Here is a 56,973-nt window from a genome sequence, read left to right on the forward strand (position 1 = left end):
CTTATAGGTCCCACAAACCCAAAACGTCAACTGGAAAAAATCGGGCTCTGTCAAAAAACTTTCAAACGCTAGATTTTCCAATGACTTGTCACAGGGCTCATATGGGTGTGCCCAGCCCCGTCCGCAAGAGGTTCTGGCCGCAAACCCCTGCAACAGCGGCGAATCGTGCGCCAAATGCCCGTCTGCGGCCGGGAATCGCGGTTCGCTGACGGGCCGATGGCCTGCCCGTGCGCATTGACAAGAGCGACCCAAAGCAGCCAATCGTTGCGCCGACAGTCCGCCTCACGGAAGACGCTTTCCATCCATAGACGGGAATGCGCGCCATACAGAGGCATAGGCCCCGGGATTGCGCCTTTGCGCAGTGCTGCCGGTATGGCCAGACGACAAGGATGTGGATGAAGCAGGAGCGGCAGGTGCTGGAGGAGCTGGGCGACGCGCCTGCGCTGATCGCGGATCGGCGTCGCCGGCCCGACCGTCGGCAGGTGTCCGCCCGCTGGCTGGCTGGCACGCTCCTGACCGGCGTGACCTCGGTCACGCTGATGGGCATTGCCCTGTCGGCCGCGCATGAGGGCCATCCGCTGCTGACGCGTCCTGTCGTGCAGGGCCTGCCGCAGGCCATGGCTGCGCCTGACGCGCCGGTCGTGCGTGGCGAGCGGGTTTTTGCGACGGCCATTCCGCTAAGCCGGAGCAAGCGCATCCTGGAAGTGCCGACCATGATCAGCGAGGGGAGCCGCGATGTCATACGATCGCTGCCCTTCGCCTATGTGTCGATGACGCTGGGCGCCCGCCACACCGCGACGGATGATTATCCGGGCTTCGATCCCATGAACGTCTTTGCCGAGGACGACGAGGACGGCGGCGGCAAGAACACCGAGCAGGGCCAGATCTACGGGGCGCGGGTCGAATCCGATGTGCGCCTGGCGGTCGAGCCATTCAATCCGGCCGATCCGAAGCTCGACACCTTCGACGACATCGGCACCGAGGAGGCCGAGGCGCTTCTGCGCCAGACCGAGCAGGACCTGGAGACGACCCCCGTCCAGGTGGCCGCCTTCCTGCCCTTCGATCCCGGCCGCTTCGACCCGATGAGCGATGTGCAGGCCTATGTGCCCGGCTCCGCCTTCCGCGTGATCCAGGAGAATGTCTCCGTCGCCGAGGCGGACCAGGGCCTGGAATCCTCGCCGCGCTACTCGGAAGAGATCATTCCGCTGCGCGAGACCGAGAGCATCGAGGAAGCCCTGACCGAAAACGGTTATGGCGTCGAGGAATCGAAGCACGCCGCCAGCGCCCTGTCACAGTTGCTCGACCGCGACGAGGTGCGCGCCGGCGAGGTGCTGCGTCTCGGCCTTCTGGCGCATGATGGCGGGCCGGCGCTGGTGCGCCTGTCGGCCTATCGCGGCACGTCGCATCTGGCGACCGTGGGCGTGTCGGATACGGGGCGCTTCGTCGAGGGTCCGGAGCCCAGGCTGAGCAAATCCGTGGCCCAGGCTTTCGACGAGAACGCCACCGAAGAGCCGATGCGCTCGAGCATGCCCACCGTCTATGACGGCATCTACCAGGCCTCCCTATCCTACGGGCTGGACGACCGGCTCGTGCGCAGGCTGATCCGGCTTCTGGCCTCCGACCTGGATTTCCAGGCGCGGCTGGAGCCCACCGACAGGCTGACAGTTCTCTACTCACTGTCGGAAGGCAAGACCGAAGCCGACGCTTCGTCCGATCTGCTCTTCGTCGAGGCGCGTTTCGGCAGCATCGAAAAGCGCTACTACCGCTATTGGGATTCCGACTCGGAAACGCTCGACTACTACGACGCGGAAGGGCGCAGCTCGCGCCAGTTCATGCTGCGCAATCCGGTGCCGAACGGGCGCTTCACCTCGCCCTTCGGATCCCGCCGGCACCCGGTGCTCGGCTATTCGCGCATGCATTGGGGCGTCGACTGGGCGGCGCCGCGCGGCACGCCGATCCTGGCTTCGGCCAGCGGCGTCGTCACCCATGCGGGATGGACGAGCGGTTACGGCCGCCAGACCGTAATCAAGCATGCGAACGGCTATGAGACCTCCTATTCGCACCAGAACAGCATTGCCAAGGATGTGACGGTGGGTGCCAAGGTTCGCCAGGGCCAGGTGATCGGTGCCGTCGGCTCGACCGGCCTGTCGACGGGCAACCACCTGCATTACGAAGTCTCGGTCAACGGCCAGCGCGTCGATCCCATGCGCATTCGCCTTCCGGCCAGCCGTTCGCTCAAGGGTGAACAGTTGCAGGCCTTCCATGAGGAGCGCGAGCGCATCGACAAGCTGATCGAGGACAGCACCGGCGACATGCGCCTGGCCGGCCGGTAATGCGAACGCCCCGGCACGAGGGCCGGGGCGCTGTCTGCCATTCACCTGCCGGAAGCCCGAGCTGTCAGGCCGGGCGGATGCGCGACTGGGCGCGCCACAGATCGATCCCACCATCGGTGGCGTAACCGTCGATCTCTGCCAGCTCCTCGACGGAAAACTCCAGGACATCGAGCGCATCGATCGAATTGTCGAGCTGCTCCACGCTGCGCGCGCCGATCAGCGCCGAGGTGACGGCCGGCTGGCGCAGGACCCAGGCAATGGCCATCTGCGCCAGGGACTGGCCGCGCCGTTGCGCGATCGCCGACAGGGAGCGGATGCGCGCCAGGTTGTCGTCCGAGATCAGGTCACGCTTGAAGGACACGCCCTTCGTTGCGCGGGAGCCCTCCGGCACGCCGTTCAGATATTTGGCCGTGAGCAACCCCTGCGCGAGCGGCGAGAAGGCGATGCAGCCCAGCCCGAGCTCTCCCAGCGTGTCCAGCAGCCCATCCTCGACCCAGCGATTGAGCATGGAATAGGAAGGCTGGTGGATCACGAAGGGTGTGCCCTGGGCCTTGAGGATGCGGTAGGCCTCTCGCGTCAGTTCGGGCGAGTAGGAGGACACGCCCACATACAGCGCTTTCCCGGAGCGGACGGCCTGGTCGAGCGCCCCCATGCTTTCCTCCAGCGGCGTGTCGGGATCGGGCCGGTGGTGGTAGAAGATGTCGACATAGTCGAGCCCCATCCGGGCAAGGCTCTGGTCCAGGCTCGCCAAAATGTACTTGCGCGAACCGGCATTGCCGTAGGGGCCCGGCCACATGGGGTAACCGGCCTTGGTGGAGATGATCAGCTCATCGCGGTAGGGGCGGAAATCGAGGTTCAGCCAGCGCCCGAAATGTTCTTCCGACGACCCGGGAGGCGGGCCGTAATTGTTGGCCAGGTCGAAATGGGTCACGCCCCGGTCGAAGGCGCGCCGCAGCACGGCGCGGCCGGTTTCGAAGGAGTCCACCCCGCCGAAATTCTGCCAGAGGCCGAGCGATATGGCCGGGAGTTGCAGCCCCGATCGGCCGCTTCGCCGGTAGGGCATGGTTTCGTAGCGGCCATCCGAGGCACTGTACGGCATGGGGGTTCCTCCCTTGAGCCCCGGGCAGATCCGGGGCTGGTCGGAACCTTGTAACAAATCACGGGCCGGTTTGAAGGTCGAAGGCGGCGCGGGCGGCCGCCATAGTCCCGTGCCGGCTACACGACACGGTGAGCCAGGCTCAGCGGCAATATGTGGAATCGTTGTTGCGCGCCGCGATGTCGAGATGGAAGTGCGTATCGTGATCCGCATCCGTGCCGGGGCCGAGAACGGTCCGGAACGGCCCGCACGCCGTGCGCCGCGCCTTGGCCAGGAACTTGTCATCCGCCGAAGACGGCGTCTGGGCCTTCACCTCGACGGTGCGCCCCCCATCGAAGCCGAAGGCGGATATATCGATGGCACTGCCGCGCGAATGCTCCGAAATGCGGCTTTCGCTGGCCCGCGCACGGCAGACATAGGTCGACGCCTGCGACAGGCTTTCCAGCTTCGCCCCATCCAGGAGCTCGCTTCCAGCCGCCACGACACCGTCCGATACCCAGATATCCAGAGCGAGCGCCGTGCGGCACAGCATCTGCGTCGGGGGCGCGACGGTGACGCCGCTCGACAGGGCCTCGATGCGCACCGGTCGCAGGACGCCGCAGTCCCCGTCGGAGATCGTATCCTCGATCGAAAAGCGCACCCCGCGCTCCGTCAGTTCGGCCTCGCAATCTTCGGCATCCTTCAAGGCGGCGGCCGCTTCGACCGCCTGTTCCGGGGTTACGGCAGCGTCCGGGGTTTGCGGGGCGTCGGGCTCGGGCTTGGTGCGGGCCTTGTCGGGGGAAATATAGGCAGGTTGCGGCGCGGGCGCCGGCTCGGCCGCTTCGGATGGCGCTTGCGAAGGCCCGGCTGCAGCGTCCGGCGGCGTCTCCGGCACAGGGACCACCGGCGGTACGGTCGCCTCGCCGTTGGCCTCCGGCGCGGTGTCCGGGGTTGCCTCAGGCGCAGCTTCCGCGGGCCGGTCGTCCGGAACGGGCAGTTCCTCCACCGGCCGGTTCTGCGGCTCGGGCGTCGGCGCCGATGGTTCGGCGCCCTCGGCGCCCGGCGCGGGCGTTGGCACCGGTGCGTTCTGATCCTGCGCCAGCGCCGGCAGCGTAAGCGCTACCCATACCATCGCGGCCGCTCCGGCCATCCCCGCTCGGCGCATGGTCACTCCACAAATTCGACGGTGACCCCGGATTTGACCAGCTTGGCCAGTTCACGGGCATCCCAATTGGTCAGGCGGATACAGCCATGGCTGTTGGTCTTGCCGATCTGCGAGGGCTCTGGCGTCCCGTGAATGCCATAGGTCGGCTTGGAAAGAGCGATCCAGACCGAGCCGACCGGGCCGTTCGGCCCCGGCGGGATGGTGAGCACGCTCGTATTCTGGCCCTGCTGGAAGTTGATCTTCGGATTGTAGGTGTAGTTCGGATCGAGCGCCACCCGCGCGACGGTGTGCACCCCGCTCGGCGATGGCGTCGCGGACGATCCGATGGTTGCCGGATAGGCCACGACGAGACGGCCGGCCTCGTCATAGGCGCGGACCTGCTCACGCCCCTTGTCGGCGATGATCCGCGTCACGGGCGTGGTGACGTTGCGCCCCACGTCCATTACTTTCAGGATCGTCCCCGGGCGCGAGAAATCGGCGCCGGGATTGATCTCCTTCAGGTAGCCCTCGTCCATATGGAAGCGCTCGGCCAGCATTTCCGAGACGCGCTGATAGGACATTGCGGGCAGGAGTGCCTTTTCCGCGTAATCGCTTGGAATGGAGGCGACGAAGGGCCCGGAGACATCCTCATTGGTGATTTCGTACTGGATGACCGCGGGCCCGCCCGTCGCGTAGAGCTCTTCCAGGAGCGCCTGCGGATTGGTGGCGTCGATCTGCCGCCCGGTCATCTCGTAATAGGCGGCGACCGCTTTGTTCACGTTGGAGCCCAGGCGCCCGTCGATGACGCCCGGCGAAATGCCGGCGCGGTCCAGAATGACCTGCAGCGCCGCGGTCTCCGCCTTGGCGTTGCGGCCCGACGGTCCGGCCACCGGAGGCGCCGGGTTGGTTTCGATCATCGGCTGCCCGGGGGCCGGCATGGCCGGCTGCGGCTGCTGCACCGAGCCCGTATAGGTATCGTCGATGGGCGGCAGGCCCGCGCGCTGCGAGGCGCCGGCCGGCGGGCGCGGCATGGAGTCGATCGCCGCGGGGCTGCGTCCGCCGCCGGCCCCGCCATACTGTCCGTAAGGATCGTACTCGGCGCGCCCCTCGAGCACGGCGCCGGGGGGCGGTGCGCCACGCGCCGGCTCCTCGATCGATACGACGCGGCCATAGGGATCGACCGTGACGATACGCCCCTCCTCGTCGATGAAGCGGCGGACCTCTCCGATATCCTGCGATTCGTAATAGGGATCGTTCTGCGGGTAGGCGCGCTCGGGCGCCCATTGCGCCGAAGCCGGAACGGCGCCGCACAAAGCGGCGAGACATACGACATGGGTGAGCGGGCGCAGACGCATCATGACCAATCCTTCGATGCCCCCGCCGCACCGGCGGAGGGCACAGCCATCCACGGACGGAGGTCCGTCCATAAGCTATTGCAAGATATGGTTACCGAAAGGCAAAAATATACGGCGCAATTGCGCCCGACATGGCCGAACCTCTCCAACGTATGGCCGATGGGGTCGGCGTATGCCATCACAGGCCCGGCCGCGCCGGCCCCTGCTCCGAGCGCCGCAGGCGGAAGCGGACCGGGTTCGGCTCGTGATCGTAGATCGCCCCGGTATAGACATCGACGCCAGCACCGACGGCACCGACGCCGGTCATCAGGTTGCGCGCCGCGCCGGTGGCGCCCGCCAGGGTGATCTTCGGCTGCACCTCGATTGTCTGGCTCGTGAAGCCGGGCTTTTCCGCCGTCACGGTGAAGGCCTCGCCGCGCGGGGCGCGGATGGTGCAAGGCCCCCGGCAGACCCGCCCGTAGCTGGTCCGCACCAGGGCGTCGGCAGGATCCACCTCGATGGACACCTGGTCCGACGTGCCGCGCGTGATGGTTCCGCACCCCGCCAGCACCAGGACAAGGGAAAGGCTGACAGCAATTCGGTACATGGGCGATGGGTCCGTTGACACTCTCATATGATGGCAAGCGGAACCTTGTGCGACGGTGGCGCGAAGGCTTCGTCCATCTCGGCCAGGTCGGCCGGTGACAGCTCCAGCCGCAAAGCGGCGGCATTCTCGGCCGCATGGGCGGGATCGCCGGCCTTCGGGATCGCGAGCGTGTTTCCGTCACGGATTGCGAAGGCGAGAGCAACCTGCGCGGGCGTTGCGCCATGCCGTTCGGCGATGCGCCGCAGGCCGGACCGGCTCAGAAGCTTGCCGCCCTGTCCCACTGGGGAATAGGCCATGGCGGGCATCCCCTTCTCCCGCATCCAGGGCAGGAGGTCGAACTCGGCCCCCCGCTCCTCCGGGTTGTAGAGGATCTGGTTTGTCGCACAGGCACGCCCGCCGGCAACGCTCATGAGTTCTTCCATATCGTCCGTGTCGAAGTTGGACACGCCCCACAGCCCGATCTTGCCATCCTTCTGCAGCCGCTCGAAACCACGCAATGTCGCCTCCAGCGGGTGGCCACCGCGCCAGTGCAACAGGTACAGATCCACCCTGTCCGTTCGCAACCGTCGCAGACTGTCCTCCAGGGCGCGTATCGTGCCCGCTTCCGATGCGTGCGACGGCGCCACCTTGGACACGAGGAACAGATCGTCCCGCCGCCCCGCTATGGCCTCTCCCACCAGTTCCTCCGATGCGCCGTCGCCGTAGATCTCTGCCGTATCGACCACCGTCAGCCCATCGTCGAAGCCGATCCGCAAGGCCCGGATCTCCGTCCCGCGGTCGGCCCGCCCTTCGGCCATCATCCAGGTCCCTTGGCCGATGGCTGGCACCGTGCGGCCGTTGGGAAAGCTGATCGTGCGCATGCTAGAATCCTTGTCCGACATTTCCATCAATTGCGGTTCGGGGAGGAACGGCAGCGCCGAAGCCTCGTTGTGGAAGAGACGCTGAGACAAGAAGGGAGGTTCCCAATGTCCATCGACAATGAAGCACTGCGCAGTGGCGAGGTCGCCATCGGCGCCGACGCGATCGAGGCCAGCCGGGTCAACGGAACGCGGGTCTACAACACCGAGGGCGACCATCTCGGGCATATTTACGACCTCGTCATCGGCAAGCGGGACGGCAAGGTCAAATACGCCATCATGTCCTTCGGTGGCTTCCTCGGCATCGGCGAGGAGTACCACCCGCTGCCGTGGGAAGTCCTGAAATACGACGAACGGCAAGGCGGCTACGTAGTCGGCCTGACGGTCGAGCAGTTGCAGGGTGCGCCCCGCTATGCGGACAGCGAGCGCCCGGACTGGGTCGATCCGGCCTATGGCCGCCGCATCGACGATTATTACGGCATCGCCTCCTACTGACGGGGCCCGACATATCGAACGACGAAGGGGCGGCCCATGGGCCGCCCCTTCGCTTATCTGTGCACCGCGGACCGGCGTGGCTCAGGCGGCCACGCGCTCCCCGGAACTGCCGTCTTTCGAGCCGACGACATAGAATTGCAGCCTGTCGTTGCCGGCAGAGATCTTGACGATATCCTCGTCCTTGATCTCGCCCAGGAGCAGGCGTTCGGCGAGCGGATCCTGCACCTCGCGCTGGATGACGCGCTTGAGCGGGCGGGCGCCGTAAGCCGGGTCGTAACCCTTGTCGGCCAGCCACTCGCGGGCGCTCTCTTCCAGTTTGAGGGCGATCTGCCGCTCCCGGAGCAATCCTTCGAGCCGCTGCATCTGGATATCGACGATGGCGCCCATCTCGGAGCGATGCAGCCGGTGGAACAGGATGATCTCGTCCACGCGGTTCAGGAATTCGGGGCGGAAGCTCGACCGCACCACATCCATCACCTGTCCGCGAACGCTTTCGACATCTTCCTCGTCCTTCAGCGCGACGAGATACTCCGCGCCGAGGTTCGAGGTCATGACGATCAGCGTGTTGCGGAAGTCCACCGTGCGCCCCTGCCCATCGGTCAGCCGACCATCGTCGAGCACCTGGAGCAGGATGTTGAAGACATCCGGATGCGCCTTCTCGATCTCGTCGAACAGGATGACCTGATAGGGCCGGCGCCGGACCGCCTCGGTCAGGACACCACCTTCCTCATAGCCGACATAGCCGGGAGGCGCCCCGATCAGCCGCGCCACGGAATGCTTCTCCATGAACTCCGACATGTCGATCCGGACCATCGCCGTTTCCTCGTCGAAGAGGAACTGCGCCAGCGCCTTGGTCAACTCCGTCTTGCCCACGCCCGTGGGGCCGAGGAAGATGAAGGAGCCGATCGGCCGGTTCGGATCCTGCAGCCCGGCCCGAGCACGGCGCACGGCCTTGGACACGGCCTGCACGGCCTCTCCCTGACCGACGACGCGCTTGCCGATGACGTCCTCCATCCGCAGCAGCTTGTCGCGCTCGCCCTCCATCATCCGGTCGACGGGAATACCCGTCCAGCGAGAGACGACCTGCGCCACGTGATCGGCCGTCACGGTTTCCTCGACCATCGAACCGGGGCCGCTCGTATCGGCGCTTTCCGCTTCCTTCAACTGGCGTTCCAGCTCGGGGATTTCACCATAGGCAAGCTCCCCGGCGCGCTGGAACTCGCCATTGCGCTGCGCGATGGCCAGCGCGTTGCGAGCCTCGTCCAGTTGTTTCTTCAACTCGGCGGCGTGACCGAGCTTCGACTTCTCGGCCTGCCAGCTCGCCGTCAGCGCGTCGGACTGCTCCTGCAGATCGGCGAGCTCGGCCTCCAGCCGCTCCAGACGGCTGCGGGCTCCGTCGTCCTTTTCCTTCTTGAGCGCCTCGCGCTCGATCTTGAGCTGCACGATGCGCCGGTCCATCTCGTCCAGCGCCTCGGGCTTGGAATCGACAGCCATGCGCAGGCGTGCCGCGCCCTCGTCGACAAGGTCGATGGCCTTGTCCGGCAGGAAACGGTCGGTGATGTAGCGGTTCGAAAGCTGCGCTGCGGCGACCAGGGCCGAGTCCGAGATCCGCACCTTATGATGCTGCTCGTACTTCTCCTTCAGGCCGCGCAGAATGGAGATCGTGTCCTCGACGGTCGGCTCGTCCACGAAGACGGGCTGGAACCGCCGCGCCAGGGCCGGATCCTTCTCGACATGCTTGCGATACTCGTCGAGCGTGGTCGCGCCCACGCAGTGGAGCTCCCCGCGCGCCAGCGCCGGCTTCAGAAGGTTGGAGGCGTCCATGGCACCGTCCGCCTTGCCGGCCCCGACCAGCGTGTGCATCTCGTCGATGAAGAGGATGATGTTGCCGTCGGCCGACTGGACCTCCGACAGGACCGATTTCAGCCGCTCCTCGAACTCGCCGCGATACTTTGCGCCGGCAATCAACGCGCCCATGTCGAGCGCCATGAGTTGCTTGTCACGCAGGGATTCGGGCACGTCGCCGTTGACAAGGCGCAGCGCCAGGCCTTCCGCGATCGCGGTCTTGCCCACGCCCGGCTCGCCGATCAGCACCGGATTGTTCTTGGTGCGGCGGGACAGAACCTGGATCGTGCGGCGGATTTCGTCGTCGCGGCCGATCACCGGATCGAGCCGTCCCTCGCGCGCATCCTTGGTCAGGTCACGGGCATAGCGCTTCAGCGCATCATAGGCCTGTTCGGCCGATGCGCTGTCGGCCGTGCGACCTTTGCGAATGTCGTTGATGGCGCCGTTCAGCGCATTGGGCGTCACGCCGGCGCGCGACAGGATATCGGCCGTGCGGGCGCTCTTTTCCATGGCGAGTGCGAGCAGAAGCCGCTCCACCGTCACGAAGCTGTCGCCGGCCTTCTTGGCGATCTCCTCCGCCGTTGCGAAGACCTTGGCGGTCTGCGGCGCAAGATACATCTGCCCTGCGCCGCCGGTGACGCGCGGAAGCGCCTCCAACGCCGCATCGACAGCCAGCCGCACATCCTGCGGACGTCCGCCGGCGCGCTCGATCAGGCCGGACGCCATGCCCTGGTCGTCGTCCATCAACACCTTCAACAGGTGCTCGGGCAGGAACTGCTGGTGGTCGCGCGTCAGCGCCTGAGTCTGCGCCGCCTGGACGAAGCCCCGCGCGCGCTCTGTGTACTTCTCGAGATTCATTTCCCGTCATCTCCTTTCGACGACGACCCGCCCTCGCGGCATCGTTCATCAATCCGTGGAGTCGGCTCCCTTTCGGCGAACCGCTGACATCGATATGGGAAGCCTTTCAAGTCCCGAAAAGACCCTGAAACAGAAATGGCCCGGCGTCGCCGCCGGGCCATTCGAACATGCTGCAGTATCGGGTCGTCTCAGCTGTCGGAGCCGACCAGGAATGCCGGCAGGTGGGTCTCCCCCTCGGCCGAATCCTCGTCACCCTTCTTGCGACGGGGACGGGCAGGCGCCTTGCGCTTGGGCGCGGCATCGGCGGCTTCCACGGCCGGTGCCTCACCCTCGACCGCCTTGACCGCGCGGCGGCGGCGCTGGGCGGGCTTTTCGTCGCCGGCATCCTCATGGGCCGCAACCGGTGCCGGAGCGCTCGGCTCGACAGCCGGCGGTGCGGACACAGCCGCGGCCTCGACCGGAGCGTCGACTGCATCCTCGCGCCGCGGACGGCCGCGGCGGCGGCCGCCATCGGCCCGCACGTCGGCGCTTGGCTGCGTCGACGCATCGTCGGCGAAGGTCGCCTCGGCGATGTCGGGCTGCGGTGCGCCGATCGCGGCGACATCCGACGGGCCGGAATGGCCCTGGCCTTCACCCCGATCGCGGTTGAAGCGCTCGCGCCGACCCTCGAAGCGGTTGCGACGGTCGTCGCGATCGCGGCGGAAATTGTTCTCGTCGTTCCGGCGGGCATCCTGCGAGCCGCCTTCGCCACCGGCTTCAACCTGTCCCTCGCCGCCGTTCTGCCGCTCGCGGAAGTTGTTACGGCGCTCATCGCGGCGGTCGCGGCCATGATCGCTGCGGCCGTTCTGCCCGTTATAACCGCCCTGCCCGTTGTGACCGTTCTGGCCGCCCTGCCCGCTTTGGCCATTCTGACCGTTCTGGCCATGCGGACGCTCGTTCTGGCCGTTCTGGTACGGCATGGGGGCAGCCATCTCGCCGCCCTCCTCCATCTCGTCCTCGTCGCCGTCATAGTCACGGTCGTTGGCCTGGAGTTGGAAGCTGCCCTGCGCAGCGGCAACGATCCGGCCGTAATGCTCGGCATGCTGCAGGTAGTTTTCGGCCATGACGCGGTCGCCGGAGGCGGTGGCATCCCGCGCCAGCGTCGTATATTTTTCGGCGATATGCTGGGCCGTGCCGCGGATCTTCACGTCCGGGCCGTTCGACTCGTAGCTACGCTGGAGCGGATTGGGCCCCTTGCGCCCACGTCCACGCATACGCTTGTTCTGCTGCTGTCCTGGCCTCATGCTATTCCTGTCTTTGGATCGCCGCCCCGCCACTGAACGCCGCTCGGGCGTCGTATCGGCGGTCGGTCTGGCCCCCACGTAACGGGCGGTCCCGCCGCCGCGCATGAAAATTACCCGTTTGAGCTTTGACCTTGCCTATCCAGCCTGGCCGGATGCAGCGCAACAGCTCCACAATGTTTCGTGTTGATCGTGTCCTGTGATTGATCACCGACACAAGGACGGACCGGAGCCATATCGGGGGTTGACATACTGGCCGCCTCCTCGAAGGCATCAGGCCATCCCTGCCGATCATTCCGTCTGTGTCACCTAGTCCTAGTGGCTGAAATGCGGTCTCACAAGGGGTTTATTGCATCGGCTGCCGATAATTTTGCGTTATTCACGCACAATTTCATGCCGTGCGCCGGCGAAACCAGAGCGCACGCTCCGTCCCGGACAGGTCGTCCGCCGAACCGCTCTGGATCAGGCCTTGCGCCTGCATGAGCGAGACCACCTCGGGCCCCTGGCCCTGACCGATCTCCAGAAAGAGATCGCCGTCCGCAGCCAGGCACGTGGCAGCCCCGGCGGCGATGGCGCGGTAGGCATCGAGCCCGTCCGGCCCACCATCCAGCGCACGGCGCGGATCGTGGTCACGCACGTCACGATCCAGCGCGTCCACGGTCGCGGATGCGATATAGGGCGGGTTCGACAGGATGGCGTCGTAGGGCCCGGTCACGCCCGCCAGATAGTCTGCCTGCAGAGCGGCGAAACGCTCCGCCACCCCGGCGGCGCGCGCGTTTTGCACGGCCATGTCGAGCGCACCGGGCGCGATATCGATGGCCAGGCATTGCGCCTGCGCAAATTCGGCCAGGAGCGATATGGCGATCGCCCCCGTGCCCGTTCCGACATCGACGAAGCGAAACGGCGCCTGCCGGCCGAAGCGGGCATCGAGCACCCTAACAGCCAGATCGACCAGTGCCTCGGTATCGGGGCGCGGCTCCAGCGTGTCGGGCGACAGGGCGAAGACATGGTTCCAGAAGGGCCGCGCGCCGAGGATGCGAAAGACCGGTTCCCCCGCCGCGCGGCGCGCCAGAAAATCCTCGAAGCGGGCGGCCTCTTCCGGCGTGACCCGCCGCTCGGCATTCAGGTGAAGCTGTGCCGCCGTCAGGTCGAAGCTGGCGCAGATGAGAAGCCGCGCATCCAGAGCCGGGCTGTCGACGCCAGCCGCCGCCAGCCGCTGCCGCGCCAGGCGATTCAACGAACCGATGGTGGTTGCCTCAGGCATCCGCGCCCATCGCGGCCAGGAGCGCGGCCTGGTGGTCGGCCACCAGCGCGTCGACCAGTTCGTCCATCTCTCCCTCCAGGACGCGGTCCAGCTTGTAGAGCGTCAGGTTGATGCGATGATCGGTTACGCGCCCTTGCGGGAAATTATAGGTCCGGATGCGCTCGGACCGGTCGCCCGAGCCAACCTGCGATCGGCGCGCTTCGGACCGCTCGCTGTCCTGGCGCTGGCGCTCCGCGTCGAACAGGCGCGCCCGCAGCACCTGCATGGCGCGGGCCCGGTTCTGGTGCTGCGACTTCTCGGACGAGGTTACGACGATTCCGCTCGGTATATGGGTGATGCGAACCGCCGAGTCCGTCGTGTTGACATGCTGTCCGCCGGCGCCGGAGGCGCGCATCGTATCGATACGGATATCCTCGGCCCGGATTTCGATATCGACATCCTCGGCCTCGGGCAGGACGGCAACCGTGGCGGCGGAGGTATGGATGCGCCCGGACGATTCGGTCGCCGGCACGCGCTGTACGCGGTGGACGCCGGATTCGAACTTCAGCCGCGAGAAGACGCCCCGCCCCTTGACCGAGGCGATGACCTCCTTGAAGCCCCCGACCTCGCCGTCCGATGTTTCCATCACCTCGACCTTCCAGCCCTGGAGCTCCGCGTAGCGCTGATACATGCGGAACAGGTCACCCGCGAAGAGGGCGGCTTCCGAGCCGCCCGTCCCGGCGCGGATTTCCAGGATCGCGCCTTTTTCGTCGGCCGCATCGCGCGGCAGAAGCAGAATGAGGATCTCGTCGGACAGGTTCTCGATGCGCTCCTGCAGCGCCCCGAGCTCGGCCGAGGCGAGATCGCGCATCTCGCGGTCGGCAGAAGGATCTTCCAGAAGCTCCTTCAAATCGGTCTGCTCCTTGCGGGCAGCGTGATAGAGGCGGATCGCCGCCACCACATCCTCCAGGCCTGCATATTCGGCCGCCAGCCGGGCATAGACCTCATGATCGGGGCCCTTCGCCATCTCGGCCTCCAGATAGGCCGAGCGCTTGAGGATCTCGTTCATCGTATCGGCAGGCAAGATCGCCATGATTATCCTAAGAAAGTGATGGTCCCGGCCTTTGCCGGCGCATTGGATGATGCGGCGGACGGCATCAAGGCCTGTTCCCCCCGCATGGCGGTGGCCGCCAATGCCGCGCTATAGCGGAATATTGTGGCGGGCCGCGTAGTCGCGCAGGAAATCGCGAAGACGCCCCTGCCGGAACCTGTTCTCGAGATAGGTTTCCAGTTCCTGGGCAAGATCGGCGACATCGAGCTCTAGGAGCATGGCCTTGACCGGCCCGATCGACGCCGTCGTCATGGATATGGAGCGGAAGCCGATGCCGATCAACGCCATGGCCGAAAGCGGCTGGCCGGCCATTTCCCCGCACAGCGTCACGGAAACGTCGTTGCGCTCGCCGGCGCGCAGGATCTCCCGCAGCGCCTTCAGGAAGGGCGGGGAGAGGTCGTCGAAGCGGCCAGCGATCTGGGCGTTGCCGCGATCCACCGCACAGAAGAACTGGAACAGATCGTTCGAGCCGATCGACACGAAGTCCACCAGCGCCATCAGCTCGTCGAGCTGGTAGAGCATGGACGGAACCTCGATCATGGCGCCGAGCTTGAGCCGGCGCGGCATGACATGGCCGAAGCGCGTCTGCTGCTTGAACTCGCGGGAAATCAGGTCCCGCGCCTGGCGCAGTTCCTCGATATCGGTGACCATCGGGAACATGACGCGCAGCTCGCGCCCGCCAGCGGCGCGCAGGAGCGCCCGCAGCTGCGTGCGCATGAGCCCCGGCTTGTCGAGCGCCAGGCGCAGCGCGCGGTAGCCGAGCGCGGGGTTTTCCTCCGGCGACTGGTGCAGGTAGGGCAGGACCTTGTCGCCGCCGATATCCAGCGTCCGGAAGGTCACCGGCTTATCGCCCGCCGCATCCAGGACAGAGGCGTAGAGCCGCTCCTGTTCGCTGGTCTTGGGCATGGACGACGCAACCATGAATTGCAGTTCCGTCCGGAACAGGCCCACCCCGTCGGCCCCGGAATCGGCAAGCTGCGGCAGATCCACCAGAAGGCCGGCATTCACCAAAAGGTTGATGCGGCAATTGTCCTTGGTTTCGGCCGGCTGGTCGCGAAGCTGGCGGTAGCGCTCCTGCCGCCGCGCGCGGAAGGCGACGCGCTCTTCGAAGACATCCTCGATATCGCTGGGCGGGCGTAAGTGGACGACGCCCTCTTCGCCGTCCACGATGATCGCATCGCCCTTTTCGGCCATCGACACGGCGCCCTTGGCCTGCCCCACGACAGGGATGCCGAGCGCCTTGGCGACGATGACGACATGGCTGGTGGCGGCGCCCTCTTCCAGGACCAGGCCGCGCACCTGCTCGCGCCGATAGTCGAGGAGTTCGGCCGCGCCCATGTTGCGGCAGACGATGATCGCATCGCCCGAAGCGTCCCCGCCGAAGGGATCGGCAGCCTGCCCCATAAGCTGGCGCAGCAGCCGGTTGGCAAGATCGTCGAAATCGTGCAGCCGCTCGCGCAGGTAGGGATCGGCCATGTGCATCATGCGGGCCCGCATGTCCGACTGCACCTTTTCGACCGATGCCTCGGCGGTCAGTCCGTTGCGCACCGCCTCTTCCAGCTTGCGCACCCAGCCGCGATCATTGGCGAACATGCGATAGGCTTCGAGCACGGCGCGGTGCTCGCCCTCCGCCGCGATGTCGCGCCGCGACAGCATGTCCTCGATCGAGATGCGCAGCGAGGACAGGGCTTCGCCAAGCCGGCCGACCTCCCCTTCGACATCCTCGTTAAAGAGGTTCGTCACCACCACGCGCGGCTCGTGCAGCACGACCCGGCCAAGGCCGATCCCGTCCGCCAGGGCCGTGCCCTCGATGACGACCGGGCGCGACAGATCCAGGACGACGCCGGGCCGCGACAGGCCTTCCAGGCTGCCGGCGGCGATCATCTCGGCAATCACCATGCCGACGGTTTCGAGCGCTTCGGTTTCCTCGTCGCGGTAGACGCGCTTGGACTTGTTCTGCACCACCAGAACGCCCAGCGTGCGGCCCGCACGAAGGATCGGCACACCCAGGAAGGAGTTGTACACTTCCTCGCCCGTTTCCGGCAGGTAGGTAAAGGCCGGGTGCTTCTGCGCGTCGTTCAGGTTGAGCGCGCGGGCCGTCGCCGCAATGGTGCCCACCAGGCCCTCGCCCAGCTGCAGCTGCGCCAGGTGCACGGAGCCCGGGTTCAGACCTTCCGTGGCGTAGAGCTCCAGGACGCCGTCCGCCCGCAGAATGTAAAGCGAGCAGACTTCGGCGACCATGTTGGCGGCGATCTGGCGCACGATCTCGTCGAGCCGCGCCTGCGGCTCCAGCGGCTCGGCCATGAGCTCCCGCATGCGGCGCAGGAGCACCCGCGGCCCAGGAGAATCGCTTCTCGTCACCGGCGTCATCCGTTCATCACGTTGCAGGCGCCGCCGTCAGGACGCCGCTGATTCGGGCGCGTGAGCCGCCGCCCCCATTCAGGGACGAACTTTGTCCAGACCGTAGACCGAATGCAAGGTCCGAACCGCGAGTTCGGAAAACTCCCCATCGATCAGGATGGAGATCTTGATCTCCGACGTGGTGATGGCGCGGATGTTGATGCCCCGGTTCGCCAGGGCCTTGAAGGCCGTGGCGGCAACGCCGGTATGGCTGCGCATGCCGATGCCGATCACCGAAACCTTGGTCAGCCCGCCCTCGGACTGGATGATGTCGAAGCGCATGTCGGCCTTGGCCGCCTCGATGATGCGCGTGGCCTTGTCCAGATCGCTCGCCGGGACGGTGAAGGTCATGTCGGTGCGGGTGCCGTCCTCGGACACGCTCTGCACGATCATGTCGACGTTGACGCCCGCATCGGCCAGCGGTCCGAAGATGGCGGCTGCGATGCCGGGCCTGTCCTCCACGCGCCGGAGGGAGATCTGGGCCTCGTCCTTGGCATAGGCGATGCCGGTCACGACCTGCTGTTCCACGATTTCATCCTCATCGCAAATGAGCGTCCCGGGCGGATTGTCGAAATCGCCCATTCCGGGCGCGTCCGGGTCTTCGAAAGACGAGCGCACGAAGGTGCGCACCTTGTGCACCATGGCGAGTTCGACCGAGCGGACCTGCAGCACCTTGGCGCCGAGCGAGGCCATCTCCAGCATTTCCTCGAAGGAAATGCGATCCATGCGCCGGGCCCGCGGCTCGATCCGCGGATCGGTCGTGTAGACGCCGTCGACATCGGTATAGATGTCGCAGCGGTCGGCCTTGATCGCTGCGGCGATGGCGACGGCGCTGGTGTCGGAGCCGCCCCGGCCGAGCGTGGCGATGCGGTTGTCCGGCGCCAGGCCCTGGAACCCGGCGATCACGGCGACCTGGCTGTCATCCTCGAAGCGGCGGATGATGTCCGAGCCGTCAATATCCTCGATCCGGGCGGCGCCGTGGCTGTTATCCGTGCGCACGGGGATCTGCCACCCCATCCAGGACCTTGCATTGACGCCCATCGACTGCAGGGTGATCGCCAGGAGGCCGGCCGTCACCTGCTCGCCGGAGGCGACCACGGTATCGTATTCGCGCGCATCGTGGATGGGCGAGGCTTCGCGGCACCAGCCGACGAGCTCGTTCGTCTTGCCGGCCATGGCCGATACGACGACGGCGACGTGGTGGCCGGCATCGACCTCGCGCTTGACGTGCCGCGCGACGTTCCGGATCCGATCGACATCAGCGACGGAAGTGCCGCCGAACTTGAGTACGAGACGCGCCATGGGACCGTTAAGAACCTGGGTTGACGGCGGGCTTGCCGGGCCGCCGCAAATGGGCAGAATGTCTTCGGCGGCAGGCGCCGCAGGGCGCCACGCCCCCTGAAGGGCACTGCCCAGTAACCGAAATTACGGCCCCTCGCAAGAAGCTCGGCGCGCGCGCCCGCCCGGCCCGTAGCCGGACGCGACGCCCATTGACTTGCCTGTGGCCGCGGCCCATCCACCTTGCAGTACGGCGGAACAGGATCGAGGAGACCTTGGCGATGACAGGCACGCACGGCGGGGGCGGATCCACGTCCTCGATCGACACGGCGGAAGTCGAGCGGTTTTCGCGGCTGGCCCAGGAGTGGTGGAACCCGGTGGGCAAGTTCCGCCCGCTGCACAAGTTCAATCCGGTGCGCATTGCGTGGCTGCGGGACAGGATGCTCGACCATTTCGGCCGGACGCCGGGCATGGCGCGCCCCCTGGAAGGTCTCGACATTCTGGACATAGGCTGCGGCGGGGGCCTTGTCTGCGAGCCGCTGGCAAGACTCGGCGGTCATGTCACGGGCGCCGACGCCTCCGACACGAACATCGAGGTGGCGCGGCTGCACGCCAGCGAGCAGGGCCTTGCCATCGACTATCGCGCGACCACGGCCGAGGCGCTCGCCGCGCAGGGCAAGCGATACGACGTCGTCCTGGCGCTCGAGATCGTCGAGCATGTGGCCGATGTTCCGTTTTTCCTCGATACCTGCGCCGGCATGGTCAAGCCGGGCGGCCTCATCGTCGTGGCGACGATCAACCGGACCTACAAGGCGCTGGCGCTCGCCATCGTCGGTGCCGAATACGTGCTGCGCTGGCTGCCACGTGGCACCCACACCTATGAGAAGCTCGTCCGCCCGGGCGAGATCGAGGGGCCGCTGACATCGTCCGGCCTCATAATGGGGCCGTCGACGGGTGTTGCCTACAACCCCGTGGCCGACCAGTGGCGCACCACTGCGGACATGGATGTGAACTACATGGTCAGCGCCGTCCGGCCGGCTGCGCCCGTGGACGACAGGGCCGCCACGACCTGAATCCCGGCGGGCTGGAATCCGCACATTCTTTCTGTTAGTTGAAGCTGACACCGCAGGTCAGCTTTCCTGCGCTGCAGCCTCGGGAAGTGTTGAATGACCATGTCGGCACAGCGTGCGATCGCATCCGAAACGGAAGGCAAGGTCATCGCCTTTCCGGCCTGTCCGACGGCAGCGCGGCTGAAACCGGCCCCGGCGGAACTCGACGATGCCCAGCGTGTCGAACTCGACCGTCTGCGCTGGCTGGCGCTGCGCAGCCGCCTGGCCCCGCGGCCGAACCTGGAGAAGGCCTGTTTCCTCCTCGCGGCTGGCCGTGAAGCCTCGCTCGAGCGGATCTCGGTCTGCTTCTTCCACGGCCTGTCCGCGCATGGCCGGCACGACATGGTCCTGTACCGGCCGGGCGCGAAGGCCGTCAGCGACGACGAGATCTGGCTGATGCGCCTGCTGGCGGCCTGGCGGCGCGGCGACAGCCGGGCGGCAGGGGCCCTGGTGGCCTGGCGCGTCGCGCCGTCGCATCAGCGCTGGCTGCGCTTCCTGGCGGAAGGCCTGAGCAAAGCGCTCGACTGAGCGCCGCGCGCACCTGATTTCTGTGGACGAAGCCCGTCCGCACCCCGCCGACCGGCCCGCCGCATTTGCCTTTGGCCCTGCCCCTCCCCAAATGTCGGTCTGACATGATGGATGCACGCCTGACCCGCAATCGGCCCGCCGCCGGAGCCCCCGGCTTCGACGCCGGAGGCGTTACCGCCGTCCTGGGCCCCACCAACACCGGCAAGACCTGGCTGGCGATCGAGCGCATGGTGGCCCATTCGTCGGGCATCATCGGCCTGCCGCTGCGCCTCCTGGCGCGGGAAGTGTACCAGAAGGTCGTCGACCGGGTCGGCGTCGGCGCCGTGGCGCTGATTACGGGCGAGGAAAAGATCAAGCCGCCCAATGCCCGCTATTCCGTCTGCACGGTCGAGGCCATGCCGGTGGATGGCAGCGCCGCCTTCGTGGCGATCGACGAGGTCCAGCTTGCCGGCGATCTGGAGCGGGGGCACCTCTTCACCGACCGCATCCTGCATATGCGGGGCACGCAGGAAACGCTGCTCCTGGGCTCGGCGACCATGCGGGGCGTTCTGGAGCGACTCCTGCCGGGGCTGACGGTCCAGACGCGGCCACGCATGTCCAACCTCGTCTATGCCGGCTCCAAGAAAATCACACGGCTGCCGCGCCGCAGCGCCATCGTGGCCTTCTCCGCCGACGAGGTCTACGCCATCGCCGAGCTGATCCGCCGCCAGCGCGGCGGCGCGGCCGTCGTCCTGGGCGCGCTCAGCCCGCGCACCCGCAATGCGCAGGTGGAACTCTACCAGAACGGCGACGTCGAGTTCCTGGTGGCGACGGACGCCGTCGGCATGGGCCTGAACCTCGATGTCGATCACGTCGCCTTTGCGCAGGACTGGAAGTTCGACGGTTTCCAGTACCGCCAGCTGACACCGGCTGAGTATGGCCAGATCGCCGGGCGCGCCGGCCGCCATGTGCGCGATGGCACGTTCGGCGTGACCGGACAGGTCGATCCGCTCGGCGAGGAACTGGTCGAAGCCCTGGAATCGCACCGCTTCGAGCCATTGAAGGTCCTGCAATGGCGTTCGCGCCGGCTGGATTTCAGTTCGTTGCAGGGCCTGCGCCACAGCCTGGACGCCTTGCCGCCGGTGGCGGACCTTGCCCGGGCGCTGCCATCCGTCGACCAGCGGGCCCTGGAACTCCTGTCCGCCGACGAGCGGATCGCGGCCATGGCCCGCACGCCGCGCAATGTCGAGCTCCTTTGGGAAGCCTGCAAGTTGCCGGACTACCGGCGAATCGCTCCGGCCCAGCATGCGGAGATCATCGCGGCCGTGTACCGGGACCTTGCCACCCAAGGCCATGTGGCCGAAGATTACATGGCGAACCAGGTCCGGCATGCCGATTTTGCCGAAGGCGATATCGATGCCCTGTCGCGCAGGATCGCGGAAATCCGGACCTGGACCTATATTTCACACCGGCCGGGTTGGCTTGCCGATCCGTCACACTGGCAGGAAAAGACGCGCGCGATCGAAGACAGGCTGTCGGACGCGCTGCACGACAGGTTGACGAAACGCTTCGTAGATCGCAGGACAAGCGTCTTGATGAAGCGGCTGAGAGAGAACGCATTCATGGAAGCTGAGATCGGCAGCGACGGGAAGGTCCTCGTCGAAGGCCATCATGTGGGCGAGCTGCAGGGGTTCAGGTTCACGCCGGACGTAAAGTCCGATGGGCCCGATGCCAAAGCCGTCCGCGCCGCTGCACAAAAAGCCCTGTCCGGTGAGTACGAGGCACGCGCCGAGCGTTTCAGCAATGCGCCGAACGGCGACATCGCGATCGGCTCGGACGGGCTCCTGCGCTGGCTGGGTGCGCCGGTGGCCAGCCTGACGGCCGGCGACAGCGCCCTGCGCCCGCGCATCGTGCTCCTGGCCGATGACCAGCTTGCCGGCCCCGCGCGTGATAAGGTCGCCGCACGGGCGGATCGCTACGTGGCCTACCAGGTGTCGACCGTCCTCAAGCCGCTGGCCGATCTGGAAGCCGGTGAAGGGCTGGAAGGCACCGCCAAGGGCATCGCCTATCGCCTGGCCGAGAATTACGGCCTGATCCAGCGCCGGGACGTTGCGGACGAGGTCCGCTCCCTGGACCAGGACGCACGCGCAGCCCTGCGCCGTCTAGGCGTTCGCTTTGGCGCCTACCACATCTTCCTGCCGGCGCTGGTGAAGCCCGCTCCGGCGCAGCTCGTCACGCTGCTCTGGGCCATCCGCAACGATGGGCGGGACAAGCCCGGCTTCGGCGACGTGACTCAGCTCCTGGCGACCGGCCGCACATCCGCGCCGCTCGACCCGGCGATTGATCCCGTCTTCTACACCCTCTCCGGCTATCGCGCGCTCGGTCGCCGGGCCGTGCGCGTGGACATTCTGGAGCGGCTGGCCGATCTGATCCGCCCTGCCCTGGCCTGGAAGCCGGGCACGGGCAAGCGGCCGGATGGCGCCTTCGACGGGCGCGAGTTCCTCGTCACCGCAGCCATGATGTCCATTCTGGGCGCCACCGCCGACGATATGGAAGAGATCCTCAAGGGCCTCGGCTATCGTGCCCGGCCGTTGCAGTCGAGCGCGGTCGAGGAGCAGCTCGCTGCCCAGGACGCCGCTGCGCAGGATGCAGCCCCCCGCGACAGCACCGCAACAGAGGCGGTCGCCGAACCGGCCGCGACCGCTGACCAGGCCCCGCAGGCCGAAGACCAGCCCGCTGGCGCGGACGTGTCGAACGGTCCGGACGGCGAGACGGTGGAGCCGGCGGCGCAGGACGATGGCGCCGACGCCGCCCCGGCGGCCGAGGCAACCGCGGCCGAACCCGAAGCCGTGGTGGAGGCCAGCGAAGCATCGCCGGCTCCGGAGCCCGCGCAGGATGCGGCGCCGCAGGCCGACGAATCTGCCGAGGTGCAGTCCGGCACGGCCGCGCAGCTCCCCGTTGGGGAAGCCCCGGCGCCGGCCGAGGCAGAGGTCAAGCTCGTGCAGCTCTGGCGTCCGCATCGTGGCGGCGAAGGCCGTGGACGCGGGCAGGAAAACCGTCCGCGGCACGACCGCAACCGCCGTCGCCAGGGTGGCGAGCCGGTGGAAGCGCGGGGCGATGCGCCAGCCGCCGAGCGTCAGCCCAACCGCGAGGGCGACAAGCGCCAGGAGCGTTTCGGCAAGCGGTCCGAGGGACGCGGCAAGCCGCGCCCGGGCAATGACGAGCGTGAGCGTGCCCCGCGTGAGGGCTCCTTCCGGGACGGGCCGCGCCGCGATGGGGCGCGGGACGAGCGTCGGAACGACCGCCAGAAGCCGGTCGATCCCGATTCGCCCTTCGCCAAGCTGGCGGCGCTGAAGGACAAGCTCAAGAAGTAGGAGGTTGCGGGGCGCATGGCGGCGGGTGAGCAGCGGATCGATAAGTGGCTGTATTTCGCCCGCGTCGTGAAATCCCGCAGCCTCGCCCAGAAGCTGGCTCTGTCCGGGGCCGTCCGGGTTAATCGTGAGAAGGTGCAGCACAGTGCCCGGATCGTCCGCCCGGGCGATGTGCTGACCATTCGCCTGGATCATGCCGTGCGGGTGTTGCAGGTCATGTCGCCGGGGGTGAGACGCGGCCCGGCCAGCGAGGCCGCGCTCCTCTACGCCGATCTGTCGGCTCCCCTGCCGGATCTGGCGCCGGCAGTCGATGACGAGCCGGAGAACAGTTTGTCAGCCTGAGCCACAAACACAGTATCCTTTGCTCTTGCAACGCACACGGTGAGGGTCTACCTCCCGGCACGAGAAGCTCTCCTCCGCCGTTGCGGGGCTGTGGGCTATCCTGCAATCGCGCCCGGCAGTCGATCGCCTCCACTGCCGTTCAGCCCCGGGAATAGGTTCAATGACCTACGTCGTGACCGACAACTGCATCCGCTGCAAGTACACCGATTGCGTGGAGGTCTGTCCCGTCGATTGCTTCTATGAGGGCGAGAACATGCTCGTCATCCATCCCGATGAATGCATCGATTGCGGCGTCTGCGAGCCCGAATGCCCGGCCGAGGCCATCAAGCCCGATACGGAGCCCGGCCTCGACAAGTGGCTCAAGCTCAATGCCGAATATGCCGACAAGTGGCCCAACATCACGATCAAGCGCGATGCGCCGGCCGATGCGAAGGACATGGATGGCGTCGAGGACAAGCTCGACAAGTTCTTCTCGCCGGAGGCCGGCTCCGGGGACTGAGGCGGCCCGGCGCCAGCGCCGCCCCGCTCATGGAACCGCCCCGGCCGGATCGGCCGGGAGGGCGCTGACGCATTCTGTCCCGTCCGCGCACTGCAATGCCGGGTCACCCGCGCATAGGGCGACTGACATTTCGGCAAAGCCCTGCAACAGGCAACCGGAGGTTGCCTGTCCACATGTCATGTCGGACTCATCCCACGCAAATACCTTGAGTTTTCGCCGCCAATAGGGTATTATTTTCGCAACAGTCGAATGCTGGCTTCCGTCAAGCTACTTGACCCGGCTTTCGCGGCACTTCCGAAAGGCGCTTCTTCGTCAGCCGTGGTCGTACTCAGCCGGTTCCCGAACTGGACATGACCGCTTTGGCCTATAGGTGCCCATGGAAGGTCCAGGCTGGCGTATCATCACAGGATGGCACGCGCTTCAAATCCGGCGACTCTCCATGTCGTCCCCGTGCATAGCGGCACTCGCGGCCGCGCACAACAGGGAGTTTTATCAGGCGTATGAGCATTCAGAAGAAGACCTCCCAGCGTCAAGGCTTCAAGACCGGCGAAAGCATCGTTTACCCTGCTCACGGCGTCGGCCAGATCGTTGCGATCGAGGAACAGACCGTTGCGGGGATGAAGCTCGAACTCTTCGTCATCGACTTCGAGAAGGACAAGATGCGGCTGAAGGTGCCGGTCGCGAAGGCGGAAGCGGTCGGCATGCGCAAGCTGTCGGAAACCGATTTCGTCGAGCGGGCGCTGAAGGTCGTGCAGGGCCGCGCGCGCGTCAAGCGCACCATGTGGAGCCGCCGCGCCCAGGAATACGATGCCAAGATCAATTCGGGCGATCTCATCTCCATCGCCGAGGTCGTCCGTGATCTGTATCGTGCCGAAAGCCAGCCGGAACAGTCCTATTCCGAGCGTCAGCTCTATGAGGCCGCGCTCGGCCGCATGGCGCGCGAACTCGCCGCCGTGAACGAGGTATCGGAGACTGAGGCGATCCGCCTGATCGAGGTGAACCTCAACAAGAGCCCGAAGCGCGGCAAGGTCGCCGAGAACGACGAAGACGAGATCGAGGCCGACGAAGCCGCCTGATCGTCTCTCCTACAGTCAGAAGCAGTCAGAAGGCCGGTCGTTTCGACCGGCTTTTCTTTTGCGTGGATCGCAGAACTGGACTTTCGTTCGGGCCGCGGCGTCCTGCCGCGCTGGACATAGCCCTTGCCGGCGCTGCGCGCTGATCTATCTGAGCAAAAATTATCTTCACCCCCCGGAACCAACCGGCGCGCGTGCGGTTGTAACCGTGCGTAGGGTGAGGGGGATGTGTCCGGCCTTGCGCGACGAACTGTCAGATTTCAGCGAAAGGCTCCGACATGAAATCCCAGTCCGCAGGCCGCCTCATGATCCGTGCTGCCATGGCTGCACCCTATCTCCAGAGGGACGAAGAATATCAGCTCGCGGTTCGCTGGAAGGAGAGCCACGATCAGGCCGCCCTGCACCGCATGACTGCCGCTCATATGCGCCTGGTCATTTCCATGGCGGCCAAGTTCCGCCATTTCGGACTGTCGATGAACGATCTGATCCAGGAAGGGCATGTCGGCCTTCTGGAAGCTGCGGCCCGCTTCGAGCCCGAGCGCGAAGTCCGCTTCTCGACCTATGCGACCTGGTGGATCCGCGCCTCCATTCAGGATTACATCCTGCGCAACTGGTCCATCGTACGCGGCGGCACCTCTTCCGCGCAGAAGGCGCTGTTCTTCAACCTGCGCCGCCTTCGGGCGCGGTTGAGCCAGGGCTCGGAAGCGCTGGCCAGCAGCGAGATGTACCGGGAAATCGCCCAGGCGCTGAACGTTTCGGTCGGCGATGTCGCGCTGATGGACAGCCGCCTGTCCGGACCCGACTCCTCCCTGAACGCCCCCTTGATGGAAGACGAGTCCGGCAGCGCCGACCGCCAGGATTTCCTCGTCTCCGACTCTCCCCTCCCGGATGAGATGGTGTCGACCTCCATCGACGATGAGCGCCGCGTGTTGTGGCTGACCGACGCCCTCGATGTCCTGTCGGAACGTGAGCTGCGCATCATCCGCGAGCGCCGCTTGCAGGACGAAGGCGCGACGCTTGAAGCCTTGGGCAGTGAGCTCGGCATCTCCAAGGAGCGCGTCCGCCAGATCGAGACGCGCGCGCTGGAAAAGCTGCGTGCGGCCCTTCTGGCCCGCAACCCCGACCAGGCTGCCTATGTGAGCTGACGCTCCGTAGACAGGTATCGTATCAAGGGCGCGGTGTATCTCAACACCGCGCCCTTTCTGTATCTGCAACTTGTCGTCGGATGCCAGGCTACGGAGCAGGACCGAAAAGCTCCGGCAATCGGGTGCCGGAAACCCTTGGGAAGCGCCTATTCGGCGATGATCTTGTAGCGCGTGCCGGTGCGCACGCCGCCCCCGCCTTCCAGCCCGTTCAGAAGGCGGAACAGTTCGACCTTTCGGTCCACGCCCTGCATGCGCCCGGCAATGGAGGCTTCCGTATCGCCGAGGCCGGCCGTCACAATGCGGATGCGCAAGGGCTTCAGATTCTGCCGCTCGGCCGGCGACATGAGCCGGAAACTGTCGGAAATCTGCCGCGCGGCCGCGTCCAGACGGTCTGAGGCATTGGCCGGCATGGCCGTCAGGAAACGATAGACCTGCCCGCCGACCCGGATCAGCGTGATGTCGAACACATAGGCGCCGCCCTGAGCCCTCGCGGTCACGCCCTCGAGCCCCGCCACACGGATGGGGCGGATGGAATTGGCGTCGAGCCCGCCGATCCAGCCGCTGCGGACATAGTCGTCCAGCGAGCTGCGCTCCGGCAGGGCAACCCCGTCGAAGCGGATCGCCGTATCCCCCGGCCCGGTCGCCAGCACCGCCTCGGCCGTGTTGTCGATGACGAAGTCGCGCGGGACGGTGAAGGTGATGCCAAGCCCCGGATGGAAGAAGCTGCGCTCACGCACATAGCCTTCCGCTGCGGTGTCGCCGAAGAGCATGCCGTCAATGCCCGACAGGTAGCGGTCACGATCGGCAATGCCGGTCCCCTCCGGACCGAACTCGGCGGCATGCCGCCGGGCGAAATCGATCCGCTGCGCGGAGGCCGGATGCGAGGCCAGAAAATCCAGATCGGCGTTGGGCGCCTGGAAGGCGTTGCGGAAGCGCGAGAAGGACTCCATCGCCTCCAGGAAGCGCGCGGCCGAATAGGGGTCGTAACCTGCGCGGCCGATATGCCGGATCCCCAGCGCGTCAGCCTCCAACTCCTGATTGCGGGAGAAGCTGGCAAGGTTGAGCTGCCCCTTGGCCAGGGCCGCCTGTCCGGCCTGCGGACTGGACAGGACTTCGGCCACGACGCGCCCGGCCAGCTCGGCCGCCTGCTCGCGCTCCTGGCGCTTAATGCCGTGATTGGCCGAGACATGGCCCATCTCATGGGCCAGCACGGCCGCGACTTCGGCCGAATCGTTTGCCAGGGCCAGAAGGCCCCGCGTCACGTAGAGATAGCCCCCCGGCAGCGCGAAGGCGTTGATGTTGGGGGAGTTGAGAACGGTGATGGAGTAGGCGCGGTTCGGATCGTCCGAGTAGGCGGCCAGGCGGCCCACAATGGCGGCGAGCGAACGCTCAAGCCGCGGATCGGAATAGGCGCCGCCATAGGCGGCGAGGATCCGCGGGTGCTGGGACCGGCCGATGGACGATTGCGGATCGTTCTGTTGGGCGCTCTCGAAGCTGATGGGCTGGCGCTGCTGCGGCAGGAAGCCGGACGGCCCGGAAGCCCCTTGCGCCATGTCCTCCATGCCCGCGCCGAGCGAGGTGCAGCCGGACGCGGCAAGGCCGGCCAGAAGCACGGCCAGCACGGCCACGCGCCTGCCCTGCCGAACCCGGCGCTCCGTCCTGCCACTCCGAACCGACGTGCTGGCCGTCATGATCGCAACTGTCCCCTCGCTTCGGCGTGTGTCAACCGGCCCCCTTCATAGCGCGCTCCGGTGGCAAACCGAAAGCGCGGCAGGGCAACAGCGGCCGAACAACCGACGCATGCGCATGCAGCGCAATTCCGACGGAAGTGTGAGAGCGCAAGGCTTGGCCTCTCAACTCAGGTAATCGGCCAGGCGCGGATGCGGCGGCGGCCCCATCAGCTCCGCGACAGGACCGTCCAGCGCCACACGCCCCTTGTCGATGAAGACGATTCGCTCCGCATGGCCGAGCGCGTCCTCTGGCTGGTGCGTCACCATCAGGATGGTCAGCCGCGCCCTTTCGCGCAATTGGCCGATCAGGCCCAGCATGTCTTGCCGCAGGCCGGGCCCGAGCGCGGCGAAGGGTTCGTCCAGGAGCAGAAGCGGGCGCTCGCGCACCAGGGCCCGTGCCAGCGCCACACGCTGGCGCTCACCACCCGACATGGCGGCCGGGCGGCGCGGGCCGTAGCCGGCAAGGCCGACCGCGGCGAGTGCTTCCTCTGCGCGGGCGCGCAAGGGCGCGCCGGGCCGAGCCCGCGTCGTCAGCCCCAGAAGAACGTTCTGCAGGGCCGTCAAATGCGGGAAGAGGTTGTTTTCCTGAAACACCAGGCTGACCGGCCGCTCCGATGGCGCCATGCCGGACATGTCCGCCCCGCGATAGAGGATCCTGCCGCTGTCCGGGCCGACGAAGCCGGCCACGAGATCGAGCAGGGTGGACTTGCCTGCGCCGCTCGGGCCGATGACGGCGATCCACGCGCCCTCAGCCACGTCGAGGTCGAAGCACATGTCGAGCCCGTCATAGGCGAAACGGACGGCGTCGAGTTGGAGAATCGGCATCGTCACTGTCACCCTCGTTCCGTGCGCCCCGCGCCGCGCTCGGCCAGAATCATCAGGACCAGGCAGAGCGCCGCCAGGATCAGCGCCAGGCCCGCCGCGTCGTCGGTGCGGTAGCTGCCCATGCGCTGCAGGAGAAGATAGGGAAGCGTCACCAGATCCTGGCTGCCGAACAGCGCCACGACGCCGAGATCGCCCAGCGACAGAGCCAGTCCGAATGCCGCCGCAAGGCCGAGCGGCCGCCGCAGCACCGGCCACAGGACAAGGCGCCCATAGGCCATGCCCGACAGGCCGAGCTGCAGCGCCAGCCGGCGCTGAGTCGCCTCTGCGCCGTCGAGCGCGGGCTTCAGAATCCGCATCATGAAGGGCACCGCCATGACGGCGTTGGCCAGGATCACGATGACCGGGGCGAGCCGCGACACCGCCCCGACATCGCGCAGCAGGAGGAACCAGCCGGCGCCCACCACCACCGGCGGAACCACCAGGACGATGCTTCCCGCCATGGTGAAAGCGCTGGCCCCCAGGCGGCGCGATGCGGCCCCGAAGACGAGGGCCATCGACAGGGCCAGGCCGCAGACTGTCGCCAGAAGGGCGATGACGAGGCTCGTGACCATGGCCCGGTGGACGCTCGCCTGCATGAGCAGCCCCGCCAGATCCGCCTTCAACCCATTGGCGAGGATGGCCGCGAAGGGCGTGAGCACGAAGGCGAGGCCGAGCGCGATGACGGCGATATCGCACAGGCGCGCCAGGCGTCCCGGCCGTTCATAGCGCTGCACCCTGCCCCCGAGCGAGAACATGGCCGGCGCGGAGCGCGTCCAGAGGCTCGCCGGCACCAGGACGAGCGCCACGACGACGATCTGCGTCAGCGACAGGGCGATCACGCGGCCCGGGTCGAAATCGTAGCGCAGCGACTGGTAGATCGCCACTTCCAGTGTCGTCGCCGCCGGCCCGCCGCCCAGCACGAGGACGAGCGCGAAGCTGGTCACGCAGAGCATGAAGATGAGCGTCAGAATGCCAGGCAGGACGGCACGGATGGCCGGCCACTCCACGATGCGGAAGGTCGCGGCGCGCCCGAGCGACAATTGCCCGGCCAGCTTCCAGCTTTCGTTCGGCACGGCCGACAGCGCCGCAAAGCCGATGCGCGCGGCCAGCGGCATGTTGAAGAAGACATGCGCCAGGAGGATGCCGCTCAACCCATAAATGTCGAGCCGTGGCAGGCCGAGCGCCGCCAGGCCCTGCGACAGAAGGCCGGACCGGCCGAAGACGGCCAGGATGCCCAGCGCCGCCACGAGGGTCGGCAGCGCCTGCGGCAGGAGGAACAGCCGCAGCAGCATGTGCCGCCCGAAAAACTGCGTCCGATGCAATGCGAGCGCCAGCGGTATGCCGAACAGCGCCGACAGAAGCGCCGACAGGGCCGCCTGCATCAGCGTGAAGCGCAGGACCCCGAGAAGGTAGGGATCGGCCAGCACGTCGAGCGAGGGCATCGACCCGGTGGCGAGCGGCAGCACGAGGAACGGCGCGCCGAGGATGAGCACCAGGCAGGCCAGCCCCGCGGCCCCGGCGGCCATGCGGGGCCAGGAGCCGGCAGTCAGGGCGTGCCTCATGTGCCGGCGCGGCACGGACGGCAAAGGCCTCAGCGCCCGATGGCCTGAAGCCATTCCTGCGTCCAGGCCTGCCGGTTGGCAGCCACCTCCTCCGGGGCGATGGTCAGCGCGTGCGACGGCACCACCAGCCGCGAGAAGGCCTCCGGCAGCGGTTCGGCCAGCGCGCGCACGGGCAGGGTCCAGTTGGTCGTGGGAATGAAGGCCTGAACCTGCGGCGAGATCATATAGTCGAGGAACCGTCGCGCGAGTTCGGGGTGGTCGGACGTCTTCAAAACGCCCGCGATCTCGACCTGCAGATAGTGCCCTTCGGAGAATGCGGCGGCCTGGTAGCGCTCCGAACCCTCTTCGATCATGTGATAGGCGGGCGAGGTCGTATAGGACAGGACGATGGGCGCTTCGCCATTGGTGAAGAGCCCGTATGCCTCGCTCCAGCCAGGGGTAACCGTCAGGATGCGCCGGCTGAGTTCGCGCCACTTATCGGCTGCCTGATCGCCGTAGACGGACTTCATCCAGAGGAGAAGGCCGAGGCCCGGCGTCGAGCTGCGCGGGTCCATGATGACGATCTTCTGGTCCGCAGGCCCCGTCACCAGCGCGTCGAGGGATGTCGGCGGGGTTGAGATGGCTTGCGTATCGTAAATGAAGGCGAGCGGCGCATAGTCGAAGGGGACGAAATCCGGGTCTTCATAGGCAATGGGCAGGTCGAGCACGGAGAGGTCGATGCCGGAGGCGGCGAACAGTCCGGTCGCCCGCAATTCGGGGATGAGGTCCGTCGTCATGCCGAGCGCGACATCGGCCTGCGTCCCCTCGCCTTCCAGGCGCAGGCGGTTCAGGATTCCGACGCCGTCGTCCAGGCCGACGAAGCGCAGCTCGCAATCGCAGATCGCCTCGAAACCCTCTTTGACCCGCGGGCCGGGCCCCCATTCGGGAATAAAGCTGTCATAGGTGTAGACCGTCAGCACGGGCTTGTCGGCCGCGAGCGCAGGGCCGCCGGCCGCCGGCAGAAGGAGGGAGAGGGCGACGACGAGGTTGCGCGCGCGCATGAATGCTTCCATCGGTTCCGGACGACATGAAAGCGCAAGGGCGCATAGGCGCTTGAACTCCCATCCCTCCGCCGGTACGAGCCGGATCAGGTTCGGCGGGTTGGCGTCTAGCCTCTCAGCCCTCTCGTCAGGGCACCCCGTGAGTGAGCGTAAAGTCTACCCTATTTGCAGCGGCGGTGGAAACACTGCATCCCGGATTTCGATGATGCGATGTCACGGTGGGAGAAGCGGATGAATACGGCCTGCGTGGTGCTTCTGGCCGGCCCGATCGAGCCGACGCCGCGCCTGCGCGCGGAGGTGGCCGGGCGGCATGTCATCGCCGCCGATGGCGGGCTGCGCCACGCGCTGAGCTTAAGCCTTGCGCCCGACCTCATCGTCGGCGATCTCGATTCCGCACCGCCGGATCTCCTGGCCCGCTTTCCCGGCGTCGAGCGCCGGACCCTGCCGCGCGACAAGGCCGAAACCGATGGCGCCGCGGCGCTGACAGCCGCCACGGAGCGCGGCTGCCGCGACCTCCTCATCCTCGGCGCGCTGGGCGGGCCGCGCACCGACCACGTCTTCTCCAACCTCGTCCTGGCACTGGATCGCGCACACGGCTTCGACAGGCTCGTGATGTTCGACGGCCGCGAGCGGGCTTTTCCCCTGACACCGGGCCAGACGCTCCATCACGAGGCGAGCCCCGGAACGCAGTTTTCCATCTGCCGCTTCGGCGAGGTCACGGGCCTGACGATCCGCGGCGCCAAATGGCCGCTCGACGCCGTCACCTTGCCCTTCGGCTCGGTCCTGACCCAGTCCAACGAGGCTGCCGGCCCTGTCGCCATCACCATCGCCACCGGCCGCGCCTTCGCCCTGTTCAACGAGAACTGACCCTGGCGCTTTGCCTCTGGCAACCCCGGCCCCGATCCCCTATTGTGCGCCCCGGCTGGTCCCATAGCTCAGCAGGATAGAGCACCAGATTCCTAATCTGGGGGTCGTTGGTTCGAATCCAACTGGGATCACCAAGCTCGGGCCTAGACGCATCAGGCCTTCCCGAGCCGACCGGCAATACAAAACTTCCAGTTTGCCTTTGCATCAAAACGCAGCCGGCGCTCCACCGCTGTCAGCGGTGTGCGCCGAAGCTCGCGCGTCCGCGCGACATGGGATTTCCGTTCGACGCCTGCGCCGGGAACCGGGCCGTGATGGCCCGGCCGGAACAGGCGCCGATCGGTGGGCAACAAGGCTTTGTCGTCAGAAACGCGCCTTGAAGCCGATGGTGCCGTCGAGCGTGTATGCGTCTCCAAAGCTCTCGATCGCGCTGCGCGCGCCGAGCTCGCCATAGAGCGAATAGGCGTCGTTGGCCCAGTTGTAGCTGGCGCCGAGGCCCAGCCCGCCCCACAGCCGGTCCTCGCGTGAGGCGAAGGTGGCCGAGCCGACACCGACCTCGGTTCCGTCGAGGAACTCGTAATAGAGGTTGGCCAGGGCATAGCCCTTCAGTCGCCGCGTATCGCCCGCGCTGCTCTGCCAGCTGCGTTCGTGATCGATGGACAGGCCGAGACGTCCGTTCAGGCTGTCGCCGCCGAGGCGGCGGACGGTGGCTCCGAAGGCATCGTCGAACGTATCGAAGTCGACATTTGAGTAGACGAGCTGCGCCTGCGGCGTGAGCGTCCACTGGTAGGCGATGTCGATGGCCTTTCCGGCCTCGATGCTGAGGGCGTAACCGAAGCCGTTGTTGCCGTTCGCTTCCTGAACGTGCAGCGTATCGGAATAGATGTCGCTGTCGTACCAGGTCGCCTGCGCCTGACCGTCGACATAGAGGCCGTTCTGACCGTACCAGGTCAATGTGCCACCGACGCCGTAGCCGGTCGCATCGACGGAGCCGGTGCCATAGGGCGAGGTGATGCCGGCATCGGCACGGCCATAATGGACGTTGATACCGCCGATCAGGCTCGATCCGTCGGCAAAGCTGGCCACATCGAAGTCGTACCCGGCCTGCAGACGCCACAGATCGATGTCGTAATCGCTGAAGCTCGTGGACACGGCCGGATCGGCCACGATGCGCGAGCCTTCGATGCGACCCCAGGCCCCGGTGCCGTCCAGGATGTCGTCCGGTGCGGTCGCCGACAGCGCACCCTTGGCGAAGGGCTGCGGGTCAGCGGTACCCGACCAGACCCGGTTGCCCTTGCGCTGTTCCAGCGTCGGTACGCGGTTCAGGCTCATCAGCACCTGCGGATAGGCCTCATAGAGTGGCACGCCGGGCTGGTACACCGGCCCAAAGGGGAGAGCCGGATCGATCGGCGTGAGGGGCGGAACCACCGGTGGGTTGACGATGGTGCGCAGATACCAGTCGCCATCGGCGGGTGCGGCAGGGCTTCCCTGGTAAAGACCGTAGGCATAGGCGCCGCCGATCACCGCCGCCTCGCCCGTCGGGGCGACGTAATCGGGAATGAGCGAGAAGGTGCCGGGCGAAGCCCCGTCCACCCGCACGATGCGGATGCCCTGATCCGTCACGCCACCTCCGCCGCCGAGGTTGATGACGTTGACGCGCGTCGTGCCAGTGCTGTCGCCGGTGATGATGAGAAGATCCGTCGGCGAGGCGTCGTCGCCCAGCACGACCTCGTTCTCCAGGATGCCGCCGGCGCCGACATAGTCGCCCAGAATGGTGAGCGTTCCGATGGAGGTACCCGGCGCGACAGTGCCCGCATTGATGGTCGGGCCGACAAAGCCGTTGCCTTCCAGGCGGCCACCGGGCAGCACGTCCAGCGTGCCCCCGAGGAGCCCGTTCACCTGCAGCACGCCGCCCGCGATCTGCGCAAAGCCGGTAAAGCCGGCATGGGCTGCGTTGAGGATCGTGCGTCCGGCCAGCACGTCGATCGCACCATCGCCGACAATGGTGCCGACTCCCGTTTGCGGGGCCTGCGAGTCGAACTGGTAGCTGCTGCTGGAATGGTTGAAAACCAGCCGCGCATCGCCGGGACTTAAGGTGAGCGTCGGCGTGTTGATGGAGCCCGGCGCAACCGGAGCCGTTCCGTCCAGACTGCCGATCACCACCGTTCCGCTGGAGGCGGGCACCGGGCCGACGATGAAATCTCCAGGCGTCGTCAACACCGCGCCGGTGGACAGAACCAGCGTGCCCGTGCCGGCAGAACCGTCCGGCGACTGGCCGACATAGGTATTGGCGGGGTTGAGCGTCGCTCCGTCGATCAGACCGAGGGTACCGCCCTGTACGTAGAGATCGCCGTTGAAGCCGTTGCCGGCACTCCCCGTCAGGTCCAGTCGGACCGGTCCGACCTGCACCAGGTCGCCCATGCCCGACAGGCCGCCGCCGAAGCGCACATTGTCGGCGCGGTTGAAGGCCAGGGCCGCGTCCGGATTGATCTGGACATTGCCGACGATGGAGCCGGACGTACCGCCCGCCCCGATGGACAGGGTTCCGCTATCGACCAGCGTATTGCCGGCATAGGTGTTCGTCCCGGTCAGCGTCAGCGTGCCGTCGCCCAGCTTGACCAACCCGCCCGGCCCGGTAATGCCCTACGAAACAATTGACGAAAAGCCGTTGGTATCGATCCCGCCGGCCGTTCCAATCTTGAACGGTTTATACTTGAAATCCTGTATCGCTTACTTCTCCAGCGCCAAGCCGAAGATATCTGTTGCGGCATTCGATGTGGCCGGTAGACCAAAGCACACATCGGAGGCTGGGGGCCGGCGCCCCCACCCTTCGACGGATCATGATGGCACGGCCGTCAGGCGATCCCGGCGCCGCCGGTGACGCCGAAGACCTCGCCGGTGATGTAGCTGCCCTCCTGGCTGGCGAGGAGCACGTAAACGGGGGCGATCTCCACCGGCTGACCGGGACGGCCGAAGGCGCTGTGGCCACCGAAATTTTCGACCTTTTCCTGCGGCTGCCCGCCACTGGGCTGCAGAACCGTCCAGAACGGGCCCGGCGCGACGACGTTGGCGCGAATGCCTTTCTCGATCAGTTGCTTGGCCAGGGCCTTGGTATAGGCGACGATGCCCGCCTTGGTGGTCGCATAGTCGAGCAGGAAATCGGACGGCTCATAGGCCTGCACCGAGGCCGTGGTGATGACGGACGCCCCGGCCGGCAGGTGCGGGACAGCCGCCTGGCTGATCCAGTGAAGCGCGTAGAGGTTCGTCTTCATCGTCTTGTCGAAATCGGCCGACGACAGCTCCGAAATATCGTTCCGGAACTGCTGGCGCCCGGCATTGACGACGAGGATGTCCAAGCCGCCCAGGCCCGCAACGGCCTTGGCGACGAGTTCGCGCGCCCAGTTTTCATCTGTTATGTCGCCGGGCAAGGCCAGCGCCGTCCGGCCCTCCGCCTCGATCAGGCCGATCACCTCCTGGGCATCGGCTTCCTCCGACGGCAGATAGGCAATCGCGACATCCGCGCCTTCCCGCGCATAGGCGATGGCCGCCGCACGGCCGATCCCGCTGTCACCGCCGGTGATGAGCGCCTTGCGACCGGCGAGCCTGCCGCTGCCGGTGTAGCTGACCTCCCCATGATCGGGTGTCGGCTCCATCCTGGCGGCGATACCGGGGGCGGATTGCGGTTGCTTTGGAAAGGGCGGCTGCGGGTACTGGACGCGCGGATCCTGCATTTTCAAACGGTCGTTCATCGGTGTTCTCCGAAACAGTGAACAACCGCAATCCGTTCATGGCGGATGCGTTCCAACCCGCTGAGACATGATGAGACGGACCGCCTGACATTGCGCTCTTAATACTTTCGTCCCCCATAATAATCGAAGGTCAATATTCTCCCCGTTTTTTGTCAGGATACAGTCTAACATCAACGGATACATTTCGAAACACGACAATTCAGTTCCCGTTCATGTGCCGGCGACGATTGTTGCATCACCGGAACAAAGGAACGCAGCCATGTTCAAACGTCTTCTGATCGCCGTGTCGGCCCTCTCCATGCTGGCCGCCCCCATGGCCCAGGCGCAGGCGCAAAGCCGCCATGACGGGCCGCGCCACGGCTACCATCATAGCCAGCCGCGTTTCCATGCGCCCCAGCGCATGGAGCCACAGCGCGCCGGGCCGCCGCGCCACCATCTGCGCAAAGGTCAGCGCGTGCAGAACTGGCAACGCTACCAGCGTGTCGATCACCGGCGCTACAAGCTGCGGGCGCCGTCCCGGGGCCAGCAATGGGTGCGGGCCGGCAACGACTATCTCCTGATCGCGGCAGCGACGGGCCTCGTCATCGCCATGGCGACGGCGCGCTAGAGCGTGGCAGCCAGCGTGCTGAGCGGTGCGGGCCCCGTCTGTGCGGACGACCCGCCCTCCTTCAGCCGCGCCTGCCAGGTGCCGGAGGCAACCAGCCCGGCGATCACATCGGCAAGGCAGCGCGCCACCACGTCGCTGCCTTGCGGGTTCATGGTACGCCGGGACACGACGACGGAAAGGCGCCAGGAGGGCGTCGGGTCGACAATGCGCACCGCCGCCATCTCACCCCGCTCCAGTTCCGACAGGAAGGCGAAATGCGGCATGATCGTGCAATGGCCTTCCTCTGCGACCAGTCGGGCAATGGCCGGCAGGCTGTCGCAATCCAGTGCGGCGGGCACGATATCGTGCCGGGCGGCGAGGCGCTCGACCAGGCCGCGCAGCACATGCGGCCGGCCGGGCAGCACCAGGGGCAGATCGAAAACCCGGTCGAAGCTGATCGAAGCGCGCCGCGCCAGCGGGCTGTGCCGCGGGACGAAAAGCATCAGATCCTCCGACATCGTCTCCGTCCAGGCGACGGTCTCGAAGGCCCGATGATCGTAGAGCAGCGCCACATCCAGCCGCCCCGCCTGGACGAAATCGTCGAGATAGCCCGACATCGCCTCCACCATATGCAGGACGATGTTGGGGTGGCGCGATGCGAGCGCGCGGTAGAGCGGCAGCGAAAGGTTCCGGGCCGCCGACGTCGGCAGCCCCACACAGACGCGCCCGGTCGGGTTTCCCGCGCGGGACTGGATGGCTTCGCGCGCCCTGTCCACGCCGTTCAGGATCTTGCGCGCATGGTCGTAGAACTGGCGGCCGAGTTCCGTCAGCGCCGCGCCGCGGGCATGGCGCACCAGGAGTTCGGCGCCGAGCTCATCCTCCAGATTGCGCATCTGCTGGCTGAGGGACGGCTGTGCGATCCGCAGAGTTTCCGCCGCGCGGGAAAAATTGCCGACATCGGCGATCTCGACGAAGTAGCGAAGCTGGCGCAGATCCATGACACCCCCTTCCCCGACGCTGGTCGCATTCTGTGCAAAAGTCAATTTGCACAGAATGCGTACAATTACGGCGTCACTGGCGCTCGTTGGGACCGGGCCAAATGGGTGCGAACTTGGCGATCGAAACCGTTTCCGGGCGGTTGTCCAGGTATAGGCGCGTCCGGCGGGCGGGCGTTTCTGCCAGGATGCGTCCGCGTCGCACCACCAGGAGTCGGTCGGCCCGCAGGCGCACGGCATCGATCGGGCTTGGCGCGTCCAGTAGGACGAAGTCGGCATGGCAACCCGGTTTCAGCCCGTAGCGCTCCAGGCCGAAGGCATCCGCGGCATGGGTCGTGACCGCGTCGAAGGTATAGCGGATATCGTTCAGGCCGATCATGTGCGCAGCGTGCGTGGCCATATGGGCCACATCCAGCATGTCGGCATTGCCGAGCACGTACCAGGGGTCCATGCAGGAGTCCTGCGCCAACGCAACATTGACGCCCTGCGCCCGCAGTTCGGGGATGCGCATCAGCCCGCGGCGCTTGGGGTAGCTGTCCGATCGGCCCTGCAGGTTCAAATTGGCCAGGGGGTTCGCGATGCAATGCAACCCGGCTTCCGCGATGAGCGGAATGAGCTTGCTGGCATAATAATTGTCCATCGAGTGCATCGAGGTCAGATGCGATGCGGCGACCTGCCCCCGGAGGCCCAGACGGATGGTCTCGGCGGCGAGCGTCTCGACATGGCGCGAATGCGGATCGTCGGTCTCGTCGCAGTGAATATCCACTTTCAGGCCGCGCGCCGCCGCAAGCGTGCAGAGTTCGACGACCGAGCGCTGACCGTCTGCCATGGTCCGCTCGAAATGCGGAATGCCGCCGACAATGTCGACGCCCATGTCCAGCGCGCGCACCAGATTGGCGGCGGCCGTGGGTGCGCGGAAGTAGCCATCCTGCGGGAAGGCGACGAGCTGCAGGTCGATCCTGTCCTTGACCATATCGCGGACATGCAGCAGCGCCTCGACCCCGACCAGGCCCTCGTCGCACACGTCGACATGGGTCCGGATTGCGAGGAGCCCCTGCGCCACGGCCAGGTCGCAATAGCGCATTGCCCGCTCGACCACGGCATCGACGGTGCGCAGCGGACGCTGTTCGCCCCAGAGCTGGATACCTTCCAGAAGCGTGCCGGAATGATTGAAGCGGGGCTGGCCGACCGACAGGGTGGCGTCCAGATGGAAGTGAACATCGACGAAGGGTGGGGCCAGCAGACATCCATCCGCCTCCACCACGCGGCCGGCCTCTGCCGTGATGGCCGGCTCAATGGCGGCGATCTCTCCCCCGGCGACCGCCACGTCCATATGGGTGCGCCCATCGGGCAGGGTCGCATTCTTGATGATCAGGTCGAAGGTCATCCTATCCTCGTTCGCGTTTGAAAACTTCAGGCCGGAGTGGCGCCCGTCCGGCGCAGGTCGGCTTTCCAGTGGCCGGACTGGACGAGTGTCTGGACGACCTCGTCCACAAGATGGGCGATGGCGGCGACGGCGCGCATGTTGGCCGCCTTGTGCGACAGGACGAGGGACAAGCGCCAATCGGGCGTCGGATCCCTGATCGCCACGGCGGCCACATCGCCGCGCAGAATGGCCGGGCCGATGCCGAAGGCGGGGTATAGGCTGCCATAACCCTCACCGATCAACGCCAGCATGGCCGGGAGGCTGTCGCAATCCAGCGCCACGGACAGTTCCGTATCCGCTCGCGCGGCAAAGGCTTCGGCAACCTCGCGGATGACATGGGGCCGCGCCGGAAGCACCAGCGGCAAGCCCCGCAGCCGGCGGAAGCCGACGGCGCCCTCCCCGGCCAGCGGGTGACCGACCGGCAGGATCAGGTGCAGATCCTCCCGCAGGAGGTCCATAGTCCGGATGCCGCCCGGGCCACGCCGATCGTACAGAAGGGCAATATCGAGCCGCCCGCTCTGGACCCACTCGTCGAGCGGCCCGGTCATGCCCTCCACCAGATGCAGGGCAATATCGGGGAAGCGCCGCCGGGCGGTTAGGATCAAGGGGGCAGCGAGGCCCCGGCAGACCGCCGAGGGTATGCCGATGACGACCCGGCCCCTGGGGCTTGCGAGCGCCTCGGTCATCGCCTCACGCGAGCGGTCAACGTCGCGCAGGATAGCGCGGGCATGATCGGCAAGGATGCGCCCCGCCGGCGTCGGCGCCACGCCGCGCGCATGGCGGGTCAGGAGCTCGACCCCCAATTCGTCCTCCAGGAGGCGCAGGTGCTGGCTGAGCGAGGGCTGGGCGACCCGCAGCACGCGCGCAGCCCGCGACAGGCTTGCGCTTTCGGCGATCTGCAGAAAGTAACGCAGTTGCCGCAGCTCCATTCCATGCTCCGCCCGCTTGTCGATGCCGGGAGTGTCGTGGCCTGTCGCAGGCTGTCAAACTGCACGTCTCGTATGCACAGCGCCTATCGATTGCACAGTATAGATGCGGCATATGGGATATTTCCCAATCGATTCAGTCATGACGCTTCTATGCTGCGGGCGATGGATGCACTGCCATAACTTATGCCTATGGCTCGTCATCGGTATTTCATCTTTTGATTTGGAGTGTGCGTCGGGCAGTCTGAGGTCCTGCTGCGCTGCCGCAAAGGCAAGCCCGCACATGTTCGACCGTATGTTTTTCGACTGGAGAACAGGATGACGAAGTTTCCGATCACCGATCTGCGCGGCCTGCTTCTGCAGCCGAGCCGCCGCGAGCTCCTGAAGGGTGCCGGCGCTTTGGCCGGGGCGGCCGCTCTCAGCGGTTTGCTGCCGGATGGCGCGGTGGCACAGGAGAATGTCCTCAACATCCTGTCCTGGCCCGGCCATGGCGATCCGGCCTTCGTCAAGCCCTTCGAGGATCAGTACGGCGTCAAGGTCGTCGCCAAGGAATATGTCGGCGGCGAACCCATGCTCGCTTTGATGAACCAGTCCCCTCCCGGCTCCTTCGACGTCGTGCTGGCCGATGCCGAATATATCGGAATGCTGCAGGAAGGCGGCTTTATCGATGAAATGGACCCCGCGGACTACCCGCTGGCCGACTACTGGCCGGAGTTCCAGAAGTTTCCCCTGCACTGGCAGGACGACAAGCTCTATTCGGTCCTGATCCGGTTCGGATATCTGGGCCTTGCCTATCGCACCGACATGCTGAGCCCCGAGGACGTGCAGAGCTACGAGGCTCTGTGGAACGAGAAGGTCAAGGGCAAGGTCGGCTTCTTCGACTGGTATCTGCCCACCATGGGCTGCCTCAGCCTCTACAACGGCAACCGGCCCCCCTTCGATATCGACGATGCGGCCTTCGACACGCTCAAGGAGACGCTCTTCTCGCTGCGCCCGCAGGCGAGCGGCTTCTATTCCATGGCCGATCAGTTCGCCATGCTCACCAATGGCACGGCGGCCATCATTCCCGGCATCGGCGACTGGGTCGTCCTGCTTCTGCAGAACGAAGGCGTACCCGTCGACGCGGTCGTGCCCGAACAGGGCGGCATCCAGTGGACGGAATCCATGTCCATCGTGTCCTCCTCGACCAAGAAGGACCTCGCCAAGAAGTTCATCCAATATGCCAGCTCGCCGGAGGGACAGTTCCGCTCAGCCCGCCTGCCGGCTTACTGGGCCTCCATCCCGAACAAGAAAGGATGGGAGTTGATGAATGAGCAGGCGCCGGAGGATGCCAAAAAACTGCGCCACACCTTCGACGCGCGCAACGTGATGGACGAGTACAAGGAAGGGAAGATCTTCATCCGCCAGACTCCCGTCCAGCAGGACATCGAGACCTGGAACGACACCTGGTCCGAATTCAAGGCCATGTAGGCCCGCTTCGCCCAGACGACGGGCGGCATCGGGCGGCACCTTTGCCCGCCCGACGCATCAGCCATCCGCTCAACAACGGCCAAGGCCCCATGAAACACAGACAGGATGCCGCCGCACGACACGCGCGGGCCCGCTTCGCCGTTGCCCTCGCGGCTCCGACGCTGATCTGGCAGATCGCCTTCTTCGTGGTTCCCATGGGGTTCCTGGTGGCGATGACCTTCTGGTCCGTGCGCAATTTCCGCCTGCAGCCCGATTTCACTTTGGCCAACTGGCAGACGATCCTGTCGGCCGGCTTCTTCCAGAACGCCTTCGTCTACACCTTCGCCATGTCGGCCGGGGCGGCGCTCTTCGTCAGCCTGGCGGCCTTTCCCGCGGCCTATGCGCTCGCCTTCCGCGCCGGGCCCCGCCTGCGCCTGATGGCGGCCGGGCTCCTGATCGTCCCCTTTTTCACCAGCCTGCCGGTCCGCATCTATTCCATGCAGATCTTCTTCAGCCCGGGCGGCGTCATCAACAGTATGCTGGCGGCGTTGTCCCTGCCCCCGATCAGCGTGCTCAACTCGCCCACCGGCACCTTCATCGGCTTTCTCACGCTGACGGCGCCGCTCGTGGTGCTGCTCCAGACCTTCGCCCTCTCCGCCGTCGACCGGCAGTTGATCGAGGCCGCACAGAACCTGCGCTGCGGCCGGATGCGCACCATCCTGGACGTGATCATCCCCTCGGCGCGCGTCGGGCTGGTCGTGGCCGGCGCACTCGCCTTCGTGCTGGCTTTCGGCGACTATATCAGCCCGCAATTCCTGGGCGGGTCGAACCCGCCCACGCTATCCATCCTGATCGCCGATCAGGTGAAGTCGGGCAATCACTGGCCCCGCGCCTCGGTCGTCGCCGTGGTCATGATCGTCACCCTGACGGCCGTGCTCGGGCTTCTCCTGAAATTTGCCTATGGAAGGAAAGCCGCGTGACACGCGCCCGCATCGCCGACGGGGTCCGCAGCGGCCTGCTTCTGGCCTGGCTCGGAATCGTCTTCGCCTTCATCTTCGCGCCCATCGCCTCGACGATCCTGTTTTCGTTCAACGCAGATCGCTTCGTCAGCCTGCCCTGGGGCGGTTTCTCGCTGCAATGGTACGAGGCCGTGTTGAACGACGAATCCGTGCGGCGCGGCCTGTCCAACAGCCTCATCGTGGCGGCAGGCAGCGCGGTCCTGTCGACCTTCATCGGCTTTACGACCGCCTATGTCGACTATCGGTTCCGATTCTTCGGCAAGCGCGTCTACATGGCGCTCGCCGCGCTGCCGCCCACCGTGCCGGTGGTGATCATGGGCGTGGCCATGCTGACCTTCCAGGGACGGATCGGCCTGTCAGGCACGATCTTCGGACTGATCGCGGCGCATGTCGTGATCTGCGCGCCCTTCGCCATGGCCTTGATCCGGATGCGTCTGGCCGATCTCGACCCGGATCTGGAGCCCGCGGCCTGGAACCTCGGCGCCGGGCAATGGACGACCCTGCGGGAGATCGTGGTACCGTTCCTCGGCCCGACGCTGTTTGCGGCGCTGCTCATCACCGCCTCGGTCTCCTTCGACGAGTTCATGATCGCCTGGTTCATCTCGGGCCTCAACGAAACCCTGCCGGTCCGGGTGCTGGCCATGCTGCAGGGCCAGGTCAGCCCGCGCATCAACGCCGTCGGCGCCATGGTCTTCGCCGTGTCCATTCTCCTGGTGGCGACCGCGCAGTTCATCGCATCGCGCCGGCTTGCGGCAGCAGGAAGGGAAAAGGCGCAATGAGTGTTACCATGATCGAGCTGGACCATGTGGCCAAGGCCTACGACCGCCAGCAGGCCGTGGCGGATGTCTCGCTCACCATCGAGAAGGGCGAGTTCATCGCCTTGATGGGCCCGTCCGGCTGCGGCAAGACGACCACGTTGCGCATGCTGGCAGGCCTGGAGCGGCCGACGGGCGGCGAAATCCGCGTTTGGGGGCGGCGCATCAACGAGGATCCGGCCTGGTCGCGCGATACGCCGCTCGTCTGGCAGAACTACGCCCTGTTCCCCTTCATGTCCGTGCGGCGCAATGTGGAGTTCGGCCTCAAGCACCGGGGCATGCCGCAGAAGGAGCGCTCCGCCAAGGCGGATGAATGGATGGGGCGCATGGGCATCGCCGCCTTTGCCGACCGGCTGCCCAGCCAGCTGTCCGGTGGCCAGCGCCAGCGGGTCGCGCTGGCGCGGGCGCTGGCGACCGAGCCGGAATTGCTCCTGCTCGACGAACCGCTCAGCGCGCTCGATCCGCACCTGAAGGTGAAGATGCAGTCCGAGTTGGTGCGCCTTCATCGAGAGCTCGGCATCACCTTCGTCTGCGTCACGCACAGCCCGTCCGAAGCCTTCGCCATGGCCGATCGGGTGGTGATCATGAAGGATGGGCATGTGCAGCAGGTCGGCGCCCCGCGAGACATCCACCGGCACGCCGCCAACCGCTTCGTCGTCGAGTTTCTCGGCGGCTCCAACATGTTCCCGGCCCGGATCGACACGCTGGAGGGCGGCATGGCCGTGCTCGACGCCGCCGGTACGCGCCTGCGTGCGCCTGTCGGCGGGCAGGCGCTCGCGCCGGGCGATGCGGCGACGCTGGTCGTCGGATCGGACCGCATGTCGGTCGGCGGCGCCGTGCCGCCCGGCGACAATGTGATCGAAGCCACCGTGAGCCTTGTCGAATATGTCGGCGCGGCGGTCACCGTCTTCCTGGAGACCGAGCGCGGGCACGACATCCGTGCCCAGCTTTCCGCCCGCGACCTGGAGGCCAGACCGCTGGCCCCGGGCGACCGCCTCCCCGTGCACTGGCCGGTCGAGGCGGGCTATTTCATCCATGACTGACATCGGGAGACGATCGATGAGCACTCTCATTGAAGGGGCGACCCTCATCGCCATGGACGGCGCCCACGGCGCAGAACCCTTCACGGGCGACATCCTGTTCGGCCCGGACGGGATCGAAGCCATCGGCCCCGGCATCGTGCCGAAGGACGGTGACGATGTGATCGACGGGCGGGGCAAGCTCGTCATGCCGGGGCTCGTCAACAGCCACCTCCATTCCAACGAGGCGCTGTACAAGGGGCGGTACGACAATATGCCGCTCGAAGTCTGGATGCTGTACGCCTACCCCATCCTGGCGGCCAAGCCGCTTGCGCCGCGGCTCATCTATCTGCGCTCGATGCTGGTGGCCATGGAATCGCTGCGCACCGGCGTCACCTGCATCACCGACGATCTTTACGAGAGCCCGAAGTCCGAACTGTCCCTGATGGGCGCCGTGGTCGATGCCTATGACGATGTCGGCATCCGGGCGACGGTGTCGGCGCATGTCGTCAACCGCAACTTCCTGGACACGATCCCCTTCTCCCGCGACTACGTGCCCCAGGATCTGCAGGACGAGATCGGCCGCATCACGCCCATGAGCACCGGCGAATACATCGCCTTCGTGAAGGAAGCGCATGCCCGCTTCCAGGGCCGATCCGGCAGGATCGGCACCATGCTCGCCCCTTCCGCCCCGCAGCGCTGCACCGTCGATCTGATGCAGGCCGCCAACGAGCTGGCGCGCGACTGGGGTGTGCCCTTCCACACCCATATCGTGGAGACAAAGGTACAGGGCGTCACCGGGCCGCAATTCTACGGCAAGTCGCTCATGGCCTATATGGACGATCTCGGCCTTCTGAACCCCTGGACGACCATTGCCCATTCCATCTGGGTCAGCGACGACGATATCGCGCGGATGGGCCGGGCCGGCGTCAGCGTCGCCCACAACGCCATATCCAACCAGAAGCTCGGGGCCGGTTCGGCGCCGGTGCGCAAGCTGCTCGATGCGGGCGTCCATATCGGCCTTGGCTCGGATGGCATCTCATCCAACGATACGCCCCGCATCTTCGACGTGATGAAGGCCGCGGGCCTGATGCACAAGGTCAACAATCCGGACTGGGCCCGCTGGCTGACGGCATCGGAAGTGCTGCATGCCGGCACCCTGGGCGGCGCACGGACGGCCCTCCTGGAGGACAAGACCGGCTCGCTCGAAGTGGGCAAGGCAGCCGACCTCCTGGTGATCGACATGGAGACCGCCAATTTCACGCCGCTCCACGATATCCGCAACCACCTCGTCTATTGCGAAAACGGGTCCTCGATCACACAGGTCTATGTCGGGGGCGAACTCGTCTGCGAGGACGGCCGGCTGACGAAGGTGGACGAGAAGGCCCTCCTGGCCGAACTGCGCGCCATGATGCCGGAATTCGTCGCCTACACGAAAGGCGTCGAAGCCGCCAATCGCCAGCTCGAACCGGCCTTCACCAAGGTCGTGCACCGCTGCTACGGCATGGATATCGGCATGACGCGGTGGGCCAGCGATGTCTGACGGCGCGGCCGTCCGCCTGGCGGACATGACATGGATGGAGTTCGCGGAGCGCCTGCCATCCAACCCGATCGTGCTTCTGCCGATCGGCTCCACCGAGCAGCACGGACCGCATCTGCCGCTCGCCACCGATGCCATCCTACCGGAAGAGATCGCCCTGCGGGTGGCCGAGCGGATCGGCGGCATCGTCGCGCCGACGCTTTCCTATGGCTACAAATCGCAGCCCAAGACCGGCGGCGGCAACCACTTTCCCGGCACCATCAGCCTGGACGCTTCAACGCTGATCGCCCTGATGCGCGATATCATCAACGATCTCTGCCGCCACGGCATACGCCGGATCGTCCTGTTCGATGGCCATATGGAGAACCAGTGGTTCATCACCGAAGCCGCGGACCTCGCCATTCGTGACCAGCGCCGCGAAGGGGTGAACGATGTCACCATCCTGAAGCTCGGCTACTGGGAGTTCATTTCGGCACAAACGGAAGAGATCCTCTTTCCGGACGGGCTGATCAGCTGGGCCCTGGAACACGCCGCCGTCATGGAAACCTCTGTCATGCTGCATCTGCGCCCGGACCTTGTGCGGGCGGACCGCATTCCCGACGGGCCGCCGGCGGCTTTCCCCCTGTTCGATCCCTACCCGTTCGACCTGCGCCCCATACCCGCGCACGGCGTCCTGTCCTCCGCCGCCAGCGCGACGGCCGAGAAGGGACGCGCAGTGTTGGCGCAGGTCGTGCCGGACATTGCCAGGGCACTCCAGGATCACTTCGCCGCCTGAAAGGAGCAGGCACGATTCCCTCTGGCGTTCCGCCCCGCCGGGCGTAACATCCGCTTAGGGGAGAGACGGTGGAGGGGACACCAGGCCATGTCAGACAAGATCAACGATGTCCTTCGGGTTCCGGCGGTCGCCTTCGTCGCACGCGTCCTTCTGACGTTTCCCTTCTGGGGCAGCGGGCTTTCCAAGCTCATCGACTTTCCCGGCGGCGTCGCCGAAATGGCGCAGTTCGGGCTGGAGCCGGCCGTGGCCTTCAACATCGCGACCATCATCGTCCAGGTGGGCGGCTCGCTCCTCGTGATCGTCAACCGCGCCACGTGGTTGGGGGCCGGGGCGCTCGGCGTGTTCACGGCGCTCACCATCCCCCTCGTGCACCATTTCTGGGCGATGACGGAGGAGCCCTTCCGCACCATCGCCTTCCACACGGCGACGGAGCATGTCGGCATGATCGGCGCGCTGATCGTGGTGTCGATCCTGTCGGCGTGGACGGCAGGCGATCGACGCTGACCCGGGCCTGACCACGCCGCAGCAACTCCCGGTCATTCAGTCGCCAGCAATCGAAACTTGTGAGAGAGTTCCGCCGCCATGATCCTGGCGGGCGCAAGCCCGCGCCCCGATCCTTGAGAGGAACTTTTCCATGAACGTCATTCCTGCGCTTGCCCTCCTCGTTGCTTCCGTCGCGCTGACGGGCGCCGCCAAGGCGGAGGTCGGGGTGAATGTCGGCCTTCTCTCCTGCGATCTGTCGCAGGGGATCGGCCTGATCCTGGAAGAGAAGCAGGAGATGACCTGCACCTTCACGCCCTCGTCCGGCGCGGCGCAGACCTATACCGGCGTCGTCCATGAATACGGGCTCGAGCTGGGCGATGTGGAATCCGGCCAGATGACCTGGACCGTCCTCGCCCCGAATACGGGCGTCGCGGCCGGGGCCCTGGCCGGCACCTATGCCGGTGCCGAGGCCGATGCTGCCTTGGGGCTCGGCGCGGGCGCCAATGTGCTCGTCGGCGGCGGCGGACGGTCCATCACGTTGCAGCCCCTGTCGGTCGAAACGGAGAAGGGTACCGCCCTGTCGGCCGGCGTCGAAATGCTCGAACTGACGGCTGCCACCACAAACTGACCGCTGCGGCGGCGCTGCCCCGCGCAAGACCTGCATTCTGTCCGGCCCGCGCCTGGCCGCAAAGCCATGCGCGGGCCGAACCAATTCATGGGCGCGCCCATCGGCCGGCCGCCCCGTGCCGACCGCCGTCAGGCTTTCGGGCGCGCGACGTCGTTGACGCCGTCGGCATCCGGGGCAAGCCCGTAGCTCATGCGGCGCATCTGCTCCAGGACACGCTCCATCTCGTCATCGGGCAGGATGGGCGGCTCGCCCAGGGTCAGCGCCTGGACATAGAGCCGCGACAGCGTCTCCACCTCGATCGCGAGCCACAAAGCCGATTCCAGCGTCTTGCCGAGGGCGATCTGCCCATGCTGCCCGAGCAGGCAGGCGAGCCGGTCCTGCAGCGCCTCCAGCGCCGCGTCGGACAGGGCCTGCGTCCCGAAGGTGGCATAGCGGGCGCAGCGTATGGTGGTGCCGCCGGCCACGCCCGTCATGTAGTGGAAGCTCGGTATGGTCTTGTGGTGGACCGCGAGCGTCGTGGCATAGACCGAGTGGCAATGCAGCACCACGTCGATATCGGGTCGTGCCCGCAGGATATCACGGTGGAAGCGCCATTCGGACGATGGCCGGCGGCCGCTGTAGCTCCCGTCGAAATCCATCTCCACGATGTCGGCCGGCTCCATCCTGTCATAGGCGAGCGAGGATGGCGTGATCAGGAGCCCGCTGCCGGTGCGGACCGACAGGTTGCCGGCCGTCCCCTGGTTGATGCCGCTTTCGTTCATCTTGCGGCAGGTCGCGACCATCTCCTCGCGCAGCGCCGTTACGTCCGTCTCTGTCATGTCTTCTCTCTCTCCTCCAGGTTGTCAGGGTTCAGGCTGCCGCGGCCAGCGCCAGGCTGCGCCAGCGGGCCGCATAGGGCAGGATTTTGGCTATCTCCAATGGGCGGGCATCCTCCAGCGCCAGCGGCACCGATCGTGCCGGCCGGCCGTGCGACGCCAGGAGGGCAGCCCCGGCCGCCACGCCATCGGCCTGCCGGTTGAAGGCCACCCGGCATTGCGGGTTCAGCGCCGCCAGGAGCGGAGCGAAGAGGGGATCGCGCAGGAAAGCTCCATCCAGGACGATGGTGCCCTGATTGCCCAGCGCCGCCACGCACTCGCTCGCCAGGAGCGCCGCGGTCATGAGCGCCAGGGACACGCGCTCGCCGGCATCCGCCGGCGCCGGCCCCTCGATCCGGCCGCGGCCGGCGCTGCCGGGAAACAGCCCGTCATCGCGCCCGAAGGAGGGCACCGCGAAGCTTTCCCGCGCGACCAGCGCCTGGAGCGCCGCTTGCGACGCCATGCCACCGGCTGCCCCCTCCCCGGCAATGGCGGCAAATTCACGCCCGCCCTGGGTCAGCGCGCCGCCGAGCGGGCGGCCGTCCACATCGGCATTGAGCGTCATGCCGCGCCGCGGATCCAGGCGGTCGAGTGCGGCATGGTCGGACAGGGCCACGATCCATGTTCCGGTGGAAACGACGGTCATGTGCTGAAGGCCCGCCGCCTGGTAGCGGTAGAAATTGGCGCTGGAATCATGAATGCCGGCGAGCACGCGGCAGGTCGGCGAAAGGCCGGTCCGGGCGGCGATGGCCGGACGCACCGGCCCGAGCGTCGCATGCGCCGGCTGCAAGGGCGGCAGGTAGCGCCCCCAACCCCGGGCCCGCACGATGTCGGAGGGCCGCCCCTCCTGCAGGCGCCAGAAGCCGGATTGCGCCGCATGGTTGGTGATCTCGCTCGCCATCCCGCCGCTGAACCGCCAGGCCCAGTATTGCGGCACGCTCAGGAAGGCCGACGCCTCGCCCGCGGCGTCGGGACGCTCCGTCATCACCCACAGCATCTGCCGCGCCTGATGCGTCGCCCCCATCATGATGGCGCTGCCGCGCTCGGCGAAATCGCCCGATTGCGCCCGATAGACGGCATCGACCGCCTGAGGGGCCGGTTGCTCGTAATCGATCATCGGCAGGATCGGCTCGGGGCGCTCCAGCTCGTCCTCGCGCACGAGGACGCCGCCCGAACCGTGTCCGGCCGCCACGATCGCCTCCAGGCGAAAGCGGCGCGCCGCCTGGCCGAGCGCGTCCAGGAGCCAGGCCTCCGCCGCGGCAAGGTCATGCCGGCGCCAGGGCGCGCCCTCTCTCTGCGTGACCCCATTGCCGGTGGAAATCTGGTCGAGAATGGTTCCGTCCGCCGCCGCGACCGCCAGCTTCAGATTGGTCTTGCCGGCATCGATGACGGCCACGCAGGCCTGTGCCGGTTCGTTCGTCTCGTTCATGTCACGGTCCTCCCCACCGTTCGTCTCGCCTCCCGTCAGGCCAGTTCGGCCCCCGGCGGCCGGTGCGCCGCGGCGTCGCGCGGGGGCACCACGATGCGGCTGCCCGGGGGCACGCCCGGCCCGTCGAACACCGCGAAGCAATGACGGATCAGCTCCTCCACATCCTGGCGCATCATGATGACGGGAAGTGGCATGGCATAGGCGAAGGGGTCCCAGTCGAAGCAGCCGAGCACCGTCGAGGCGGGCCAGCGCCCTGCCGCGACGAGGCGCGCGAGCCCTTCCAGCGCGGTGATGGAATTGACGAAGATGCCGGGCGGGGCATGATCCGCCAGCCGGGCAAAAACCTCCTGTGCAGCGGAGGGCTGGTAGCCGCAGGGCAGGATCGATTCGGGATGAAAGGCGACCTGCCGTGCCGCGAAGGCCGCCTCGAAGCCAATCATGCGCTCATCCGTGGCGAACTCGCCCCGCCGCCCCCCGACGAACTGGATCTGCGCGGGGTCACCGCCGCGCTCGGCCACCATGTCAATCAGCCGCAGGGTCAGTTCGGTCGAGCCACCACGATTGTCGGTTACCACGGAGGGCGCGGCGGCGCCCGGCAGGTCGAGGTTCACGCAGGCAATGCCGGCATCGATGCAGAGCTGGTTCAACGGATCGGGACGGTTGACGCCTGCGAAGATCAGGCATTCGACCGCCTGGGCGATCAAGGTTTCCGTGACCTGCCGCTCGGTCGCATCGTCGCGCTGCGTGCTCACCACGATCGGACAGAGGCCGCGCTCCCGCGCCCGCGCCTCGAAGGTCTCCGCCAGCCCGGCGAAGAAGCGGTTTCGGTAGTGCGGGATGATCATGCCCGCCAGGCTGGAGCGTTGCAGGCGCAATCCCCGGGCACGCTGGTTGGCATTGTAGCCGACGGCCTCCGCCGCCTTCAGGACGCGCCCGGCCGTATCGGCATGGATGCGGTAGCGCTCCCAGGACCCGTTCATCACCAGGCTCACCGTGGAAGCGGAAATGCCGGCCGCCTCGGCGATGTCGTAGATGGTGGAGCGCCGCCCCGCCTTGGCCTTCCGCATTGCCTGGCCCCTTCCCTGCCCCACCCTGTCTACCCTCCCGGAACAGTTTGGAACAGCCTGTTGACGCCAGTGCTAAATGGATTTAGCGTCCAGATCAAGCCGGTCGCGATCATGATGCCGGCACACCGTACGGGGCTTGGGAGAGCCGTTCGGTCACCTGGGAGGAAAGCCATGTCTATCGCCACCGTCACCCGCCGGGCGCTGCTCGGCGCGGCCTGTTTCCTTGCCGTATCGGCGAGCATGCCCGCATTTGCGCAAAGCGCCGACGCGCCGACCATCGGCGTCGTGGTCAAGATCGGCGGCATCCCGTGGTTCAATGCCATGGAAGCCGGGATCAAGGAGCGCGCGGCGGCGCTCGGCGTCAACGCCTTCATGGTCGGCCCGACCAGCGCCGATCCGGCATTGCAGGTGCGTGCCGTGGAGGATCTGATCGCCCAGGGCGTGGATGTGATCGGCGTCGTCCCGAACGATGCGCAGGTGCTGGAACCGGTGCTCAAGCGCGCCATGGATGCCGGCATCAAGGTCATCGCCCATGAATCGCCCGACCAGCAGAATGTCGACTGGGACTTCGAGCTCGCCTCCGTCCAGGGCTTCGGAGACGCCTATGGCAAGCAGCTCGCGGAGGTGATGGGCGGCAAGGGCAAATACGCCGTCTTCGTCGGCTCCCTCACCGTGCCGCTGCACAATGCCTGGGCCGATGCGGCCATCGCCTACATCAAGGCGAACCATCCGGACATGGAACTGGTGGGCGATCGCTACGGCGTGGCGGAAGATGCCGATGCCTCGCGCCGCACGGCGCTCGATCTGATGCGCGCCCATCCGGACCTCAAGGGCTTCCTGGCCTTCGGCAGCCAGGGTCCGATCGGCGCGGCGCGCGCCGTGGAAGAGCGCCGCAAGGGCGGCGAGATCGTGGTCATGGGCCCATTCTCTCCGGGCCAGGGACGCACCCTCGTCCATGACGGCATCCTGACCGGCGGCTTCATGTGGAACCCCAAGCAGGCCGGAGAGGTCTTCGTGACGCTCGGCACGATGCTCGCCAAGGGCGAAGAGGTCAAAGACGGTATGGAGATCGAAGGTCTGGGCACCGTCCATCCCGACGTCGCCAAGAAGAACATCATCGTCGATCAGCTCGTCACCATCAACAAGGACACGGTGGACGAGCTGGCCGGCCTCGGACTGTAGGCAAGCCCTGCGGCGCGGCCTTGCCGCGCCGCTTCCGCCCGCTGATCGCACGAGGGTACATGACGACGGTTCCCCAGCCCGGCCGCCAGGCGGCCCTGCCCGGCCAGCCCGGCGCTCCGGCACTCATCGATCTCAGGCACGTGTCCAAGCGCTTCGGCGGGGTGCAGGCCCTGTCCGACGTCGCCTTCGATGTCGCACCGGGGGAGGTCCTGTGCCTTGCGGGCGAGAACGGGTGCGGCAAGTCCACGCTCATCAAGATCATCAGCGGCGTCTACCGCCCCGAGCCGGGCGCCAAGATGCTCTTCGACGGCCGCCCGGTCGACGGGCTGACCCCGGCCATGGCGCGGGCCATGGGAATCCAGGTCATCTGGCAGGATCTTGCCCTGTTCCCGGAAATGACGGTCGCCGAAAACATCGCCTTCGAAGGCAATCTCGGGGGCGGACCGCGCCTCGTCCATTATGGCGCGATGCGCGAGCGCGCCACGCAGATCCTGAGCCGGCTCGGCGTCGACATTCCCCTCGAGCAGCCGGTCAAGCGCCTGTCCATCGCCCGCCGGCAGCTCGTGGCCATTGCCCGGGCGCTCGTCGCCGATGCGCGGCTCGTCTTCATGGACGAGCCGACGGCATCGCTCAGCCGGGCCGAAACGGACGCACTCCTGTCCATCGTGCGGCGCCTGTCGGCGCAAGGGATCGCCGTCGTCTTCGTCAGCCATCGGCTGGCGGAAGTCCTGGATGTGTGCAGCCGCGTGACCGTCCTGCGCGACGGCCGGTTGGTCGGCACCTATCGCACGCGCGGCATGACGCAGACCCGGCTGACCGAGTTGATGACGGGCAGGAACTTCGATGCCTGCGTCCACGCGCCGGTCGCCCGCAGCGGCACGCCGGTCCTGGCCGTGGAAGGGCTGAGCCGCCAAGGCGAATATCGCGGCATCGACCTGTCGATCATGCCGGGCGAGATCGTCGGACTGACCGGCCGCCTGGGGGCCGGGCGGACAGAACTGGCCCTGACCCTGTTCGGCATGAACCGGCCCGACCGGGGCCGCATCCTGATGGATGGCCGGCCGCTGGCGTTGCGCTCGAACCGCGACGCCATCGCCGCGGGCATCGCCTATGTCTCGGAGGATCGCCTGTCGCTCGGGCTCGTCCAGCCGCAGCCGATCGGCGACAACATCGTGGTCAGCGTGCTCGACAAGGTTCTCGACCGGCTTGGGCTCCTCTCCGCGCCCCGGCGCCGCGCTCTGGTGGATCACTGGATCGGCCGGCTCCGGGTCAAGATCGGCCATCCGCAGGATCCTGTCTCCACCCTGTCGGGCGGCAACCAGCAGCGCATCGTTCTGGCCAAATGGCTGGCCACCGGGCCGCGGCTCCTGATCCTCGATTCACCGACCGTCGGCGTGGATGTCGGCGCACGGGCGGGCATCTTCGAGATCGTGCGGGAACTGGCCGCCGAAGGCATGGCGATCCTCCTGATCTCGGACGAGATTCCGGAAGTCTACTTCAACGCCGACCGCATCCTGCACATGCGCGACGGCGCCATCATCGGCCAGTATGTCCCGAACGAGACGCGCATGGACGATATCGAGGAGGCCGTCCATGCTTGAACGGCTGTCCCGCTTCGGAACGGAAGGGTGGCTCGCCCTGGTGATCCTGATCATCGCGATCACGCTGTCGCTGGCCACCGACACTTTCCTGACCCTCGTCAACCTGTTCGACATTCTCAACTACTCGGCCGTCAACGTCATCTTCGCGGCGGGTCTGCTCGTGGTGCTGATCGCCGGGGGCATCGACATCTCCTTCGCCGTCGCCGCATCGGTCGTGCAGTATGTGGTGGTGACGCTCCTCATCCAGATGGGCGGCGGGAACTGGGCCATCGGCATTGCACTGTCGCTCCTGGCCGGCGCGTGCCTCGGCGCGTTGAACGCGGCCCTCATCTATCATCTCCGCATCATCTCCATCGTCGTCACCATCGCGACCTTCAACCTCTTCTTTGGGCTGTTGATGTTCGTAACGGGCGGCGTGTCGATCTATGCCCTGCCGGACTGGCTCTCCCGCCGCGTCATCCTGTTCGAGGCGGAGACGCAGGCCGGCTGGGCCGAGATCACGCTTCCCGTCCTCGTCATGGCCGTCACCGTGCTGGCGACATGGCTTCTCCTGCGGCGCGTGACCATCGGCCGCCAACTCTTCGCCATGGGCGACAATGTGGAAGGCGCGCGCCGGCTCGGCATCAATCTCGGCGCCATGCACTATCTAGCCTATGGGTGGCTCGGCGCCTGCGCGGGGCTCGCCGGGCTGATGCAGGCGCATTATGCGCGCGAGGTGGTGCCCAATGCCCTTTACGGGCGTGAGCTGGAGGTTCTGGCGGCCGTGGTCCTGGGCGGCGCCCGGCTCGGCGGCGGCCGCGGCACGCTCATCGGGGCGATCCTGGGTCTTGCCCTCGTCTCCGTCACGCAGAACGGCCTGAACCTTCTTGGCATATCGCCCTATGCGTTCCGCATGATCATCGGCTTCATCATCCTCGTCGCCATCAGCCTGTCGGGAGATACGATCGGCCGGCTCGCCGCGTGGATGGGCGCCCGCACCGCCGGAGGCACGCGATGAACGCTTTCCTGTCCAACTTGCTGGGCCAAAGCGGCCGCAAAGCCGGGTCCGGCGTGTCCGGCGGCAGCGAAATCGGCGGGCTCCTGGCCGTTCTGCTCGTGCTGATCGTCCTCCTGTCGCTGACGACGGACCGGTTCCTGACGCAGGCGACCTTCACCTCCATCGCCTTCCAGCTTCCCGAGCTCGGCCTTCTCACCCTGGCCATGCTGATCCCCATCCTGTCCGGTGGGCTCAACCTCGCCATCACCTTCGCTGCCAATATTTCCGCGCTCGTCCTCGCCTGGATCCTCCAGGCGGGCGGCGGCGCGGATGCGGGGCTGGCGGTCTTCGCGCTCGGGTGCCTGGCGGCGATCCTGTCGGGGGCGGCGATCGGCGGCATCATGGGCCTCGTCATCGCCTATACGGGTGCGCACCCCATCCTCGTGTCCCTGTCAATGATGATCTTTCTGCGCGGTCTCGGCGAGTTCCTGACCCGCGGGGGCGACGTTTCGGGCTTTCCGCCCTTCGTCGTGGCACTCGGCCAGGGCACGGTGCTCGGCGTGCCGGTACCGCTGATCATCCTGATCGTCTGCGTCCTGGCCTGGATGCTGATCCTGAACCGCACGCGGCTTGGCTTCTCCATCTATATGCTCGGCTCCAACCCGGAGGCCACGCGCTATTGCGGCGTCGATACCCACCGCGCCTTGACCATGGTCTATGTCCTGTCGGGCATCATGTGCGCCGTGGCCGGCATCGTCATGCTGACGCGCTTCAACTCGGTGCGCGTCGGTCATGGCGAATCCTACCTGCTCATCACGGTTCTCGCCTGCTTTCTCGGCCGGGTCGATCCGTTCGGCGGCTTCGGGCGCGTCGTGCCGGTGGTAATCGCCCTCGTCATTCTGCAGGTGATCGGCTCGGGCCTGAACCTGTTCGGCACCAACCAGCATCTGGCGACGGCCCTTTGGGGCGCGATCCTCATTTGCGTCATGGTGATCCGCTCGGTCTGGGCGCGCCTGCAGATCGGCGCCTATCTGCGCCGCCCCGCAATACCGACTTCAACACACACAACGCAGGAGTAAGGCATGAGTGTCAGTGGTTTTGGCGTGCATACGGCCATGTGGGCCATGGAGTGGGATCGCGCCGCGGCCGAATTCGCCATCCCGGAAGCGGTGAAGCACAAGATCGACTTCCTCGAAATCACCATGCTCGACCCCGAGGGCGTCGATGCCGAGCACACGCGCAAGCTCCTGGAGGCGCACGAGGTCGAATGCGTCTGCTCGCTCGGCCTGCCGCTCGACAAGCTGCCGACCAACAATCCGGACGGCGCGCTCGACTTCCTCAAGATGGCCATCGACAAGTCGCACGCCATCGGCGCCAAGGCGATGAGCGGCGTCATCTATGGCGGCATCGGCCAGCGCACCGGCGTTGCCCCGACGCAGGACGAAATCGACGCCACGGCGCGCGTCGTCCAGAAGGCGGCGGCCTATGCGGCCGAGCGCGGAATGGGCTACGGGCTGGAAGCGGTGAACCGCTACGAGAACCATATCCTCAACACGGCCGAACAAGCGGTGGATCTGTGCGAGCGTGTCGGCGCGCCGAACATCTTCGTGCATCTCGACACCTACCACATGAATATCGAGGAAAAGGGGATCGCCAACGGCATCCTCAAGGCGCGTGAGCACCTGAAATACATCCACCTGTCGGCCAGCGACCGCGGTACGCCGGGTGGCGATACGATCCAGTGGGACGAAGTTTTCGTGGCGCTCGCCGCAATCGGCTTCAAGGGCGGCATGGCCATGGAAAGCTTCATCACCGTGCCGCCGCAGGTGGCCAGCGCCCTGTCGGTGTGGCGCCCTGTCGCCCCCGCGCGGGAAGAGGTGCTCGGCCAGGGCCTGCCCTTCCTGCGCAACAAGGCGCGCCAGTACGGCCTGATCTAAGGGGCGCTTGGCGTTCGAAACGCGAAGGGAGAGCCCGGCCAGGCCGGGCTCTCCCTGACGTATGACCGGTCTTTGTCGGCCGAATCAGACGGCCAGGAAACCGCCATCCACCGGCAGCACGGCGCCCGAGATCATCCGGCTGTCATCCGACAGGAGCATGGCGACGGAGGCCGCCACCTCGTCCGCCTCGGCAAAGCGCGCCAGCGGATGGCGCACCATCATCGGCGCGCTCTTGGCTTCGTCGCTCCAGGCTTCGATGGCCAGTTCCGTCAGGGTGATGGTCGGCGCCAGGGCGTTCACGCGGATGCCATGGGCGCCGAGCTCCTTGGCCAGGACGCGCGTCGCCCCCTCCAGCCCGGCCTTGGACGCGGCATAGGCCAGATGGTTGACGAAGCCGCGATGGCCCGCAATCGACGTGATGTTGACGATGGCGCCGCCGCCCCCGGCCTCCACCCGCATGCGGGCGAACTCCTGGCAGGCGATCAGCGCGCCGCGCAGATTGATGCCGAGCACCGTCTCGTAACCGTCTTGCGTCATCTCGAGCACGCTTT

The 56,973-nt window shown here is 66.7% G+C and carries 48 protein-coding genes, 1 tRNA gene and 1 riboswitch (1 of these 50 only partly in view); of the genes, 25 read left to right on the forward strand and 24 right to left on the reverse strand.

Annotated features, from left to right (window positions below; all coding sequences use genetic code 11):
* Positions 1–395: 395 nt before the first annotated feature.
* On the forward strand, positions 396–2,333 hold the full coding sequence (locus AUL30_RS10730) for a M23 family metallopeptidase (protein WP_062227892.1): 1,938 nt from the start codon (positions 396–398) through the stop codon (positions 2,331–2,333).
* 64 nt (positions 2,334–2,397) lie between these two features.
* On the opposite strand, the gene mgrA is transcribed toward AUL30_RS10730, so the two are convergent.
* The 5 genes from mgrA to AUL30_RS10755 form a co-directional block, all read right to left on the reverse strand.
* The gene (gene mgrA, locus AUL30_RS10735; RefSeq protein WP_062227893.1) at positions 2,398–3,432 is read right to left on the reverse strand and encodes an L-glyceraldehyde 3-phosphate reductase; all 1,035 of its coding nucleotides are present in this window, start codon (positions 3,430–3,432) and stop codon (positions 2,398–2,400) included.
* A gap of 139 nt (positions 3,433–3,571) precedes the next feature.
* The gene (locus tag AUL30_RS10740) at positions 3,572–4,540 is read right to left on the reverse strand and encodes an extensin-like domain-containing protein (RefSeq protein WP_192843054.1); all 969 of its coding nucleotides are present in this window, start codon (positions 4,538–4,540) and stop codon (positions 3,572–3,574) included.
* Between the two features lie 35 nt (positions 4,541–4,575).
* Complete coding sequence (locus AUL30_RS10745) at positions 4,576–5,910, reverse strand: L,D-transpeptidase (RefSeq protein WP_083507861.1); 1,335 nt, start codon at positions 5,908–5,910, stop codon at positions 4,576–4,578.
* Positions 5,911–6,085: 175 nt separating this feature from the next.
* Entirely contained in the window at positions 6,086–6,493 is a 408-nt protein-coding gene (locus AUL30_RS10750) for a hypothetical protein (RefSeq protein WP_062227895.1), read from the reverse strand.
* Positions 6,494–6,516: 23 nt separating this feature from the next.
* A complete protein-coding gene (locus tag AUL30_RS10755; protein ID WP_062227896.1) occupies positions 6,517–7,353 on the reverse strand; it encodes an aldo/keto reductase in 837 nt (278 codons plus the stop codon).
* Between the two features lie 105 nt (positions 7,354–7,458).
* Between AUL30_RS10755 and AUL30_RS10760 the strand changes: the two genes are divergently transcribed.
* Positions 7,459–7,845, forward strand: coding sequence for a PRC-barrel domain-containing protein (locus AUL30_RS10760; RefSeq protein ID WP_062227897.1), 387 nt, complete (start codon positions 7,459–7,461; stop codon positions 7,843–7,845).
* A gap of 81 nt (positions 7,846–7,926) precedes the next feature.
* Here the strand turns inward: AUL30_RS10760 and clpB are convergent, their stop codons facing one another.
* The 6 genes from clpB to AUL30_RS10790 all read right to left on the reverse strand — a co-directional run bounded on the left by clpB (position 7,927) and on the right by AUL30_RS10790 (position 17,884).
* Complete coding sequence (gene clpB / locus AUL30_RS10765; RefSeq protein ID WP_062227898.1) at positions 7,927–10,548, reverse strand: ATP-dependent chaperone ClpB; 2,622 nt, start codon at positions 10,546–10,548, stop codon at positions 7,927–7,929.
* A gap of 188 nt (positions 10,549–10,736) precedes the next feature.
* Positions 10,737–11,831, reverse strand: coding sequence for a DUF4167 domain-containing protein (locus AUL30_RS10770; RefSeq protein WP_244490795.1), 1,095 nt, complete (start codon positions 11,829–11,831; stop codon positions 10,737–10,739).
* A gap of 388 nt (positions 11,832–12,219) precedes the next feature.
* A complete protein-coding gene (prmC, locus tag AUL30_RS10775; protein ID WP_062227900.1) occupies positions 12,220–13,092 on the reverse strand; it encodes a peptide chain release factor N(5)-glutamine methyltransferase in 873 nt (290 codons plus the stop codon).
* Complete coding sequence (gene prfA / locus AUL30_RS10780) at positions 13,085–14,164, reverse strand: peptide chain release factor 1 (RefSeq protein WP_062227901.1); 1,080 nt, start codon at positions 14,162–14,164, stop codon at positions 13,085–13,087. The genes prmC and prfA overlap by 8 nt, the downstream gene beginning before the upstream one ends.
* A 108-nt stretch (positions 14,165–14,272) precedes the next feature.
* Positions 14,273–16,498, reverse strand: a complete 2,226-nt coding sequence (gene ptsP, locus AUL30_RS10785) for a phosphoenolpyruvate--protein phosphotransferase (protein WP_244490802.1) — start codon at positions 16,496–16,498, stop codon at positions 14,273–14,275.
* A 123-nt stretch (positions 16,499–16,621) separates the two neighbouring features.
* A complete protein-coding gene (locus AUL30_RS10790) occupies positions 16,622–17,884 on the reverse strand; it encodes an aspartate kinase (protein ID WP_062227903.1) in 1,263 nt (420 codons plus the stop codon).
* Between the two features lie 257 nt (positions 17,885–18,141).
* On the opposite strand from AUL30_RS10790, the gene ubiG reads away from it, so the two are divergent.
* The 7 genes from ubiG (at position 18,142) to AUL30_RS10825 (ending at position 25,906) form a co-directional block, all read left to right on the forward strand.
* Positions 18,142–18,933 (forward strand): bifunctional 2-polyprenyl-6-hydroxyphenol methylase/3-demethylubiquinol 3-O-methyltransferase UbiG, encoded by a 792-nt coding sequence (ubiG, locus tag AUL30_RS10795; RefSeq protein WP_062227904.1) that lies wholly within the window; start codon positions 18,142–18,144, stop codon positions 18,931–18,933.
* 93 nt (positions 18,934–19,026) lie between these two features.
* On the forward strand, positions 19,027–19,497 hold the full coding sequence (locus AUL30_RS10800; protein WP_062227905.1) for a hypothetical protein: 471 nt from the start codon (positions 19,027–19,029) through the stop codon (positions 19,495–19,497).
* A 107-nt stretch (positions 19,498–19,604) separates the two neighbouring features.
* Entirely contained in the window at positions 19,605–22,850 is a 3,246-nt protein-coding gene (locus tag AUL30_RS10805; RefSeq protein ID WP_192843060.1) for a helicase-related protein, read from the forward strand.
* A gap of 15 nt (positions 22,851–22,865) precedes the next feature.
* On the forward strand, positions 22,866–23,189 hold the full coding sequence (locus AUL30_RS10810) for an RNA-binding S4 domain-containing protein (RefSeq protein ID WP_062227907.1): 324 nt from the start codon (positions 22,866–22,868) through the stop codon (positions 23,187–23,189).
* A gap of 160 nt (positions 23,190–23,349) precedes the next feature.
* A complete protein-coding gene (gene fdxA, locus AUL30_RS10815) occupies positions 23,350–23,688 on the forward strand; it encodes a ferredoxin FdxA (protein ID WP_062227908.1) in 339 nt (112 codons plus the stop codon).
* A gap of 500 nt (positions 23,689–24,188) precedes the next feature.
* Positions 24,189–24,764: a CarD family transcriptional regulator gene (locus AUL30_RS10820; RefSeq protein WP_062227909.1), complete on the forward strand. Its 576-nt coding sequence runs from the start codon at positions 24,189–24,191 to the stop codon at positions 24,762–24,764.
* A 275-nt stretch (positions 24,765–25,039) separates the two neighbouring features.
* Positions 25,040–25,906, forward strand: a complete 867-nt coding sequence (locus tag AUL30_RS10825; protein ID WP_062227910.1) for an RNA polymerase factor sigma-32 — start codon at positions 25,040–25,042, stop codon at positions 25,904–25,906.
* Positions 25,907–26,052: 146 nt separating this feature from the next.
* Here the strand turns inward: AUL30_RS10825 and AUL30_RS10830 are convergent, their stop codons facing one another.
* The 4 genes from AUL30_RS10830 to thiB all read right to left on the reverse strand — a co-directional run bounded on the left by AUL30_RS10830 (position 26,053) and on the right by thiB (position 31,102).
* Positions 26,053–27,468 (reverse strand): M48 family metalloprotease, encoded by a 1,416-nt coding sequence (locus AUL30_RS10830; protein ID WP_407638279.1) that lies wholly within the window; start codon positions 27,466–27,468, stop codon positions 26,053–26,055.
* Between the two features lie 291 nt (positions 27,469–27,759).
* The gene (locus tag AUL30_RS10835; RefSeq protein ID WP_062227912.1) at positions 27,760–28,461 is read right to left on the reverse strand and encodes a thiamine ABC transporter ATP-binding protein; all 702 of its coding nucleotides are present in this window, start codon (positions 28,459–28,461) and stop codon (positions 27,760–27,762) included.
* Between the two features lie 8 nt (positions 28,462–28,469).
* Positions 28,470–30,086, reverse strand: coding sequence for a thiamine/thiamine pyrophosphate ABC transporter permease ThiP (locus AUL30_RS10840; RefSeq protein WP_407638280.1), 1,617 nt, complete (start codon positions 30,084–30,086; stop codon positions 28,470–28,472).
* 5 nt (positions 30,087–30,091) lie between these two features.
* Positions 30,092–31,102 (reverse strand): thiamine ABC transporter substrate binding subunit, encoded by a 1,011-nt coding sequence (gene thiB, locus AUL30_RS10845; RefSeq protein ID WP_062228035.1) that lies wholly within the window; start codon positions 31,100–31,102, stop codon positions 30,092–30,094.
* A gap of 46 nt (positions 31,103–31,148) precedes the next feature.
* A riboswitch (TPP riboswitch) is annotated at positions 31,149–31,252 on the reverse strand.
* An 81-nt stretch (positions 31,253–31,333) separates the two neighbouring features.
* Here thiB and AUL30_RS10850 point away from each other — a divergent pair.
* Entirely contained in the window at positions 31,334–31,969 is a 636-nt protein-coding gene (locus AUL30_RS10850) for a thiamine diphosphokinase (RefSeq protein WP_157070084.1), read from the forward strand.
* A gap of 57 nt (positions 31,970–32,026) precedes the next feature.
* A tRNA-Arg gene (locus tag AUL30_RS10855) sits at positions 32,027–32,103 on the forward strand.
* Between the two features lie 226 nt (positions 32,104–32,329).
* Here AUL30_RS10855 and AUL30_RS10860 read toward each other — a convergent pair.
* Positions 32,330–34,588 carry an autotransporter family protein gene (locus AUL30_RS10860; protein ID WP_062227914.1) on the reverse strand — a complete coding sequence of 753 codons (2,259 nt, stop codon included), beginning with the start codon at positions 34,586–34,588 and terminating at the stop codon, positions 32,330–32,332.
* A 233-nt stretch (positions 34,589–34,821) separates the two neighbouring features.
* The gene (locus AUL30_RS10865) at positions 34,822–35,715 is read right to left on the reverse strand and encodes an SDR family oxidoreductase (RefSeq protein ID WP_062227915.1); all 894 of its coding nucleotides are present in this window, start codon (positions 35,713–35,715) and stop codon (positions 34,822–34,824) included.
* Positions 35,716–35,974: 259 nt separating this feature from the next.
* Here AUL30_RS10865 and AUL30_RS10870 point away from each other — a divergent pair, with 259 nt between their 5' ends.
* Complete coding sequence (locus AUL30_RS10870) at positions 35,975–36,322, forward strand: RcnB family protein (RefSeq protein ID WP_062227916.1); 348 nt, start codon at positions 35,975–35,977, stop codon at positions 36,320–36,322.
* On the opposite strand, the gene AUL30_RS10875 is transcribed toward AUL30_RS10870, so the two are convergent.
* The 3 genes from AUL30_RS10875 to AUL30_RS10885 all read right to left on the reverse strand — a co-directional run bounded on the left by AUL30_RS10875 (position 36,319) and on the right by AUL30_RS10885 (position 39,651).
* Positions 36,319–37,299 (reverse strand): LysR family transcriptional regulator, encoded by a 981-nt coding sequence (locus tag AUL30_RS10875; RefSeq protein ID WP_062227917.1) that lies wholly within the window; start codon positions 37,297–37,299, stop codon positions 36,319–36,321. The genes AUL30_RS10870 and AUL30_RS10875 overlap by 4 nt on opposite strands.
* Positions 37,300–37,372: 73 nt before the next feature.
* Positions 37,373–38,683, reverse strand: coding sequence for a cytosine deaminase (locus tag AUL30_RS10880; RefSeq protein ID WP_062227918.1), 1,311 nt, complete (start codon positions 38,681–38,683; stop codon positions 37,373–37,375).
* A 26-nt stretch (positions 38,684–38,709) separates the two neighbouring features.
* Positions 38,710–39,651 carry a LysR family transcriptional regulator gene (locus AUL30_RS10885; RefSeq protein ID WP_062227919.1) on the reverse strand — a complete coding sequence of 314 codons (942 nt, stop codon included), beginning with the start codon at positions 39,649–39,651 and terminating at the stop codon, positions 38,710–38,712.
* Between the two features lie 315 nt (positions 39,652–39,966).
* Between AUL30_RS10885 and AUL30_RS10890 the strand changes: the two genes are divergently transcribed.
* The 8 genes from AUL30_RS10890 to AUL30_RS10925 all read left to right on the forward strand — a co-directional run bounded on the left by AUL30_RS10890 (position 39,967) and on the right by AUL30_RS10925 (position 47,376).
* Entirely contained in the window at positions 39,967–41,118 is a 1,152-nt protein-coding gene (locus tag AUL30_RS10890) for an ABC transporter substrate-binding protein (protein ID WP_062227920.1), read from the forward strand.
* An 89-nt stretch (positions 41,119–41,207) separates the two neighbouring features.
* Positions 41,208–42,077 (forward strand): ABC transporter permease, encoded by an 870-nt coding sequence (locus AUL30_RS10895; protein WP_062227921.1) that lies wholly within the window; start codon positions 41,208–41,210, stop codon positions 42,075–42,077.
* Complete coding sequence (locus AUL30_RS10900; protein ID WP_244490796.1) at positions 42,074–42,895, forward strand: ABC transporter permease; 822 nt, start codon at positions 42,074–42,076, stop codon at positions 42,893–42,895. Before AUL30_RS10895 ends, AUL30_RS10900 begins: the two co-directional genes overlap by 4 nt.
* Positions 42,892–43,974, forward strand: coding sequence for an ABC transporter ATP-binding protein (locus AUL30_RS20290; RefSeq protein ID WP_062227922.1), 1,083 nt, complete (start codon positions 42,892–42,894; stop codon positions 43,972–43,974). The genes AUL30_RS10900 and AUL30_RS20290 overlap by 4 nt, the downstream gene beginning before the upstream one ends.
* 16 nt (positions 43,975–43,990) lie before the next feature.
* On the forward strand, positions 43,991–45,493 hold the full coding sequence (locus AUL30_RS10910; RefSeq protein WP_062227923.1) for an amidohydrolase family protein: 1,503 nt from the start codon (positions 43,991–43,993) through the stop codon (positions 45,491–45,493).
* Positions 45,486–46,265, forward strand: a complete 780-nt coding sequence (locus AUL30_RS10915; RefSeq protein ID WP_062227924.1) for a creatininase — start codon at positions 45,486–45,488, stop codon at positions 46,263–46,265. The genes AUL30_RS10910 and AUL30_RS10915 overlap by 8 nt, the downstream gene beginning before the upstream one ends.
* An 87-nt stretch (positions 46,266–46,352) precedes the next feature.
* Positions 46,353–46,769, forward strand: a complete 417-nt coding sequence (locus AUL30_RS10920; protein ID WP_062227925.1) for a DoxX family protein — start codon at positions 46,353–46,355, stop codon at positions 46,767–46,769.
* Between the two features lie 130 nt (positions 46,770–46,899).
* Entirely contained in the window at positions 46,900–47,376 is a 477-nt protein-coding gene (locus AUL30_RS10925; RefSeq protein ID WP_062227926.1) for a DUF992 domain-containing protein, read from the forward strand.
* Positions 47,377–47,504: 128 nt separating this feature from the next.
* Here the strand turns inward: AUL30_RS10925 and AUL30_RS10930 are convergent, their stop codons facing one another.
* The 3 genes from AUL30_RS10930 to AUL30_RS10940 are packed head-to-tail and all read right to left on the reverse strand — an operon-like array spanning position 47,505 to position 50,726.
* Positions 47,505–48,194: a class II aldolase/adducin family protein gene (locus AUL30_RS10930; protein ID WP_062227927.1), complete on the reverse strand. Its 690-nt coding sequence runs from the start codon at positions 48,192–48,194 to the stop codon at positions 47,505–47,507.
* 31 nt (positions 48,195–48,225) lie between these two features.
* On the reverse strand, positions 48,226–49,659 hold the full coding sequence (locus AUL30_RS10935) for an FGGY family carbohydrate kinase (RefSeq protein ID WP_062227928.1): 1,434 nt from the start codon (positions 49,657–49,659) through the stop codon (positions 48,226–48,228).
* A 35-nt stretch (positions 49,660–49,694) separates the two neighbouring features.
* The gene (locus AUL30_RS10940) at positions 49,695–50,726 is read right to left on the reverse strand and encodes a LacI family DNA-binding transcriptional regulator (protein ID WP_062227929.1); all 1,032 of its coding nucleotides are present in this window, start codon (positions 50,724–50,726) and stop codon (positions 49,695–49,697) included.
* 240 nt (positions 50,727–50,966) lie between these two features.
* Between AUL30_RS10940 and AUL30_RS10945 the strand changes: the two genes are divergently transcribed.
* Genes AUL30_RS10945 through AUL30_RS10965 form a run of 5 tightly spaced genes read left to right on the forward strand, consistent with a single transcriptional unit; the run spans position 50,967 to position 56,422 of the window.
* Positions 50,967–51,908, forward strand: coding sequence for a substrate-binding domain-containing protein (locus AUL30_RS10945; protein WP_062228037.1), 942 nt, complete (start codon positions 50,967–50,969; stop codon positions 51,906–51,908).
* Between the two features lie 59 nt (positions 51,909–51,967).
* A complete protein-coding gene (locus AUL30_RS10950) occupies positions 51,968–53,509 on the forward strand; it encodes a sugar ABC transporter ATP-binding protein (RefSeq protein ID WP_062227930.1) in 1,542 nt (513 codons plus the stop codon).
* On the forward strand, positions 53,502–54,506 hold the full coding sequence (locus tag AUL30_RS10955) for an ABC transporter permease (protein WP_062227931.1): 1,005 nt from the start codon (positions 53,502–53,504) through the stop codon (positions 54,504–54,506). The genes AUL30_RS10950 and AUL30_RS10955 overlap by 8 nt, the downstream gene beginning before the upstream one ends.
* Positions 54,503–55,564 carry an ABC transporter permease gene (locus AUL30_RS10960; RefSeq protein ID WP_083507866.1) on the forward strand — a complete coding sequence of 354 codons (1,062 nt, stop codon included), beginning with the start codon at positions 54,503–54,505 and terminating at the stop codon, positions 55,562–55,564. The genes AUL30_RS10955 and AUL30_RS10960 overlap by 4 nt, the downstream gene beginning before the upstream one ends.
* 3 nt (positions 55,565–55,567) lie before the next feature.
* Complete coding sequence (locus tag AUL30_RS10965) at positions 55,568–56,422, forward strand: sugar phosphate isomerase/epimerase family protein (protein ID WP_062227932.1); 855 nt, start codon at positions 55,568–55,570, stop codon at positions 56,420–56,422.
* 84 nt (positions 56,423–56,506) lie between these two features.
* On the opposite strand, the gene AUL30_RS10970 is transcribed toward AUL30_RS10965, so the two are convergent.
* Positions 56,507–56,973: the 3' portion of an SDR family oxidoreductase gene (locus AUL30_RS10970; RefSeq protein WP_062227933.1), read on the reverse strand. It continues 259 nt past the right edge of the window; 467 of the gene's 726 nt are visible here — the last part of the coding sequence; its start codon lies beyond the right edge, outside the window; it ends in the stop codon at positions 56,507–56,509.

The sequence above is a fragment of the Aureimonas frigidaquae genome, from assembly GCF_001463905.1.
Classification (GTDB): domain Bacteria; phylum Pseudomonadota; class Alphaproteobacteria; order Rhizobiales; family Rhizobiaceae; genus Aureimonas; species Aureimonas frigidaquae.

Bases quoted from the DNA above. Each gene is read 5' to 3' on its own strand.
- AUL30_RS10935 (WP_062227928.1), bottom strand. From the start codon at position 49,659: ATGAACGAGACGAACGAACCGGCACAGGCCTGCGTGGCCGTCATCGAT.
- AUL30_RS10870 (WP_062227916.1), top strand. From the start codon at position 35,975: ATGTTCAAACGTCTTCTGATCGCCGTGTCGGCCCTCTCCATGCTGGCC.
- AUL30_RS10875 (WP_062227917.1), bottom strand. From the start codon at position 37,299: ATGGATCTGCGCCAGCTTCGCTACTTCGTCGAGATCGCCGATGTCGGC.
- AUL30_RS10800 (WP_062227905.1), top strand. From the start codon at position 19,027: ATGACCATGTCGGCACAGCGTGCGATCGCATCCGAAACGGAAGGCAAG.
- AUL30_RS10750 (WP_062227895.1), bottom strand. From the start codon at position 6,493: ATGTACCGAATTGCTGTCAGCCTTTCCCTTGTCCTGGTGCTGGCGGGG.
- AUL30_RS10850 (WP_157070084.1), top strand. From the start codon at position 31,334: ATGAATACGGCCTGCGTGGTGCTTCTGGCCGGCCCGATCGAGCCGACG.
- AUL30_RS10890 (WP_062227920.1), top strand. From the start codon at position 39,967: ATGACGAAGTTTCCGATCACCGATCTGCGCGGCCTGCTTCTGCAGCCG.
- AUL30_RS10885 (WP_062227919.1), bottom strand. From the start codon at position 39,651: ATGGAGCTGCGGCAACTGCGTTACTTTCTGCAGATCGCCGAAAGCGCA.
- AUL30_RS10755 (WP_062227896.1), bottom strand. From the start codon at position 7,353: ATGCGCACGATCAGCTTTCCCAACGGCCGCACGGTGCCAGCCATCGGC.
- AUL30_RS10945 (WP_062228037.1), top strand. From the start codon at position 50,967: ATGCCCGCATTTGCGCAAAGCGCCGACGCGCCGACCATCGGCGTCGTG.
- AUL30_RS20290 (WP_062227922.1), top strand. From the start codon at position 42,892: ATGAGTGTTACCATGATCGAGCTGGACCATGTGGCCAAGGCCTACGAC.
- ptsP (WP_244490802.1), bottom strand. From the start codon at position 16,498: ATGCGGGAGCTCATGGCCGAGCCGCTGGAGCCGCAGGCGCGGCTCGAC.
- mgrA (WP_062227893.1), bottom strand. From the start codon at position 3,432: ATGCCGTACAGTGCCTCGGATGGCCGCTACGAAACCATGCCCTACCGG.
- AUL30_RS10730 (WP_062227892.1), top strand. From the start codon at position 396: ATGAAGCAGGAGCGGCAGGTGCTGGAGGAGCTGGGCGACGCGCCTGCG.
- prfA (WP_062227901.1), bottom strand. From the start codon at position 14,164: ATGGCGATCTTGCCTGCCGATACGATGAACGAGATCCTCAAGCGCTCG.
- prmC (WP_062227900.1), bottom strand. From the start codon at position 13,092: ATGCCTGAGGCAACCACCATCGGTTCGTTGAATCGCCTGGCGCGGCAG.
- AUL30_RS10920 (WP_062227925.1), top strand. From the start codon at position 46,353: ATGTCAGACAAGATCAACGATGTCCTTCGGGTTCCGGCGGTCGCCTTC.
- fdxA (WP_062227908.1), top strand. From the start codon at position 23,350: ATGACCTACGTCGTGACCGACAACTGCATCCGCTGCAAGTACACCGAT.
- AUL30_RS10745 (WP_083507861.1), bottom strand. From the start codon at position 5,910: ATGATGCGTCTGCGCCCGCTCACCCATGTCGTATGTCTCGCCGCTTTG.
- AUL30_RS10930 (WP_062227927.1), bottom strand. From the start codon at position 48,194: ATGACAGAGACGGACGTAACGGCGCTGCGCGAGGAGATGGTCGCGACC.
- AUL30_RS10760 (WP_062227897.1), top strand. From the start codon at position 7,459: ATGTCCATCGACAATGAAGCACTGCGCAGTGGCGAGGTCGCCATCGGC.
- AUL30_RS10825 (WP_062227910.1), top strand. From the start codon at position 25,040: ATGAAATCCCAGTCCGCAGGCCGCCTCATGATCCGTGCTGCCATGGCT.
- AUL30_RS10880 (WP_062227918.1), bottom strand. From the start codon at position 38,683: ATGACCTTCGACCTGATCATCAAGAATGCGACCCTGCCCGATGGGCGC.
- AUL30_RS10770 (WP_244490795.1), bottom strand. From the start codon at position 11,831: ATGAGGCCAGGACAGCAGCAGAACAAGCGTATGCGTGGACGTGGGCGC.
- clpB (WP_062227898.1), bottom strand. From the start codon at position 10,548: ATGAATCTCGAGAAGTACACAGAGCGCGCGCGGGGCTTCGTCCAGGCG.
- AUL30_RS10830 (WP_407638279.1), bottom strand. From the start codon at position 27,468: ATGGAGGACATGGCGCAAGGGGCTTCCGGGCCGTCCGGCTTCCTGCCG.
- AUL30_RS10915 (WP_062227924.1), top strand. From the start codon at position 45,486: ATGTCTGACGGCGCGGCCGTCCGCCTGGCGGACATGACATGGATGGAG.
- AUL30_RS10925 (WP_062227926.1), top strand. From the start codon at position 46,900: ATGAACGTCATTCCTGCGCTTGCCCTCCTCGTTGCTTCCGTCGCGCTG.
- AUL30_RS10910 (WP_062227923.1), top strand. From the start codon at position 43,991: ATGAGCACTCTCATTGAAGGGGCGACCCTCATCGCCATGGACGGCGCC.
- thiB (WP_062228035.1), bottom strand. From the start codon at position 31,102: ATGCGCGCGCGCAACCTCGTCGTCGCCCTCTCCCTCCTTCTGCCGGCG.
- AUL30_RS10960 (WP_083507866.1), top strand. From the start codon at position 54,503: ATGAACGCTTTCCTGTCCAACTTGCTGGGCCAAAGCGGCCGCAAAGCC.
- AUL30_RS10895 (WP_062227921.1), top strand. From the start codon at position 41,208: ATGAAACACAGACAGGATGCCGCCGCACGACACGCGCGGGCCCGCTTC.
- AUL30_RS10805 (WP_192843060.1), top strand. From the start codon at position 19,605: ATGGATGCACGCCTGACCCGCAATCGGCCCGCCGCCGGAGCCCCCGGC.
- AUL30_RS10740 (WP_192843054.1), bottom strand. From the start codon at position 4,540: ATGGTATGGGTAGCGCTTACGCTGCCGGCGCTGGCGCAGGATCAGAAC.
- AUL30_RS10820 (WP_062227909.1), top strand. From the start codon at position 24,189: ATGAGCATTCAGAAGAAGACCTCCCAGCGTCAAGGCTTCAAGACCGGC.
- AUL30_RS10790 (WP_062227903.1), bottom strand. From the start codon at position 17,884: ATGGCGCGTCTCGTACTCAAGTTCGGCGGCACTTCCGTCGCTGATGTC.
- AUL30_RS10950 (WP_062227930.1), top strand. From the start codon at position 51,968: ATGACGACGGTTCCCCAGCCCGGCCGCCAGGCGGCCCTGCCCGGCCAG.
- AUL30_RS10810 (WP_062227907.1), top strand. From the start codon at position 22,866: ATGGCGGCGGGTGAGCAGCGGATCGATAAGTGGCTGTATTTCGCCCGC.
- ubiG (WP_062227904.1), top strand. From the start codon at position 18,142: ATGACAGGCACGCACGGCGGGGGCGGATCCACGTCCTCGATCGACACG.
- AUL30_RS10955 (WP_062227931.1), top strand. From the start codon at position 53,502: ATGCTTGAACGGCTGTCCCGCTTCGGAACGGAAGGGTGGCTCGCCCTG.
- AUL30_RS10965 (WP_062227932.1), top strand. From the start codon at position 55,568: ATGAGTGTCAGTGGTTTTGGCGTGCATACGGCCATGTGGGCCATGGAG.
- AUL30_RS10940 (WP_062227929.1), bottom strand. From the start codon at position 50,726: ATGCGGAAGGCCAAGGCGGGGCGGCGCTCCACCATCTACGACATCGCC.
- AUL30_RS10865 (WP_062227915.1), bottom strand. From the start codon at position 35,715: ATGAACGACCGTTTGAAAATGCAGGATCCGCGCGTCCAGTACCCGCAG.
- AUL30_RS10835 (WP_062227912.1), bottom strand. From the start codon at position 28,461: ATGCCGATTCTCCAACTCGACGCCGTCCGTTTCGCCTATGACGGGCTC.